43 protein-coding genes are annotated in these 43,948 nt (G+C 54.7%); 25 read left to right on the top strand and 18 right to left on the bottom strand.

Features of this window, described 5'->3' with window-relative positions; genetic code table 11:
• Positions 1 to 189: 189 nt before the first annotated feature.
• The 4 genes from ACWB12_RS07630 to ACWB12_RS07645 all read right to left on the bottom strand — a co-directional run bounded on the left by ACWB12_RS07630 (position 190) and on the right by ACWB12_RS07645 (position 4,984).
• Positions 190 to 1,161, bottom strand: a complete 972-nt coding sequence (locus tag ACWB12_RS07630; protein WP_479529474.1) for an ABC transporter substrate-binding protein — start codon at positions 1,159 to 1,161, stop codon at positions 190 to 192.
• A gap of 343 nt (positions 1,162 to 1,504) precedes the next feature.
• The gene (locus ACWB12_RS07635) at positions 1,505 to 1,747 is read right to left on the bottom strand and encodes a hypothetical protein (protein ID WP_479529475.1); all 243 of its coding nucleotides are present in this window, start codon (positions 1,745 to 1,747) and stop codon (positions 1,505 to 1,507) included.
• Between the two features lie 1,085 nt (positions 1,748 to 2,832).
• Positions 2,833 to 4,185, bottom strand: coding sequence for an aminotransferase class III-fold pyridoxal phosphate-dependent enzyme (locus ACWB12_RS07640; RefSeq protein ID WP_479529476.1), 1,353 nt, complete (start codon positions 4,183 to 4,185; stop codon positions 2,833 to 2,835).
• Position 4,186: 1 nt separating this feature from the next.
• Complete coding sequence (locus ACWB12_RS07645; protein WP_479529516.1) at positions 4,187 to 4,984, bottom strand: IclR family transcriptional regulator; 798 nt, start codon at positions 4,982 to 4,984, stop codon at positions 4,187 to 4,189.
• A gap of 122 nt (positions 4,985 to 5,106) precedes the next feature.
• Here ACWB12_RS07645 and ACWB12_RS07650 point away from each other — a divergent pair, with 122 nt between their 5' ends.
• From ACWB12_RS07650 to ACWB12_RS07670, 5 genes are all read left to right on the top strand, one after another.
• Positions 5,107 to 6,051, top strand: coding sequence for a tripartite tricarboxylate transporter substrate binding protein (locus ACWB12_RS07650; RefSeq protein WP_479529477.1), 945 nt, complete (start codon positions 5,107 to 5,109; stop codon positions 6,049 to 6,051).
• A gap of 70 nt (positions 6,052 to 6,121) precedes the next feature.
• Positions 6,122 to 6,661 carry a tripartite tricarboxylate transporter TctB family protein gene (locus ACWB12_RS07655; protein WP_479529478.1) on the top strand — a complete coding sequence of 180 codons (540 nt, stop codon included), beginning with the start codon at positions 6,122 to 6,124 and terminating at the stop codon, positions 6,659 to 6,661.
• A gap of 12 nt (positions 6,662 to 6,673) precedes the next feature.
• A complete protein-coding gene (locus ACWB12_RS07660; protein ID WP_479529479.1) occupies positions 6,674 to 8,191 on the top strand; it encodes a tripartite tricarboxylate transporter permease in 1,518 nt (505 codons plus the stop codon).
• 5 nt (positions 8,192 to 8,196) lie between these two features.
• Entirely contained in the window at positions 8,197 to 9,681 is a 1,485-nt protein-coding gene (locus tag ACWB12_RS07665; RefSeq protein ID WP_479529480.1) for an aldehyde dehydrogenase, read from the top strand.
• Between the two features lie 24 nt (positions 9,682 to 9,705).
• Positions 9,706 to 10,938 carry a Tm-1-like ATP-binding domain-containing protein gene (locus ACWB12_RS07670; protein ID WP_479529481.1) on the top strand — a complete coding sequence of 411 codons (1,233 nt, stop codon included), beginning with the start codon at positions 9,706 to 9,708 and terminating at the stop codon, positions 10,936 to 10,938.
• Positions 10,939 to 10,950: 12 nt separating this feature from the next.
• Here the strand turns inward: ACWB12_RS07670 and hpaR are convergent, their stop codons facing one another.
• Entirely contained in the window at positions 10,951 to 11,385 is a 435-nt protein-coding gene (hpaR, locus tag ACWB12_RS07675; RefSeq protein ID WP_479529482.1) for a homoprotocatechuate degradation operon regulator HpaR, read from the bottom strand.
• A 129-nt stretch (positions 11,386 to 11,514) separates the two neighbouring features.
• Between hpaR and ACWB12_RS07680 the strand changes: the two genes are divergently transcribed.
• The 6 genes from ACWB12_RS07680 to hpaH are packed head-to-tail and all read left to right on the top strand — an operon-like array spanning position 11,515 to position 17,528.
• Positions 11,515 to 11,904 carry a 5-carboxymethyl-2-hydroxymuconate Delta-isomerase gene (locus tag ACWB12_RS07680; RefSeq protein ID WP_479529483.1) on the top strand — a complete coding sequence of 130 codons (390 nt, stop codon included), beginning with the start codon at positions 11,515 to 11,517 and terminating at the stop codon, positions 11,902 to 11,904.
• Entirely contained in the window at positions 11,901 to 13,409 is a 1,509-nt protein-coding gene (gene hpaE / locus ACWB12_RS07685; protein WP_479529484.1) for a 5-carboxymethyl-2-hydroxymuconate semialdehyde dehydrogenase, read from the top strand. Before ACWB12_RS07680 ends, hpaE begins: the two co-directional genes overlap by 4 nt.
• A 49-nt stretch (positions 13,410 to 13,458) precedes the next feature.
• On the top strand, positions 13,459 to 14,442 hold the full coding sequence (gene hpaD, locus ACWB12_RS07690; RefSeq protein WP_479529485.1) for a 3,4-dihydroxyphenylacetate 2,3-dioxygenase: 984 nt from the start codon (positions 13,459 to 13,461) through the stop codon (positions 14,440 to 14,442).
• A 40-nt stretch (positions 14,443 to 14,482) separates the two neighbouring features.
• Positions 14,483 to 15,880, top strand: coding sequence for a pyridoxal phosphate-dependent decarboxylase family protein (locus ACWB12_RS07695; RefSeq protein WP_479529486.1), 1,398 nt, complete (start codon positions 14,483 to 14,485; stop codon positions 15,878 to 15,880).
• Positions 15,877 to 16,731 (top strand): fumarylacetoacetate hydrolase family protein, encoded by an 855-nt coding sequence (locus ACWB12_RS07700; protein ID WP_479529487.1) that lies wholly within the window; start codon positions 15,877 to 15,879, stop codon positions 16,729 to 16,731. The genes ACWB12_RS07695 and ACWB12_RS07700 overlap by 4 nt, the downstream gene beginning before the upstream one ends.
• Positions 16,728 to 17,528 carry a 2-oxo-hept-4-ene-1,7-dioate hydratase gene (gene hpaH, locus ACWB12_RS07705; RefSeq protein ID WP_479529488.1) on the top strand — a complete coding sequence of 267 codons (801 nt, stop codon included), beginning with the start codon at positions 16,728 to 16,730 and terminating at the stop codon, positions 17,526 to 17,528. The genes ACWB12_RS07700 and hpaH overlap by 4 nt, the downstream gene beginning before the upstream one ends.
• 232 nt (positions 17,529 to 17,760) lie before the next feature.
• On the opposite strand, the gene ACWB12_RS07710 is transcribed toward hpaH, so the two are convergent.
• A complete protein-coding gene (locus ACWB12_RS07710) occupies positions 17,761 to 18,396 on the bottom strand; it encodes a TetR/AcrR family transcriptional regulator (protein ID WP_479529489.1) in 636 nt (211 codons plus the stop codon).
• Positions 18,397 to 18,477: 81 nt separating this feature from the next.
• Here ACWB12_RS07710 and ACWB12_RS07715 point away from each other — a divergent pair, with 81 nt between their 5' ends.
• The gene (locus ACWB12_RS07715; protein ID WP_479529490.1) at positions 18,478 to 19,110 is read left to right on the top strand and encodes an isochorismatase family protein; all 633 of its coding nucleotides are present in this window, start codon (positions 18,478 to 18,480) and stop codon (positions 19,108 to 19,110) included.
• Positions 19,107 to 19,976: a dimethylarginine dimethylaminohydrolase family protein gene (locus ACWB12_RS07720; RefSeq protein WP_479529491.1), complete on the top strand. Its 870-nt coding sequence runs from the start codon at positions 19,107 to 19,109 to the stop codon at positions 19,974 to 19,976. Before ACWB12_RS07715 ends, ACWB12_RS07720 begins: the two co-directional genes overlap by 4 nt.
• A 131-nt stretch (positions 19,977 to 20,107) precedes the next feature.
• On the opposite strand, the gene ACWB12_RS07725 is transcribed toward ACWB12_RS07720, so the two are convergent.
• Together ACWB12_RS07725 and ACWB12_RS07730 are read right to left on the bottom strand one after the other, a co-directional pair.
• Positions 20,108 to 20,857: a UTRA domain-containing protein gene (locus ACWB12_RS07725; RefSeq protein ID WP_479529492.1), complete on the bottom strand. Its 750-nt coding sequence runs from the start codon at positions 20,855 to 20,857 to the stop codon at positions 20,108 to 20,110.
• Between the two features lie 3 nt (positions 20,858 to 20,860).
• Positions 20,861 to 22,228: a formimidoylglutamate deiminase gene (locus tag ACWB12_RS07730; protein WP_479529493.1), complete on the bottom strand. Its 1,368-nt coding sequence runs from the start codon at positions 22,226 to 22,228 to the stop codon at positions 20,861 to 20,863.
• Between the two features lie 75 nt (positions 22,229 to 22,303).
• Here ACWB12_RS07730 and hutI point away from each other — a divergent pair, with 75 nt between their 5' ends.
• From hutI to hutU, 4 genes are read left to right on the top strand one after another with little or no spacing between them, the layout of a single operon-like run.
• Positions 22,304 to 23,518: an imidazolonepropionase gene (hutI, locus tag ACWB12_RS07735; RefSeq protein ID WP_479529494.1), complete on the top strand. Its 1,215-nt coding sequence runs from the start codon at positions 22,304 to 22,306 to the stop codon at positions 23,516 to 23,518.
• Complete coding sequence (gene hutH, locus ACWB12_RS07740; protein WP_479529495.1) at positions 23,515 to 25,053, top strand: histidine ammonia-lyase; 1,539 nt, start codon at positions 23,515 to 23,517, stop codon at positions 25,051 to 25,053. The genes hutI and hutH overlap by 4 nt, the downstream gene beginning before the upstream one ends.
• A complete protein-coding gene (gene hutG, locus ACWB12_RS07745) occupies positions 25,050 to 25,835 on the top strand; it encodes an N-formylglutamate deformylase (protein ID WP_479529496.1) in 786 nt (261 codons plus the stop codon). The genes hutH and hutG overlap by 4 nt, the downstream gene beginning before the upstream one ends.
• Before the next feature lie 19 nt (positions 25,836 to 25,854).
• Positions 25,855 to 27,525, top strand: coding sequence for a urocanate hydratase (gene hutU, locus ACWB12_RS07750; protein ID WP_479529497.1), 1,671 nt, complete (start codon positions 25,855 to 25,857; stop codon positions 27,523 to 27,525).
• A gap of 95 nt (positions 27,526 to 27,620) precedes the next feature.
• Here hutU and ACWB12_RS07755 read toward each other — a convergent pair whose 3' ends face one another.
• Positions 27,621 to 29,534: an outer membrane protein gene (locus ACWB12_RS07755; RefSeq protein ID WP_479529498.1), complete on the bottom strand. Its 1,914-nt coding sequence runs from the start codon at positions 29,532 to 29,534 to the stop codon at positions 27,621 to 27,623.
• A gap of 265 nt (positions 29,535 to 29,799) precedes the next feature.
• Here ACWB12_RS07755 and ACWB12_RS07760 point away from each other — a divergent pair, with 265 nt between their 5' ends.
• Entirely contained in the window at positions 29,800 to 30,963 is a 1,164-nt protein-coding gene (locus tag ACWB12_RS07760; RefSeq protein ID WP_479529499.1) for a serine hydrolase domain-containing protein, read from the top strand.
• Here the strand turns inward: ACWB12_RS07760 and ACWB12_RS07765 are convergent.
• From ACWB12_RS07765 to rpsA, 8 genes are all read right to left on the bottom strand, one after another.
• Positions 30,960 to 31,457 carry a helix-turn-helix transcriptional regulator gene (locus ACWB12_RS07765; protein ID WP_479529500.1) on the bottom strand — a complete coding sequence of 166 codons (498 nt, stop codon included), beginning with the start codon at positions 31,455 to 31,457 and terminating at the stop codon, positions 30,960 to 30,962. The genes ACWB12_RS07760 and ACWB12_RS07765 overlap by 4 nt on opposite strands.
• A 38-nt stretch (positions 31,458 to 31,495) precedes the next feature.
• Positions 31,496 to 31,927 (bottom strand): hypothetical protein, encoded by a 432-nt coding sequence (locus ACWB12_RS07770; RefSeq protein WP_479529501.1) that lies wholly within the window; start codon positions 31,925 to 31,927, stop codon positions 31,496 to 31,498.
• 62 nt (positions 31,928 to 31,989) lie between these two features.
• A complete protein-coding gene (locus tag ACWB12_RS07775; protein ID WP_479529502.1) occupies positions 31,990 to 32,430 on the bottom strand; it encodes a hypothetical protein in 441 nt (146 codons plus the stop codon).
• Between the two features lie 334 nt (positions 32,431 to 32,764).
• Positions 32,765 to 33,994 carry a tryptophan synthase subunit beta gene (trpB, locus tag ACWB12_RS07780; RefSeq protein WP_479529503.1) on the bottom strand — a complete coding sequence of 410 codons (1,230 nt, stop codon included), beginning with the start codon at positions 33,992 to 33,994 and terminating at the stop codon, positions 32,765 to 32,767.
• Complete coding sequence (locus tag ACWB12_RS07785) at positions 33,991 to 34,644, bottom strand: phosphoribosylanthranilate isomerase (protein WP_479529504.1); 654 nt, start codon at positions 34,642 to 34,644, stop codon at positions 33,991 to 33,993. Before ACWB12_RS07785 ends, trpB begins: the two co-directional genes overlap by 4 nt.
• A gap of 9 nt (positions 34,645 to 34,653) precedes the next feature.
• Positions 34,654 to 35,004 (bottom strand): LapA family protein, encoded by a 351-nt coding sequence (locus tag ACWB12_RS07790; RefSeq protein WP_479529505.1) that lies wholly within the window; start codon positions 35,002 to 35,004, stop codon positions 34,654 to 34,656.
• Positions 35,005 to 35,014: 10 nt separating this feature from the next.
• The gene (gene ihfB / locus ACWB12_RS07795; protein WP_479529506.1) at positions 35,015 to 35,296 is read right to left on the bottom strand and encodes an integration host factor subunit beta; all 282 of its coding nucleotides are present in this window, start codon (positions 35,294 to 35,296) and stop codon (positions 35,015 to 35,017) included.
• Positions 35,297 to 35,600: 304 nt separating this feature from the next.
• Positions 35,601 to 37,283: a 30S ribosomal protein S1 gene (rpsA, locus tag ACWB12_RS07800; protein ID WP_479529507.1), complete on the bottom strand. Its 1,683-nt coding sequence runs from the start codon at positions 37,281 to 37,283 to the stop codon at positions 35,601 to 35,603.
• A 299-nt stretch (positions 37,284 to 37,582) separates the two neighbouring features.
• Between rpsA and ACWB12_RS07805 the strand changes: the two genes are divergently transcribed.
• The 3 genes from ACWB12_RS07805 to ACWB12_RS07815 all read left to right on the top strand — a co-directional run bounded on the left by ACWB12_RS07805 (position 37,583) and on the right by ACWB12_RS07815 (position 39,299).
• Positions 37,583 to 38,284, top strand: coding sequence for an RNA polymerase sigma factor (locus tag ACWB12_RS07805; protein ID WP_479529508.1), 702 nt, complete (start codon positions 37,583 to 37,585; stop codon positions 38,282 to 38,284).
• Positions 38,285 to 38,353: 69 nt separating this feature from the next.
• Complete coding sequence (locus tag ACWB12_RS07810; RefSeq protein ID WP_479529509.1) at positions 38,354 to 38,761, top strand: hypothetical protein; 408 nt, start codon at positions 38,354 to 38,356, stop codon at positions 38,759 to 38,761.
• A complete protein-coding gene (locus ACWB12_RS07815) occupies positions 38,751 to 39,299 on the top strand; it encodes a plastocyanin/azurin family copper-binding protein (RefSeq protein WP_479529510.1) in 549 nt (182 codons plus the stop codon). Before ACWB12_RS07810 ends, ACWB12_RS07815 begins: the two co-directional genes overlap by 11 nt.
• Here the strand turns inward: ACWB12_RS07815 and ACWB12_RS07820 are convergent.
• A complete protein-coding gene (locus ACWB12_RS07820) occupies positions 39,274 to 39,915 on the bottom strand; it encodes a (d)CMP kinase (protein WP_479529511.1) in 642 nt (213 codons plus the stop codon). The genes ACWB12_RS07815 and ACWB12_RS07820 overlap by 26 nt on opposite strands.
• A 100-nt stretch (positions 39,916 to 40,015) precedes the next feature.
• Here ACWB12_RS07820 and ACWB12_RS07825 point away from each other — a divergent pair, with 100 nt between their 5' ends.
• The 4 genes from ACWB12_RS07825 to ACWB12_RS07840 all read left to right on the top strand — a co-directional run bounded on the left by ACWB12_RS07825 (position 40,016) and on the right by ACWB12_RS07840 (position 43,758).
• Positions 40,016 to 40,750 (top strand): hypothetical protein, encoded by a 735-nt coding sequence (locus ACWB12_RS07825; protein WP_479529512.1) that lies wholly within the window; start codon positions 40,016 to 40,018, stop codon positions 40,748 to 40,750.
• 105 nt (positions 40,751 to 40,855) lie between these two features.
• Positions 40,856 to 41,593 carry a hypothetical protein gene (locus ACWB12_RS07830; protein ID WP_479529513.1) on the top strand — a complete coding sequence of 246 codons (738 nt, stop codon included), beginning with the start codon at positions 40,856 to 40,858 and terminating at the stop codon, positions 41,591 to 41,593.
• A gap of 6 nt (positions 41,594 to 41,599) precedes the next feature.
• Positions 41,600 to 42,475 carry a hypothetical protein gene (locus ACWB12_RS07835; RefSeq protein ID WP_479529514.1) on the top strand — a complete coding sequence of 292 codons (876 nt, stop codon included), beginning with the start codon at positions 41,600 to 41,602 and terminating at the stop codon, positions 42,473 to 42,475.
• Positions 42,476 to 42,618: 143 nt separating this feature from the next.
• Positions 42,619 to 43,758 carry a low temperature requirement protein A gene (locus tag ACWB12_RS07840; protein WP_479529515.1) on the top strand — a complete coding sequence of 380 codons (1,140 nt, stop codon included), beginning with the start codon at positions 42,619 to 42,621 and terminating at the stop codon, positions 43,756 to 43,758.
• Positions 43,759 to 43,948: the final 190 nt, after the last annotated feature.

Below are 43,948 nucleotides of genomic sequence, written 5' to 3' on the forward strand. Positions count from 1 at the left end.
CGCCTGTGCCAAAAACCTTCCATAGGTCGATACAATTCAGCACGGTTTCCGGCGTGGTAGATGAACTCATGATGTGGACTCCCAGCGGGTTTGCGTGCCGATCACCCCTAGCCTGGCAGCCAGGAAATCGTAGCATCTGTGGCGGTCAACACACGGAAAGGCGTTGACCGCATTGTGCATGACCAGCAGTCAGTCGATTGACCAGCTGCGCCAGACGGCCTCGTTTGCGTCGATCCAATCACCGGCAACTTCGGCAATATCAACGCCGTCGTTTTCGATCTTGCCGGTGGCTGCGGCCACTTCGGCGGTGGTGATCTGGAAAAGATGCAGCATCCGCGCCGCCTCCGGTGATTTGGCCGAGAACCCTGTCGACGCCACTTTCCAGACAAATCCTACTGAATATCCGCAGTCATATGTTGCATCCGGGTTAGGCCCAACTGATGGATCCTCGAAACAAGCATCAGACGAAGCGGGCAGTTCTACAAACGCGCCTGGTGTGTCGTCAAAATACCAGTGTGGCCTGTATCCCCAACTGAATACCGGCTCTTTGCGATCAACCGCGGCCCGCACCGTTGCAACCATTGCAACGATCGAACCTGAGTTGATTGATTCATAGTTCAGGCCAAGCGCCTCCAGACGCCTGCCGGCATCGGTTTCCCAATCTGCCGGGGCGTCAATGTAACGTCCTTTCGGCGAGGTTTCCGCCGTTGCAAGTGCGGCCACGCACGCATCAGAGTTCAGCGCCTTGTAGTCAGGCAGCCCCGGGCAAACCTCTTCCATGTATTTGGGATACCACCAGCCCTCCTGGACCGCGACACCGGTTGAGCCATAGTTGACAGCAGTCCCATCATTAACCGCGCTGACAACCGCAGGCCAGGTCGTCGTGTCCCAGATTGAGGTGGACACATCCAGATCCGATGTTTCAATTGCCGAAATCATTGCGGTATAGTCAATCCGCAAATATTCAACATTGAAGCCGTATTTCTCGAGAATTCCGCCGTAGACATAAGCGATAAAGTCCGCGTCAGAAGAGTCGATTGTGGCGATAGAAATCGGCTCGGTTGTATCAGCTGCATTTGCAGGGCCAAAGGCTGCAAGCGAAAATGCCGCTGCGCTTGCACATATGCGAAATGCTTTGAGTGAGTTGTTCATTTTGTCCATTTTACTTCCCTATTTGAACGAGATTCCGATCAGCCCGACGTGCTCAAATGTTGGCATGAGCGCGACAAGCGTGTCGTGTCTTGTTTCCATTTTATGCGTAATCGACGATACCTAGCCCCACCTTTTTGCCAATGTCCCATCTGGGATAGGAGCGTGCGATTTGGGAATAACCACCATCTGGAATCACGAAACCACTACTTGCCAAAACTACAGGTTTTTATGATGTGGCGAATTCGAAACCCTCCCTTTCAATGATAGCATGCTGCGCATGCGTTTCTGATATAGTCTTGCCGTTTGGAAATTGGTGGCCCGAATGAAATTGGCGAATAGAAAACAACAGCACCTACGAGGTTAATAAATAAATGAAGTAGGTTTCACCAATTCCAAAGAGCATGATACACGTCAGTAGAAACGCCGTCTTGTTGTCTGTATAGGTATGAAAACCGACGGGCGTTCGGCTGGCTTGTTGCGCCCTATTGGCTTCATGATTTCTATCCAGTGATTTGGCTTTCCGCAGTTCTTTGCGCGAGGCTTGCATCAATTCTTCCAGCTCGAACGAATACAAGATTGTGTGCCTAACGATCATCGGTTTTTCCTTTCGAAGTCATAGGTCGCTGTCACTGTGGCTTCCAATTTCAATCCAGATGCGACCACGAAAAGTGATCCTCAGCCAAGTTCTGTTAGAAAGGTAGCATTCCAATACCTATAAATTCATCAAAGATACCAAATGTTAACTTTGCAAAACTTCAAAGTTTTGGAGCATCTGATCGACGGCCCGACATCACCGTTTTGATCTGGTTTCGACGTGGTGTGACGGCTACGTGTTTGGTCCTGGCATTTGGTGGATTGGGTTTAGGATAGTTCGTGACCTGCCCCCCCTGTGTCAGGATAGTTGTCCGCCGCTCTATTTCTCGGGTGGGCGGGATAGGACGATGGCATGGGATATTCACCGGACCGCAGTCCGGGCGATACTTACAGGTGCGGAACCGTGCCTCGGAGAACGGGTTACCGTTGCTGACGTGCGGGCAGCTGTTGGATGCCAGGATGCCCAGCTTTTCCAGCCTCACCTTCTTCGTCGCGCCTTTCATAGGGCCGCCGTTGTCAGCATGCAGGACCACAGGGCGCGAGACACAGGCTTCGGACCATACAGCTTTTTGGATCGCCGTGCTCTGCGGCTGCGGCCACAACATTCGCATGAGCCTGAGGCACCTGAGGACTGTTTTGCGCCTGTTAATTTGGCTGATCACCAGCCTCCGCAGGCTTGCCGATGCAGCGAAAGTGCCAATCGGGCAAGATCAATCCATCAGATTGGTTGCTTGAACCCCTTATTCAGGGCGAACTAATTAGGCGGTCCGATGTTTGTATTTTGTTGCGCTTGTCGTCGCTGAGTAGCGTTCTTTCGTCCAGAGAAGGTTCGCTGGCAGGTCCGTTCCCTCCGCCACAGGCTTTTCGTGCAACGAAAGGCCGACAACATCAGATTTACAGCATTGGACAATAGTCGCTTCGTAGCCTCGAATAACCTAATGCTGTTCTTGGCTTCCATCGGCATCATGACACCTTCGGCAGAATTGGATGCCATTGTGCACACCGAGTCCGGTTAAATAGCGCCTAACCGGTTTCTCCTTCAGGCGGAAAATTCAAAACAAGATCGACTCCTGCATTCAAACGCCCCTAGCCGCAGGCGGCTGCAAAGCCGGCATCTAGCGCCGATAGAATTGTGTTTGCATCTGCCTCGGTCAGAACCAAAGGTGGTGACAGAATTACATTGGGGCCGGACACACGGACCATTGCACCGTTTTCGTAAGCGACGTCCTGAACCTTGGCTGCGGTGGCCCCGTCAATCGGTGCTTTGGTGGTCCGGTTGCTGACCATTTCGATTGCCGTCATTAAGCCATGCCCGCCGCGCACGTCGCCGATGATTTCATATTTACCCATCAGCGCCTTGCAGCCCTCATACAGTTGCGTGCCGCGCGCGGCTGCGTTTTCGGTCACGTTCAGGCGTTTGGTTTCCTCCAGACAGGCCAATGCGGCGGCAGCACCAACCGGATGACCCGAATATGTGTATCCATGTCCGATCTTGGCGTCTGGATTGTTTTCAAACACCTCGATCATCTTGTCACCCAGCATGGTGGCACCAAAGGGAAAGAAACCATTGGTGATCGCCTTGGCGGTGCACATCATATCAGGCTGAATCCCCCATAACCGCGCACCGGACCAGGCTCCGGTGCGGCCAAAGGCGGTGATAACCTCGTCGGTGATCAACAGGATGCCGTTGCGGTCACAAATTTCGCGCACCATCGGGGCAAATATTTTGTGCGGCACGATCACGCCACCAGCGCCCAGAATGGGCTCCATGATCATTGCGGCAATCGTTTGGGCACCCTGAAACTTGATCTCGTCTTCCAGTGCAGCCACACATAACAACGCCAGCTTTTCGGGATCGCTCTCGTTGAACGGGTTGCGATAGATATAGGGTGCCGGAATGTGATAGCAGCCCGGCATCAATGGCTCGTAGGCCGTGCGAAAATTGGCGTTCCCGTTGACGCTTGCGCCCCCCATATGCGTTCCGTGATAGCCCTTTTTCAGGCTCAGGAATTTCACCCGTCCGGGATCACCGCGAAGCTTGTGATACTGACGCGCAAGGCGCAGCGAAGTTTCTACAGAATCCGACCCACCGGAGGTAAAGAATGCACGGCTCAAACCATCGGGGGCAAAAAACTCGGCCAGCTCATATGACAGCTGGATCGCTGCATCATTGGTCGCCCCGCGGAAGGTCGAGTAATAGGGCATTTTTGCCAGTTGCTCCGCGATTGCGTCCTTAACCGGTTGGCAGGAATATCCCAGATTGACGTTCCACAACCCGCCCACGCCATCAACCGTTTCATGCCCGTCAATATCCCGAATCCGAACGCCCGCAGAATCGGTGATGATTTTAGGTGGATTTGTCTGGCTGTCCACGGGTGATGTCATGGGATGCCATAAATACCGCGCATTGTTCTCTTTGAGGAAGTTTGAATCTTGCATACTACAGGTTCCGTTCTTTTGTGGTGCTAAGAGAAGCTGCCCATAGGGCCTGGATCGAAGCGGGAACAGTGCCGCCCCAGTTTTGGCTGATTTTGTGACTGGCGCGAACCAGATGATTGCGAATGCTATCTGTGTGCTCTGGCGTCGCGCGGCTGGCGACGCAGGCGACGGCGACAGATCCGGCAAGCAGGCCCGTCTGGTCAAATACCGGCGCGGCAAGACCATAAATATCGCCTTCCAATCCGCGGTCTGAAATGCCGAAACCGGTCGCTTGTGTCTGTATGATGGCCTGTTCAAGCAGACCTTCCGTGACCGCCGTATGTGCGGTGTATCGGGTAAGGCTGGCACGGGCGGCATCCGTTAAATCCGGTGGCCCAAAGGCCAGAACGCTTAGCCCCGATGCCGTGGCGTGTAATGGCAAGGTTTGAATGTCGATCACGACCCTTGTGCTGTGATCGGTTGATTCGCGCGATGCCAATGTGTGCAAGGTTTTTCCCGACAGGATCGAAACATGGGCTGTTTCGCCGGTGGCATCTGCCAAGGCCTTGAGGGGTGCAAGCGCACTGTCTTTGCGCGGAACTGTCGCCTCGCGGATTTCAGCAAGGTGCAGAACTGCCGGACCGATGCGATATGCTTTGCTAATTGGGTTTTGTTCAACAAATCCAAGTTCTTCCAGCGCAGAGAGATGCCGGTACGTCGTTGCCTTGTCACGCTTGGCGAGGCGGCAGATTTGCGACAAGCCAATTTCGGGCATCTCGGGGGAAAAGAACCCCAACAGCTTGATTGATTTGGCAATCACGGACAACCGAATTCTTCCTTCAAATTATATGCGCACAAAAATATTTGACATAAGTTTATTAACAAGGCAATCTTTATTGTGAAATATCGGTTCAAATAATGATCCAATCTAGGGAGGATAAAATGCTTAATTTAATAAAGACTTTGACGGTAACAACGATTGCTGCCGCAGCCTTTGCGGGGGCCGCGCTGGCTGAGTATCCTGAAAAACCTGTCCAGTTCGTGGTGCCTTGGCCGCCCGGCGATCTTGAGGATGTGCTGACGCGGATGATCGCCGAGGATTTCCAAAAGGCTTACGGCGTGCCAGCGGCGGTAGTAAATAAACCGGGTGGCGGTGGCGGTCCATTCCCCGGAGCAATCGAGGTCGCAACTGCGCCTGCAGACGGTTATACAATCGGCTCGTTTATCATCGCGATACCCGTTGTCGGGCCGCAGATCGGCATTCCGGAACTCAATCCTGATCCGTTCGAACCGTTGGGCAACTTTCTGACCTATCCCTTTGTTATCGCCACCAGCGGCGACGCACCTTACGACGACATGGCAGGTCTGGCCGCTTATGCAAAAGAAAATGATGTGGTGCTTGGCCACTTTGGTGCGCCATTGGTCCCGACACAGGTTACTATGGGGCTGGCCAAGGAAATGGGCTTCTCGTATTCCGCCGATGCCGCCTTTGATGCGCTGGATTGCAATACGCTGGCATCGGGTGATGTCGACGTGATCAACACCACGCTTCAGTTGATCCTGCCGTGCCTTGATGATGTGAAAGTTCTGGCCTCTATCGGGTCAGAACGTATCCCGCTGACACCGGACGCGCCGACCGTGGCAGAGCTTGCGCCTGATCTGAATGTTGCGTTGTGGAATGGCCTGTTTGTGCACAAGGACACACCCGCAGATGTGCGCGAGAAGATCATTGCTGTTGCCAAGAAAACCGTGATGTCCGAACGCGCGCAGAAATTGGCGGCCGAAACCGGTGCTGCAGTCTATTGGCAAAGTGCCGAGGACGTCGCGGCCCAGATCCAAACTGATATCTCCACTTTAGACCACATCGGCAAAGTGCTCGGCAACTGATCCGTTGATATCATAGGGGCGGGCCCGACTGCGGCCTGTCCCGCCATGTGCTGCCCAAGGGAGTATCCGGATGCTGCGGATCAAGACTCTACAAGCCTTATTCAAGCGCTACCGCAGGCCTGGTGACATCGTGTTCGCTTGGGTGTTTCTTGCGATTTCATTCGTCCTGTTATCGCAGCTGTTCAACCAGACAGCATATCGCCCTGGCGCTAAACTGTTCGCCCAACCGCGCTTTTGGCCTGCCGTATCACTGATAGGCATGACAGGGTTTGCAGCACTACATCTGTTGGGGTCATTCTTGTCAGAGAAGCTTGAGGGGCGCTGGAGGGAAGTCGGACTTTGGCTGGCGACGCTTGAATATGCAGCATGGTTTGTTGTCTACGCCGCCGTTGTTCCCTTTGCCGGATATTTGCCAACCACGGTTACTTTTGCGGTGTTGCTTGCGTTGCGGGCAGGGTATCGCAGCCGCTTGTTGCTGACCAGTGCTGTCATATGTGCGGTGGCGATTGTGCTGCTGTTCAAGACGTTCCTGCAGGTCAAGCTGCCTGCCGGACAGATTTACGATGCCCTTCCCGATGGGTTGCGGCAAATCATGTTGACCTATTTTTAAGCGAGGCTGATCATGGAGAACCTGTTTGCAGGGGCCGAAATGCTGGCCCGTTGGGATGTATTGCTTGCCTTGCTTGTTGGCTCGATCGGCGGCGTTATCATTGGTGCCATACCCGGTGTCGGCCCAGCAGTGGCGATTGCTATCCTATTGCCCGCCACGTTCTCGCTTGATCCGATCGTTGGTTTGACGATGCTGTTGGGGATTTACGGATCATCCATGTATGGCGGGGCAATTCCGGCGATATTAATCAACACACCGGGGACAGCGGTAAATGCGCTAACCTCTTATGACGGCTACCCAATGACAAAACGGGGCCAAGCCCATCGCGCTTTATCACTGGCATATAGTGCATCATTCTGGGGCGGAATTTTCGGCATCCTATGTCTGATCCTGCTCTCGCCGGTTCTGGCGATCATCGCGCCAATGTTTGGCAGCCGCGAAATATTCCTTGCTGCAATGCTGGGTATTATTCTGGTGGTATTGGCCCATCGCGGCCAGATATTTGCGGCAGGGATGTTGGCGATGTTCGGCATCTTTTTGCAAACGATTGGCCTTGATGCGGTGACCTACACGCAGCGATATACCTTTGGGCTGTCGTTCCTCACGTCGGGCATAAACCTGATCGTTGTTGTGCTGGGATTGTTCGCACTAAGTCAGGCATTTTTCCTGCTGATAAACCCTGACGAAAGCCCCGAGGCCGAACCCGTTTCAGGCCGGCTGACAGTGGGTTTCAAAGAACTGCTTAAACACAAACGCGTGGCCACTGTTTCGTCTGGGTTTGGTGTTCTGATGGGGATGATCCCGGGAGTGGGAGAGTTTACAGCACAATTCATGAGCTACACTTACGCGCAAAAAACCTCAAAAAACCCTGACGAATTTGGCAAAGGCTCCCCCGAGGGGTTGATCGCATCCGAGGCATCCAACAATGCGGTGCCAGCGGCGGCGATGATCCCGCTGCTGGCGCTTGGCATACCTGGCGAGGCCTTGACCGCGATGATGTTGTCGGTGTTCTACGTCCATAATGTGATCCCCGGACCGCAGCTTTTCCAGAATAATATCGATCTGGTCTATGCGCTATACCTTGCCCTTATCCTGTTGAATGTTCTGGTGCTCGGCTTCTTGATGGTCTCGACAAATCTGCTGACCAAAATCATTCGGGTTCCAACCCGATTTCTGGGTATAATGATCCTTACTTTGTCATTTGTCGGTGTCTATTCCCTGCGAAATTCTATGACCGATTGCATGCTTGCTGCAGGGTTTGGCGTTCTGGGGCTTATTTTGAAACGACTGAACCTGCCGATCGTGCCGATCATTCTGGGTATGGTTCTTGGCGGGATTATGGAAGTGAAACTGCGCTCGGCACTGCCAAGACTGAAAACGCCACTCGATATGATCGACCGGCCTATCGCCCTTATTCTGTTCATCATGATTTTGCTGGTTTTGACCTTGCATATACGAACATTGATCAAAGAATACCGTGCCCATATTCCGGAAGATGACCACGACCTACATGACACACAAATGCGGTGAGAAAAATGAAACAAAGTGACATTGATGCGCTGCGCGCCAAACCGGTTTCGGCCCAAAACCACATAATCAACGGTGAACAGGTGCCAGCATCCGATGGCGGCAGATTGGAAATCCTGTCGCCGATTGACGGCAAGGTTCTGACCACGGTTGCCAAGGGCACGGCGCAGGATATGGACGCCGCTATCGCCTCGGCACGGACAGCCTTTGAGGATAGACGCTGGGCCGGACAACCGCCTGCGACGCGTAAGAAAGTAATGCTGAAATGGGCCGAGCTGATCGAGGCCGAAGCCCTTGAACTTGCCGTTCTGGGGGTGCGCGACAACGGCACTGAAATCAACATGGCGATCAAGGCTGAACCGGGGTCTGCGGCAGGTACCATCCACTATTACGCTGAGGCACTGGACAAGGTGTACGGCGAGATTGCCCCGACATCCGGCGATGTGCTGGGGTTGATCCACAAGGAACCCGTGGGCGTGGTTGGCGCAATCATCCCGTGGAATTTCCCGTTGATGATCGGCGCGTGGAAACTTGGACCCGCACTGGCGATGGGCAATTCGGTGGTTCTAAAACCGGCCGAGACCGCATCGCTTTCACTGATCCGCATCGCGGAACTGGCGCTGCAAGCCGGATTGCCGCCAGGCGTATTGAATGTTGTCACTGGCGAGGGCGCGGTGGTTGGCGCGGCAATGGGGCTGTCGATGGATGTGGACGTTCTGGTCTTTACCGGATCGGGCGCAACCGGCCGAAAGCTGCTGGAATATTCGGCGCGATCCAACCTGAAACGGGTCTATCTGGAACTGGGCGGCAAATCCCCCAATATCATCTTTGCGGACGCCCCCGATCTGGATCAGGCCGCCAATGTCGCGGCGATGGGGATTTTCCGCAACTCTGGTCAGGTCTGCGTTGCCGCATCGCGTCTACTGGTCGAGACCTCTATCCATGACGATTTTGTCGCCGCCGTTAGCAAAGCAACCGAGGCATTGCGGGTTGGTGATCCGCTGGATTTGCAGGCCCAACTTGGCGCAGTGAATTCAGAGCCGCAATTGATGCAGAACCTTGATTTCGTCGACACCGCACAAGCCGAGGGCGGTCAGGTTGTCACGGGTGGCACACGCATACTGCAAGACACCGGCGGCTATTACATGGCCCCAACCGTGATTGCCGGCGTAACGCCCGAGGCGACGCTTACGCAAAAAGAAGTGTTCGGTCCGGTGTTGGGCGTCACCTCTTTCACCACTGAGACGGATGCGATCCGTATTGCCAATTCAACGGTTTACGGCCTTGCGGGCGGGGTTTGGACGTCTAACCTTTCGCGCGCCCATCGTATGGTGCGCGAGGTCCGCACGGGAGTTATGCATGTAAACACCTATGGTGGCGCTGATAACACCGTGCCTTTGGGCGGTGTTGGCCAGTCGGGCAACGGGCACGATAAATCCCTTCACGCGCTGGACAAATATATCAACCTGAAAACAGCGTGGATCAAACTGTAAACGGCCACATAAAAAGGAGCCGAAATGCCGGATAAAACCATCCTTGTTATAGGGACATATGACACCAAAAACGACGAACTTGGTTTCATGACCGAAGTTATCCTTGAACAGGGCGGCAAGGTTCTGACCATGGATGTCTCGGTGCTTGGTGATCCATCGCAGCCTACCGACTACTCGAAACATCAAGTCGCCGAAGAAGGCGGCAGTTCGATCCAAACTGCGATTGCCTCTGGTGATGAAAACACCGCGATGCAAATCATGGCTAAGGGGGCGGCGCTGCTGGCGGCACGGCTATATGCCGAGCACCGTTTTGACGGGGTGGTGGTGCTTGGCGGCACGATGGGGACCGATCTCGCTTTGGATGTCTGTGCGGCTTTGCCGCTTGGCGTGCCCAAATACATTGTCTCTACCGTATCTTTTTCGCCGCTGATCCCGACTGAACGCCTTGCTGCCGACATGCAAATGATATTGTGGGCGGGCGGGCTTTATGGGCTGAACTCGGTCTGCAAAGCCTCGCTTAGTCAAGCCGCGGGTGCTGTGTTGGGTGCGGCGCGGGCTGTAACGGCGATGGAGCGAACCAAACCGCTGATCGGCATGACTTCGTTGGGCAAGTCCGCGCTGAAATACATGGTGCCGCTAAAACCGGCACTAGAGGAGCGCGGGTTCGAGGTGGCCGTTTTTCACGCCACAGGTATGGGCGGGCGGGCGTTTGAAAGCCTTGCGTCGCAAGGGGCCTTTGCCTGCGTCTTTGACTTTTGCACGCAAGAGTTGGGCAATCACATTAACGGATCGAACATCTCGGCCGGACCGGGGCGGTTGACCAATGCGGGCCTGAAAGGCACCCCGCAACTGGTCGCGCCCGGGTGTTACGACCTTATCGATATTGTCGGCTGGCAACCCATTCCGGCGAAATGGGCGGACCACTCGAAACATGTGCACAACCGGCTTTTGACCTCGATTGTTTTGAACCGTGACGAGCGCAAAACTGTGGCGCGCGCCCATACACGCCAATTGGCCACCGCGGCAGGGCCGGTTGCATTGCTGTTACCGCGTCTTGGGTTCGGTGAATGGGATCGTGAAGGGGCCGATTTGCATGATCAGGACGGGTTGAATGCCTTTTTGCGCGAACTTGCGGCGACATGCCCGCCAAATGTCGAGATGCATGATATTGACGGCCATATCAACGATGATATTTTTGCCAAAACCGCGCTTGAGGTTTTTGACGCGTGGCGCGCCGATGGGCTGATAAAGCATTGACGCGTTAAACGTTCAAGCCTTGCCGTCGGGATCAAGCAACGCCAGCAGGTCCAGCAATTTCTCGTATTTGTCTTCCCCGAGGGTGGCCTTGTATCCGCTCACAATTTGCGAGGCTTTGTTGGCATTGTCATCAATGACTTTCTGGCCCGCCTTAGCAATCGCAATTGTCTGGCGGCGGCGATCTGTTTCGTCGCGGGTCTGGGTAATCAACCCTTTACCCCGCATCGTTTGCGCAATTCTTGTAAGGCTTGGAAACAGCAGGCTGGCGCGATCAGCTAGGGTCGATGCATCCTGTGGCCCATGTTCGGCAAGCACCCGTAACACACGCCATTGTTGTTCTGTGATGCCCGTTTCAGCCAGCATTTGCCGGATCGGAATCATCACACCTTCCCGCGCACGAATGAGTGCGATTGGTAGGGATCGCGATGTGGACGGTAATTTATTCATCTTTGCGTTTGCTTTGCTTTTTGACACATACTGCACCTCAAGTGATCATCTATTTCATGCCGATCAATGCTTGACATCACAAGTAATATTTAATTAACATCGCAACTATTAAATTATTAAGGGATGGCCATGCCACACTTCCAGATCGAATACTCTGCCAACCTTGAAACGGTCGTTGATATGGGCGCCCTGTGCGAAGCGATCCGTAAAAAAGCAGCAAACATCGAGACCTTTCCCATGCCCGGCATTCGCGTTCGGGCCATCCGCGTCGATCACTATGCGATTGCGGACGGGAACCCGAAACACGCCTTTATCGATTTATCTGTCCGGCTTCGGGAAGGTCGCAGCGACGCTGTAAGGCAGGACGCGATCACGCGGGTTTTTGAAGCTGCCAAGGCTTTTCTGGAACCGGCCATGGCCACCCATTCCATCGCGCTATCAACCGAGATGCGTAACATCGATGCCGCGCTATCCCCCAAATGCGGCACGATCCGAGATCATCTGGAGAATAAAACATGAGCGTGCTTGAACAAAATATCGACAAGTTGCAGAGCTATCTGGCCCGTTTTACCGAAACCGGTATCAGAAACCGGATTGCAGGCGTTGACTGCACCGGTTCTGGCGGAGTGTTTCAAACCACTTCGCCTGTCGATAAAAGTGTCATATGCAATGTTGCCCGTAGCGATGAGACTGACGTTGATGCCGCCGCCCAAGCCGCCGCTGATGCCTTCCCCGCATGGCGCGATATGCCCGCGTTGGAGCGCAAGAATATCCTGCTGCGGGTGGCCGACGCCATCGAGTCCCGCGCCGAGGAAATCGCGCTGTGCGAGTGCTGGGATACCGGCCAGACCATTCGTTTCATGTCAAAAGCCGCCCTGCGCGGGGCTGAAAACTTCCGCTATTTCGCGGATCAGGTGGTGCAGGCCCGTGACGGCCAGCACCTGCAATCGCCAACCTTGATGAACATCACCATGCGCAAGCCCATTGGTCCGGTTGGTGTGATCACCCCGTGGAACACGCCGTTTATGCTGTCCACATGGAAAATCGCGCCAGCGCTCGCCGCAGGCTGCACTGTGGTCCACAAACCGGCCGAGGATTCGCCGCTATCGGCCCGTTTGCTGGTTGAAATCGCCGAAGAGGCAGGTCTGCCGCCGGGTGTTTTGAACACCGTAAACGGCTATGGTCACGATGCCGGAAAACGTCTGACCGAACACCCTTTGATCAAGGCTATCGCCTTTGTTGGCGAAAGCCGCACGGGCAGCATCATCACCAAACAGGGGGCCGATACACTTAAACGGATGCATCTGGAACTGGGGGGCAAAAACCCCGTTATCGTATTTGACGACGCCAATCTGGACCGCGCGCTGGATGCGGTGATTTTCATGATATATTCGATCAATGGCGAACGCTGCACATCGTCGTCGCGCCTTTTGATACAGGACACGATCCGCGAAGAATTCGAGGCGAAACTGATCGCGCGGGTCAACAACATCAAGGTTGGTCACCCGCTGGACCCTGCCACCGAAATTGGCCCGCTGGTCACGAAAGAACATTATGACAAGGTGACGTCCTACTTCGACATCGCCAAAGAAGACGGCGCAACGGTTGCCGCTGGCGGTGTGAAGGTCGGGGATGAGGGGTATTTCATCCGCCCTACCCTATTCACCAATGCAACCAACCAGATGCGTATCGCGCAAGAGGAAATCTTTGGCCCGGTCCTGACCTCGATCCCGTTTTCGACCGAGGAAGAAGCGCTGCAGATGGCCAATGACACCCAATACGGGTTGACCGGTTATGTCTGGACCAATGACCTGACCCGTGCGCTGCGCTTTACCGACGCGCTGGAGGCCGGCATGATCTGGGTGAATTCCGAGAATGTCCGCCACCTGCCGACCCCCTTTGGCGGAGTCAAAGCCAGTGGCATTGGCCGTGACGGTGGCGACTGGTCGTTTGAATTTTACATGGAGCAAAAGCACATCGGTTTTGCCACCGGCCAGCACAAGATCATGCGCCTGGGTGCCTAGAGCATAGACCCATAAAGAAAACGCGCATAAATATTCAATAGGAGATACCATGCCAGTTCCTGCCCCCAATCTTTATCCGGCTTTCAATACGATCCGGCTGTCCCATGTCTACCTGAACGTCAAAGACCTTGCCGAGTCACGCAAGTTCTATTCTGACATACTGGGCCTGCAAGTGACCGACGAAAGCGACACCCACGTTTATCTGCGTGCGATGGAAGAACGCGGCCATCACTGCGTAATCCTGCAAAAATCAGACCAACCCGGAACTGTCGAAGTTATGGGGTTCAAGACCTTTGATGAGGATGATCTGGACAAGGCCGACATCTATTTCCAGTCCAAAGGCCGACCAACCGAATGGGTCAAACGCCCCTATCAGGGCCGCACGTTGCTAACTTCGGACAATATGGGCATCCCGCTGGAATTTTATCACAAAATGGACCGGTTGGAGCCAATTCATCAGAAATACGCGCTGTATCGCGGTGTAAAACCTCTGCGGATTGATCACTTCAACTGCTTCTCGCATGATGTTGACGCCTCGGTCGAATTCTATAGCGACTTTGGGTTTCGGGTGACTGAATATACCGAAGATGACGATAGCAAAAAACTGTGGGCGGCATGGATGCATCGAAAAGGCGGCGTGCATGACATGGCCTTTACCAATGGCACCGGTCCGCGCATGCACCATGTGGCCTTTTGGGTTCCGACCCCGCTCAACATCATCGACCTGCTGGATTTGATGGCCACCACCGGATATGTCGACAGCATCGAACGTGGGCCGGGTCGCCACGGTATTTCAAACGCTTTCTTCCTGTATATTTTGGACCCCGATGGTCATCGGGTCGAGATTTACTGCTCTGATTACCAGACCGTCGATCCGGATCTGGAACCGATCAAATGGGATCTGAAAGACCCGCAACGCCAGACGCTCTGGGGCGCTGCCGCCCCGCGCAGCTGGTTCGAGCACGGAACCAAATTTGTTGGCGTCGACACGCGGGAGTCCGAGATCAAAGCCAGCCCGATCATCGCGCCATGAACATGTTGGGCGGTATCACATTGGACCGAGAGGATCGCACATGAACTGGGACGAATTTGCCCATTGGGGCGAACATATTTCTAATTGGGCGGCGGATTACCACAAGTCATTGACCGACCGGCCAGTGCGTGCACAAACCAAACTGGGCGACATTAGAACCCAACTGCCTGTCGCACCGCCGGATGGCAGCGAGGCGATGGAAACCATCATGGCCGATTTTGAACGCATCGTGATGCCGGGTATGACGCACTGGCAACATCCCCGTTTTTTCGCCTATTTTCCGGCCAATGCAGCGCCCCCTTCGATGCTGGCCGAGATGCTGGTGACCACGATAGCGGCGCAATGCATGCTCTGGCAAACTTCCCCCGCCGCCACCGAGGTCGAGGGTGTAATGGTGGATTGGTTGCGCCAAGCATTGGGGCTGCCAGATGGCTTTACGGGGGTCATTCAAGACAGCGCCTCCTCGGCCACATTGTCTGCCGTGCTGACGATGCGCGAAAGGGCCACTGGGTTTACCGGAAACCGTGACGGGATGTCGGGCAAGGGCAGCTTGCGGATTTACTGCTCGGATCAGGTTCATTCCTCGATTGACCGTGCCAGTTGGGTTGCGGGGATTGGGCAGGCCAATCTGGTCAAAATAGGCACGACCGGCCCACGCTATGGCATCGACGTTGATGCCCTTAAACAGGCCATTGCACAGGACCGTGCTGCGGGACATATCCCTGCTGGGATCATTGCGATCACAGGCGGGACCGGCATCGGGGCGTGTGACACGCTGGGGCCGGTTTTGCAGGTTGCGCGTGACGAAGACCTATACACACATCTGGATGCGGCGTGGGCCGGTGCCGCGATGATCTGCCCTGAATTTCGCGATGATTTCTGGGCGGATGCGGCTGGGTTTGATTCAATCGTCTTTAACCCGCACAAATGGCTGGGCGCACAGTTTGATTGTTCGGTACAGTTCCTTGCCGACCCAAAACCACAGCTGGACACTTTGAAAATCGAGCCTGAGTATCTGAAAACCACGGGTGCCGAGGTGACCAACTATTCGGAATGGACCATTCCATTGGGTCGCCGGTTCCGCGCGCTGAAAATCTGGTTCCTGATCCGCTCTTACGGGCTGGACGGGCTGCGCAGCCGCATTCGCAACCATGTTCAATGGGCAGGCGAGGTCTGCGAAAGCATTCGATCCCTTGACGGGTTTGAAATCGTGACCGAGCCGATCCTGAGCCTGTTTTCCTTTCGCTGTCCTGGCGATGATGCGGCGCAACAACGCTTGGTTGATGCGCTAAATGATGACGGGCGCATTTATCTAACCCAAGGTGCCCATGACGGCCAGAAAATCATCCGGTTCCAAGTGGGCCAGTTCAACACCACCCGAAAAGACGTCCTGATGGCCGCCGAGGTCATCCAAGACGTCTGGAAAAGGATCACATGAAATATTCAACCTATACCGCCGATGGCCAAACCTTTTATGGGGCCGCAACCGATCAGGGCATGATTGCCCTAAGCCTGCATTTTCCCCAATGGCCCAGTTTGCTGGATGTCGTTCAGGCCGGCGCACTGGATCAGCTTACGGCCACCGCCCAAGGCAAGCCCGTCACCCACACGGATTTCCAATTTGAAATGGTGCTGCCCAATGCGCCACGTATTTTATGCGTCGGCGTCAACTTTCCTGACCGGAACGCCGAATACAAAGACGGCAGCACACAACCTAAATACATGTCGTTGTTCCCACGGTTTGCCAGCGGTTTCACAGGGCACGAACGAAACCTAGTGCGCCCGCCGGAAAATCACACGCTGGACTATGAAGGCGAAGTCGCCATTGTGATCGGCAAGGGCGGAAGACGGATCAGCCAAGACGACGCATACGACCACATCGCGGCCCTGACCCTGTGCAACGAGGGGACAATCCGCGACTGGGTGCGCCACGCAAAATTCAACGTGACCCAAGGCAAGAACTGGGATAACTCCGGCTCTATCGGTCCGTGGCTGGTGCCGTTCAAGAACCCCTCACAACTGGATGACGCGCGCATTGTGACCCGCGTAAACGGCGAAGTGCGTCAGGATGATGTGTTAAGCCGGATGATGTTCCCGATCCGGCGCGAAATCGAATATATCTCCACGTTCATGGCGTTAAAAGCTGGCGATATCATCATCACTGGCACGCCAACGGGGGCCGGTGCGCGGTTCGATCCGCCACGTTACCTTAAACCTGGCGATGTGGTTGAAATCGAGGTCGAGGGCATCGGGACATTGCGCAATGGTGTTGCGGATGAAGTGGTATGACCCCCGACGAGCACGCCTGCGCCGCCACTGATTTGCTAAATGCCGAAAAGACCGGCACCCAAATCGGCCTGCTAACCCTGCGCCACCCCGAAATGGCGATGGATGACGCCTATGAGGTGCAAAACGCCATTCGCGCTGCCAAACTGGCGGCGGGTAAAAAGGTGATTGGCTGGAAAATTGGGTTAACCTCCAAGGCCATGCAATATGCGTTGAACATCGACATCCCCGACAGCGGCATCCTGTTTGACGACATGGCATTTGGCAACGGTGCGACGGTGCCAATGGGCCGCTTTATCCAACCAAGGGTCGAGGCCGAAATCGCCTTTGTGATGAAGGCCCGCATTGGCGGAAAAAACATATCCCGCGACGATATCATTGCTGCCACAGACTATGTGGCCCCGTCGATTGAGATCCTTGATACCCGCATTCAGCGCGTTGATCCGGACACCGGCAAGGCCCGCACCGTATTGGACACTATCAGCGACAATGCTGCCAATGCGGGTATCGTTCTGGGGGCTGAGCGCCACGCGATTGATGCGCACGATCTGCGCTGGGTCGGTGCGATTACGTCGCGAAACAGCGAGGTCGAGGAAACCGGCCTTGGTGCCGGTGTGCTGAATGATCCTGTTCAAAGCGTGGTTTGGCTGGCGCGTCGCATGGCGCAATACGGGCAAAGTATTGAGCCTGGGCAGGTGATCCTGTCGGGCAGCTTTATCCGACCCATCGAATGCCCGCCGGGCAGCCATATCCGCGCCGATTTCGGGAAATTTGGCAGCGTAGAAATATCGTTTGAATAAGGAGTCACGGGGTTTCAGCACCCGTAAATCCTTTCTAAAAGGCGATTGAAAACGGCGAACTGCGGCTAGGCTGCTAGCTTGGGCTGGCCGATCCTTACGCCGCTAAAATCAGCGCCAGCGCCGGTTTTGACTGGATGCTGATAGATGCCCAACACGCGCCAAACGATCTCTTCTCGTCGGGCACATGAAATAGCAACCAATTGCAAGTGAACAACCGGATTTGCAGTAGGATTTACGCCACCGTTAACACCTGTGTATCGGCAAGACCCAGGCGCGCTTTGCAAAAACTGGTGGCTATCCTGATTGCTTTGGTTGGCGACATGCAGGCGGGGTTCATGCAACACTCAAGCCATAGCCCATCCGATAGGGCGACAATACCATGTGCTATGTCATGCGCGTCCTTTGATTGCCCCTGATGCATTTCAATCATCTCAACGAACAGTGCATGGATCGCTGCGTTTGTCTGGGCTTGAACTTTGGCAAAGTTGGGATTGCTGGGAACCAGCCCCCAAAAAGCGACCAAAATCCGCATTTGCCGCACGTCGCTTAAATCTGGCGGGAACATCGCCTGAATGGCCCCTTCCAGCGCAAGGTCGGGATCATCTTTATTGACCATAATTGCATTGGCGATCTGGACAACGGCGATGTCGTTCAAATGCTGATAGGTTTCGACCAGCAGCCATTCTTTGGTGCCAAAGTGGTGCCTGACCAGACCCAGAGTCACATCTGCCCGCTCGGCAATGCTGCGCACTGTTGTGCCCTTAATGCCAAAGTCGGCCATGCAAGATAAGGCAGCCTCGATCAGTTTGGCGCGACCGGCGGGCGGGGTTTTATTATCACCGGCTATGTCTCGGCTGTTGCTGGTCATTATTGCGCCCCTCCGCTTTGCGTCATTGTAGCAGCCCGCAGTTGACTATACAAACGTATCGCCACTAAACAAATGTATTGTTTGGAGGGAATCCATGATACAACAGTTCAATGCCACGACCGCTCTGCTTTTGATCGACGTTCAAAAGGCGTAAATGATACCGCCTATTATGGTGGCGCGACGGGTCGACGCAATAATCCGGATGCCGAGGCAAACATCCTTTCATTACTGGCTGAATGGCGTAAATCCGGCCGACAGGTCGCCTTTACCAAGCACGATTCAAGAGAGCAGAATTCACCGCTGAAGCTAAGCCTGGAAAGCGGTCAGCAGATTGACGGAATGGAGCCTGAAGATCAGGACATCGTTGTTGAAAAGGATGTGAATAGCGGCTTTATCGGCACCTCGCTGGAGTTGGATCTGCGCCGTGCGGGCATTCAGCGGTTGGTTGTTGTGGGGTTTTTCACCAATGTCTGTATCGAAACCACAGTGCGCATGGCAGGCAACATGGGGTTTGATACCTATCTGGTGCACGACAGCTGTACGACGGTAAATTCTGTCGGCCATGATGGCATCGATTATGACCCCGATCTAGTGCATAATATGTCAATCGCCAGCTTACATGGCGAGTTTTGCACCGCGATCACCACCAAAGATGCACTGCATTTGTGCAACAGCGACGCAGATTTTCTGGATCGTGTGCAGGGCAACGAATGATGTTCGGTGTTTCCTCAATGACGGCGCCATTGCGCAAAGTGGCGGTTAAGCAGCCCGGCGCGTCCCTGATAAATGCTGATCCGGCATTATGGCATTATGGCCCACAATTTGATCCGCAAAAGGTTGTGGATGTCCATGCGTCTCTCATCCGTGCATTGGATGCCGCAGGTGTCGAAATCTACTGGATGCCAGAGGATGACCATGGCATTGCAGATGCCGTTTTCACCTATGATGCCTCCTTGATGACCCCGTCCGGTGCGATATTGATGTCACCGGGCAAGGCATTGCGATCTGGCGAGCAGGAACTGCACCGTGCCTTTTACCAAACCCATGTAATTCCCATTGTCGGCACCATTAAGGATGACGCGCGTGCCGAAGCCGGTGACACGTTATGGCTGGATGACCACACGCTTGTTGTTGGCCGTGGGTTTCGGACCAATCAGGCTGGCGTTGATCAGCTACGCGCGATTATGACCCCTCTTGGCATAAAGGTGCACGCGTTTGATCTGCCGGTTTATCTGGGATCCGATGCATGTTTGCATTTGATGTCGCTTGTCAGCCTTGTCGATACGCATGCTGCATTGGTGTGTATGCCACTGCTGCCAGTTGGCTTGTGGCAATTGCTGAAGGCCAAACAGTTCACCCTTATTGAGGCCCCATTCGCAGAGTTTGAAGGCAGCAACACGCTGAGTACAAATGTATTGGCTACGACCCCGGGAAACTGCATTATGCTTGATGGTTTTCCCGCAACCCGAGCTGCCCTGACGAATGCGGGTATCACAGTTCAGGTGTTTGAGGGGGCTGCCCTGTGTATTGGATGCGAAGGTGGACCCACCTGTTTAACCCGCCCGTTGTTCCGAAGCTAATTGCATATGAAGGGGATTGTTACCACGGCTCAGTCGCATAAGCTTCAAAAGGCCATCGCTGCCCATCGAATATGCGATATGGCCATAGAAACTCTGACAAATTGCCAGAATTGCAGCGCCGTTCACCCAGATTATCCGGTTGGCGTAAACTTGGCAAAAAGCCGGTGCTCCTCGCCTGGGTAGGAGAGTCTGGCCCAAGTGACGTAACCCTTTGAATTTTGCGTGATACGTTCAACCATAAGGCAAGCCGTTCCGGGGGGGATATCCAGAAACCCGGCCACCTCCGCCGTGGCGGCGCAGGCCGATATCTGGTGCTCGGCCGAATTCCACGGCACCGTTTTGAACAGCCATGCGCCTGGGGCCTCTTGCTCAAATGACGCGGTGTCCACTTGGGGAACAGCATTCTTGCTGATGATCCGCTCTTCAAAACAAAATGGAACACCATCGGCAAAATGCAGGCATTTCACTTTGCGAATTTCACAAAAGGCCGATGCGCCTAGGTAGCCTAGAAAATCAGGTTTGGGCGCATTCGGATCGTCGCTCAACAACTGATAGGAATACATCTTGCCCGCCTTTTCAACCTCGTCGCGGATATTGGTGATTTCCAGTGCCGCCGAAAGCGATCGTGGCGCTTTGACAAACGTTCCGGATTTGCGATTGCGCTCTAACAACCCCGCGCGTGTTAGCTCTGTCAGGGCCTTGTTCACCGTCATGCGCGAGCATGCGTATTCCTTGGCCATATCGGTTTCAAAAGGTATCCGGAACCCCGGCGCCCACACGCCAGACACAATCTTGCTCTCGACATCATGCAGAATGCGCAGATGTAGTGATTTTGATTCTGGTTTCTTTTGCTCTGGCAAGGGTTCGATTTCGCTATCCATTTCCTATGATGTAAGGCCTGTTTTCAGCTGGGCAATAACCGCTTGGTAGTTTGCAACAATCACATCCCTTTTGATGTGCTGCCCTCCTTGCACCACATGGCGTCCAGCGGACCATGTATCGCTGATCACACTATCATCAGAGGCAAAGCAAAGCCCGTCAAAAATCTGGTCGGGGCTCAAGCTGCACAGATGCGGGTGCTCGCTGTTGATTGCCACCAGATCCGCCAGTTGACCTTGTTTTATTTCCCCGGCCTTACGGCCCAGCGCCTGCGCACCCCCAGCGGCAGCCCCCAGATACAGCGTTTTGCCAACCGATCCGGTATCTTTGACCATCACATTGCGCTGCAAATCCCGCAGCCGTTGGGAATATTCCAATGTGCGCAATTCCTCGGTCAGGGATATCCGCACGTTGGAATCCGACCCCAAACCATACGCCCCGCCCGCCGCCAAATAACCCGGCCCGTTAAACGGACCATCGCCAAGGTTGGCCTCGGTGATCGGGCACAGCCCTGCCACAGCGCCGGATTTGGCAAGCGCGGTGGTTTCTGCATCGGTCATATGGGTGGCGTGGATCAGGCACCAGTTGGACGTGACATTTTGAGTGTTCAGCAACCATTCCACAGGGCGCGCGCCCAACCAGCCGATGATTTCAGCAACCTCTTTGGGTTGCTCTGCGATGTGAATATGGATCGGGCCATCGTGATAAGCCGCCGTGATTTGCGCCAAATCGTCTGGCGATGTGGCCCGCAGGGAATGGGGAGCAATACCCACAACTGTATCGGCGAACAGTGCTGTGGCCGCCGTTTTTGCCGCCTCGACAATCGCTGGAAATTGATCAACAGAATTGCCAAACCGCAACTGCCCGTGATTCAGTTCCGCCTGCCCCGCGCCACCGTATGTATAAAGCACAGGCAGGTGGGTCAGGCCGATACCCGCCCGCAAAGCAGCCGCCATAATCCTGTGGGTTGTCTCGGCCGGATCGTCATACCGCGCCCCGCCCACTTGATGATGCACATAGTGAAATTCCCCAACCGAAGCATATCCTGCTTCCAGCATTTCCATAAAGACCAGTCCGGCAATCGCCTCGATCTGTTCCGGTGTCAGGTGCTCCAGAAATTGATACATCAACCTGCGCCATGTCCAGAAACTGTCTTGGCCCGCCGCGCGAAATTCGGTCATTCCGGCCATCGCGCGTTGAAAGCTGTGGCTATGCAGATTGGCCAGCGCGGGCAGTAGGGTATCGACACGAATATCACCAGCTGCAGGCGTTGCCTGAACATCAACATTATAGATAACGCCGCCCTTAACCACCACCCGAACGTCCGATTGCCATTGGGTCGAGAGCCACGCGCGGTTTGCAAAAATCTTCATCCAGCCACCATATGTATAGACATAATAAAGATAGGAGATTAAAGCTGATTTTAGCAACATGTAATTTGGAACCCTATGACGGATCACGGATATATCCTGACAAACGCAACAATTGCGACAATGGACCCAGATATTTCGGGGCCATACGGGTTGTTGCAACATACTGATATTGCGATTGAAAACGGGGCTATCTGTTGGCTAGGCGCCCAAGCGGATATGCCCACGAAATACAAAACCTTGCCGCGACATGATATGGACGGACGGCTGATCACCCCCGCATTGATCGATTGTCACACGCATATCGTTGCGGGCGGCAACCGTGCAAAAGAATTTGAAATGCGTCTGCAAGGGGCCAGCTATGAGGAAATCACACGGGCCGGCGGCGGGATCGTATCGACGGTAAAGGCGACCCGTGCGGCCAGCGAGGCTGATCTTTTGGCTGACGCCTTGCCCCGTGTTGACGCGTTGATCGCTGAAGGAGTTAGCCTGATTGAAGTGAAATCTGGCTATGGTCTGGACATTGAGACCGAGTTGAAAATGCTGCGCGTGGCACGGCGCATCAGCAATCTGCGCCCGATCAGAGTGTGCACAACATTTCTAGGGGCGCATGCGGTGCCTGCCGAATTTAGCGGCGATGCAGATGGCTATATCGATCAGGTTTGCATCCCTGCCCTGCGTGCCGCCCATGCCGAGGGGCTGGTGGATGCGGTGGACGGGTTTTGCGAGGGCATCGCATTTTCCCCGCCCCAAATTGCGCGAGTTTTTGATGTAGCGGTTGATCTGGGCTTGCCCGTTAAATTACACGCAGAACAACTGTCGAATTTGGGCGGGGCCAAAATGGCGGCCTCATACGGCGCCCTGTCGGCGGACCATATCGAGTATCTGGACGACAGCGGCGTGCAAGCACTGGCCGCCGCCAAAACCGTCGCCGTCATTCTGCCCGGTGCCTTCTACACGTTGCGCGAGACCCAAAAGCCGCCAATTGACGCCTTGCGCGAACACGGCGTTCCAATGGCTGTGGCCACCGATTGCAACCCCGGCTCCTCGCCGATTTCATCGCTACTGCTGTCGATGAACATGGCCTGCACCCTGTTTGGCATGACACCCGAGGAGACCTTGGCAGGCACCACCCGCAACGCGGCGCGCGCGTTAGGCATTAATGATAGCGGGATGGTCAAAACAGGCCTGCGGGCCGATCTGGCCGTCTGGAATGTCAAACATCCGTCCGAGTTGTCCTATCGCATTGGATTTAATGCGCTTGAAGCCCGAATATTCAAAGGTGAGCTATGAAACCGCTATCACTGGTCCCCGGTGACGTTTCGCTGAAACAACTGGCCGATATTTTCTGGAACCAGACCAGTATCACGCTTGATCGAACCTGTCGCGCGTCGGTTGAACTGGCGGCGGACCGCATCGCGGTTGCTGCGGGCGGGACGGTGCCGGTTTATGGCGTCAACACCGGTTTTGGCAAACTCGCCAGCATTAAAATTGCACCGGAAGATGCCGCCACCCTGCAGCGAAATCTGATCCTCAGCCATTGCTGCGGGGTTGGGGATGCCATTCCAACCCATATGGTTCGACTGATGATGTCGCTGAAGCTGCTGTCCTTTGGCCGCGGCGCATCCGGCGTTGGTTGGGACCGGATTGAACTGCTGGAAACCATGCTGGAACGCGGCGTCACCCCCGTTATTCCGGCCCAAGGCTCGGTCGGGGCCTCCGGTGATCTGGCCCCGCTGGCGCATATGACGGCGGTGCTGATCGGCGAAGGACAGGCAGAATATGACGGGCGAGTCATGTCTGGTGAACAGGCGCTAAAGGCGGCTGGCCTGACCCCCATCATCCTTGGCCCCAAGGAAGGGCTGGCCTTTATCAACGGCACCCAGTTTTCCACTGCATTCGCGCTGGCAGGGTTGTTTCAGGCGTGGCGCGCGGCGCAAAATGCGCTGGTTACTTCCGCCATGTCGACAGACGCGATCATGGGGTCAACGGCCCCGACTCAGCCCGCAATCCATGCCCTGCGCGGCCACCGTGGCCAAATCGAGGTGGCAGCGGCCATTCGTGGCCTGCTGGATGGATCGATCATTCGCCAAAGCCATTTAAAGGACGACACCCGCGTGCAAGACCCCTACTGCATTCGTTGCCAGCCACAGGTGACCGGTGCCGCGATGGATGTGCTGCGCCAAGCCGCCGCCACCCTTGAAATCGAGGCCAACGCCGCCACCGACAACCCGCTGGTTCTGGTGGACGCCGATATGATCGTATCAGGCGGGAATTTCCACGCCGAACCCGTAGGCTTTGCCGCCGATATGATCGCACTGGGACTGGCCGAAATCGGCGCCATCGCACAGCGGCGCGTCGCACTTATGGTTGATCCGACCCTTAGCCACGACTTGCCGCCGTTTTTAACCCCCAATCCGGGCCTAAATTCCGGCCTGATGATTGCCGAAGTCACCACCGCCGCCCTGATGTCTGAAAACAAACATCTGGCCAACCCCTGCGTGACCGACAGCACCCCGACCAGCGCCAATCAGGAAGACCATGTTTCCATGGCAGCCCACGGGGCGCGGCGCCTGCAGCAGATGGTGCGAAACCTGAACTACATTCTGGGGGTCGAACTGTTATGCGCCGCCCAAGGGGTGGAATTTCGCGCACCTTTGGAAACCAGCCACCCCTTGCAATCGGTGCTGGCGCGGCTACGCCAAGACGTGAAAACCATCGGCGATGATCGCTATCTCGCACCGGATCTAGAGGCCGCCAGCCTGCTCATGGCATCGGCCCAGATCCTGTCAGTGATTGATATTCCACTGCCGGACCTTGGCCAATGACTCCGGTCATTACCCATCAGGGCGAGAGCCCGATCATCCTTGGCCAACCCCACGGCGGCACCTATGTGCCCGATGATCTGGCCGCGCGGCTGAATGTGCGCGGCAACGGGCTGGATGATACCGACTGGTATATCAACCAACTTTATGACGGGTTACTACCCACAGCCACTGTGGTTCAGGCGACGTTCCATCGCTATGTGATCGATGCCAACCGCGACCCGCTTGGCGCGTCGCTCTACCCCGGTCAAAACACCACCAGCCTGTGCCCGCTAACGGATTTTGACGGGCAGGCAATCTGGCAAGACGGGCAGGCACCATCGACAGATGAAATCGAATCCCGCCGCCTGACATTCCACGCCCCCTATCACGCCGCCCTTACCACCCAGATTGCGCGGGTGAAACAGCAGCACGGGTTTGCCATCCTGTTTGACTGCCACTCGATCCGCTCGAACATCCCGTTTTTGTTTAACGGCACCCTACCGATTTTCAGCATCGGCACCGATGACGGCAAAACCTGTGACCCGCTGGTTGAACAAGCCACCCGCAAGATATGTGCCGCCGCGCCGGACTATGACCACGTGGTCAACGGCCGTTTCAAAGGCGGCTGGGCCACCCGCCATTATGGCAAACCGCAAACCGGCGTCCACGCCATCCAGATGGAACTGGCCCAACGTGCCTATATGGACGAGACCGCCCCTTGGACCTACCGCAATAATCTGGCCACAAATATCCGCCGCCCCCTGTCGCAAATCCTGCAATCATTGAACAGCCTTGCCCTTTAACGCCAAAGGAACCCCAGCCATGACCGATCCACGTAAAAATTCCCGCGATGTTTACCCGCCAACCGGCACCACACTGAACGCCAAAAGCTGGCAGACCGAGGCGCCTTTGCGGATGCTGATGAACAACCTGCATCCGGATGTTGCCGAGAACCCGCACGAGTTGGTGGTGTACGGCGGCATTGGGCGGGCGGCACGCACATGGCAGGATTTTGACATGATGGTCGAGACCCTGAAAACACTGGAAGACGATGAAACCATGTTGGTGCAATCGGGCAAACCCGTGGGCGTCTTTCGCACCCACTCGGACGCGCCGCGAGTGCTGATTGCCAACTCCAATCTGGTGCCACATTGGGCGACTTGGGATCACTTCAATGATCTCGATAAAAAGGGTCTGATGATGTATGGCCAGATGACCGCCGGGTCATGGATTTACATCGGAACCCAAGGCATCGTGCAGGGCACTTATGAAACTTTTGTCGAGGCGGGCCGCCAGCATTACGATGGCAACCTGACCGGCAAGTGGGTATTGACCGCAGGGCTTGGCGGTATGGGCGGGGCACAACCGCTGGCAGCCGTGATGGCAGGCGCCTGTTGTCTGGCCGTGGAATGCGACGAAACCCGCGCCGATTTTCGCATGCGCACGCGCTATGTCGATGAAAAAACCTCGTCACTGGACGAGGCCCTAGCAATGATCGACAAATGGTGCGCTGCGGGCGAAGCGAAATCAGTGGCGCTGATCGGCAACGCCGCTGATGTGTTCCCTGAAATTTACAAACGCGGCGTCCGTCCGGATATGGTGACCGACCAAACCAGCGCCCATGACCCGATCCACGGCTATCTACCCCAAGGCTGGAGCGTCTCCCAGTGGCAGGCGATGCAGGAAAGTGACCCGAAAGCGGTGGAAAAGGCGGCCAAGGCCAGCATGAAGGTCCATGTGGCTGCGATGGTTGATTTTCACAACGCCGGTGTGCCGACATTCGATTATGGCAACAACATCCGGCAGGTCGCACTGGATGAGGGGTTGGAAAACGCGTTTGATTTTCCAGGCTTTGTGCCCGCCTACATCCGCCCGCTATTCTGCCGTGGCATTGGCCCGTTTCGCTGGGTGGCGTTGTCAGGCGATCCCGAAGATATTTACAAAACCGATGCCAAGGTGAAAGAGCTGGTGGGCGACTCGCATCTGCACAACTGGCTGGATATGGCCCGCGAACGGATCGCGTTTCAGGGCTTGCCCGCACGGATTTGCTGGGTCGGTCTGGGGATCAGAAACAAGCTGGGGCTGGCGTTTAACGAAATGGTGCGCAACGGCGAATTGTCGGCCCCCGTGGTGATTGGCCGCGATCATCTGGACAGTGGCTCGGTCGCCTCCCCCAACCGCGAAACCGAAGCGATGAAGGATGGATCAGACGCGGTTTCGGACTGGCCGTTGCTGAACGCGCTGCTGAACACCGCCAGCGGGGCGACATGGGTTTCGCTGCATCATGGTGGTGGTGTTGGCATGGGGTTTTCGCAGCATTCCGGTATGGTGATTTGCTGTGATGGCTCGGCGGATGCCGACCGGCGACTGGACCGTGTCCTGTGGAATGATCCGGCCACCGGCGTCATGCGGCATGCCGATGCAGGCTATGAGGACGCGCTTGAATGCGCACAGGAGAACGGCCTGAACCTACCGAGTATTATGACGCAGTAATAAATTTGACTGGCAGCATCAAGAGGCAGAAATTGGCCGCCGATTCCCGTTCTGAATAGCCCCTAAATTTCGGGGGCTATTCAAATATCATCAGATTAGAATGACCAGGAATAGCCTGCTTTGACCAACACGCTGGTATCGCTGCCATTCATGTTACAGGCTCCGCCATCAAAGCCCACCGGTCCTGAACAGTCGTCACCGTTGAAATAGCTGCTTTCATCGGATTCTGTGAATAACACCTCAACCTTGAAACTGCTCCTCTCGCTCAAGGCGTGCTCCATACCCATGCCAACCACCAAACCAACGCGTGTATCGCTCAGATCAAAGCTGTCAGCGTCAGGTGCAGGCAAATAGGCGTGTTGCAGATCAGACTTTGTAAGTGCCAGACCACCGGTTAGGTAAAACAGGCTGTTGCCGGTTGCGATACCTGCACGACCACGAATTGTTGCCATGGCTTCCACGGCTGACGCGACTTCACGAGATCCAGTATCTGTCCGCTTCTCGTCATTCGAAAAGACAGCCAGATCAGCGACCGCGCCGTAAACAAAGCTGCCGTTCTGCCAGTTGTGGCCGATATGCGCGCCAAAACCTGCACCAAGCGAGTTCACATCAAAGCTACCACCATAATCATAGTAGTCTACGTCGGTAACGGTTGCCTGATTTGCCAACAATGCAACATCAACACCATAGTAGGAACCAGCCCAATCGTGCGTTGGCGACAATGCACCAGTACCCATGCGACGATCGTCAGCACCAAAATAATAATTCAAACCGGCCGATACCGTCAACATATCCGCAGACCCGTGGTATAGGTTTCCGTTCGGATCATCGTCGCCATCGAACAATGTATAGGCTGCTTCAACATTCCATGACAGCTTGTCAGAAATGGATTGTTCAACACCTGCGCCAACGGTCAAACCTGTATAGCTGCCGCCGACATCTTCATCAAAGCTGTGCTGGTTGGTAACATCCGCAACAGTTATACCACCCAGTACATACATCAGTGTATTACCCGCCGCGACCCCCGCGCGACCGCGGATACTTGCGTAACTGTCAATACTGGCGTCGATATCCCCGACAGCAACTGAGTTATAGGTGTCCCCCAGGGACGAGGCGACAATCTGTGCCTCAATGCCATAAACCGCAGCACCATCTTGCCAGTTGTATCCAGCTTTCACACCTGCAATCCCACCGGCACCGCCAACATCATAGCTTCCGCCGATGTTGTTAAAATCAATGTCGCTTTGGGCAACAGCGCTAGCGCCAATTCCCATCAACGCCCCTACATATGCGCCCGAGAAATCAGCTGGCGTCCCGCCTGTACTTGCTCCGCCAGACGTACCGCCTGCACCACCACCAAAGTTATAGTTAAAGGCAAGGCTGACGCGGTGAATGTCGTCATTGATCCGCAATGGGAATCCATTGGCGTTAACGCTTGTGTTTTCACCGAAGATGTTGGCGGTATACAACCCGCTCACGGACCACTTGTCATTGATCGCGTGCTCAATACCGAACCCAAGGGAAACGCCAACTTTGCTTGCCCCGAGATCGGGCCACGAATCCGGCACGTCATTAAACTCGGTCCACGACCGGTCAAAATTCGCAAAAGCCAAACCACCCGTTACAAACACCAACGTGTTATCAACTGCCAGACCTGTCCGCCCGCGCAGCGTGGCAAGGTAATTGGCTGAATTCAGGATGTTGTCGTTGGATGCGTAAATTGAAGTTTCCGAGTTGGTCAGGAAGCTGAAATCAGCCTCGATACCGACAAGGCGATTGTTCTGAACCCTGTTATAACCCACCTGCGCACCCAAAGAGCCGCCGAGCGAATTAAAGTCCATCGTGTGGCCGTACCAGTCATAGTCAACATCTTCGTATGTCGCCTGATTTTGGGTAAGGCCCACTTGGCCGCCAAGATACCAGCCGTTCCAATCAAAAGTTTGCTGTTGTGCCTGCGCAGATGCCGCGAAAGAGACGAAAGCGGTTGTTGAAAGAAGTAAATATTTCATAATTAGTCCTAAATTCAAATAGATTAGCCAAAGTGTAAAAGTGTAAAAGTGTAAAAGTGTAAAAGTGTAAAAACGAAATTCTAAAAACCTAGGGGCTGACTAGCATTATTTTGTGCACAAAACAAAGAAAATGCGCAACACATTTTGATTTTTTGGATATGTTGCACTATGGCCAGATGGCTCACCTCCCCCACACCGCGCCGTAACGTCAGCATTGCCACCGCCCCCGACCCGTTGCATCCTGCTGCCATAGATCGGGGGGATCATGCGTAAATTTATCAAATATTCCGTGCGGGGTATTCTGCTGTTGGCCATCATTCTGGCCGCCGTCGCCTTTTGGCAGCGCGAGAAAATTACCCGCCTGATGGCCGTAAACAGCCTGTTTTCACAAGAAAAGATCGTCAATAATTTCAGCCATATGGACACCATGTTCCTGACCCGCCCCTTGATCCGTGGCGATGGCAATGTCAGCCCCCTGCCCACAGGCGCAGCCGCCGATTTGCCCGACGAGGTCAACGACTGGATCAAGAACCGCAGCGTCACCTCGCTTGTGGTGTTGAAAGACGGCGCAGTTGTTGCCGAGGACTATTTCCTCGGAACCACCTCCGATGATCTGCGCATTTCATGGTCTGTCGCCAAAAGCTTCCTGTCCGCCCTGTTCGGTATTGTAATGGCCGAAGGGCAGATCGCCTCGCTGGATGATCCTGTCACCAAATACGCCCCGTCCTTAGCGGGCAGCGCTTATGATGGCGCAACACTGCGTAATGTGCTGAACATGGCCAGCGGCGTGCGCTTTAACGAGGATTACCTTGATTTCAATTCCGACATTAACCGCATGGGCCGCGTTCTGGCGCTGGGGTGGTCGATGGATGGCTTTGCCGCCGGTATCAATGATCGCCAGCACGAGCCGGGCAAAACATGGCAATACGTATCAATCGACACCCATGTGATCGGCATGATCATCCGTGGGGCGACAGGGCGCAGCGTGGCTGAATTGCTGGAAGAAAAGATCATCACCCCGATGGGATTTGAAGCCGCGCCCTATTACGTCACCGATGGTGACGGCGTGGCCCTTGTTCTGGGCGGCTTGAACGTCACCACCCGCGATTACGCCCGTTTTGGCCAGATGTTCATGAATGGCGGACGCTGGAACGGGACCCAAATCGTGCCCGAGGACTGGGTCAACGCCTCGACCCGCGCCAGTGCACCCACAGCGGCGGAGCACATCGGTTACGGCTATCAATGGTGGGTGCCGGTTGGCGCGGTTGAGGGCGAATACATGGCGCGCGGGATTTACGGCCAGTATATCTATGTGAACCGCCCGTTGGGCGTGGTCATTGCCACCACGGCAGCGGACAAGAAATTCCGCGAGGCCGGAGTATCAGATGAAAATATCCGGATTTTTCGACTGATTGCTAGCGCCCTTTAAGAAATATCAACTATCGCATCCCCCATCAAATCATCAATAAACAGGCTTAACAATTGCGGCCGCCCGCTAACGCCTGCTTTGCGATAAATCGCATTGGTCTGCGCCTTTATCGTACCCTCGGATGTTTCGCGCATTTTGGATATTTCCTTGGTGGAGAATCCCTTAATGGCGAACAAAGCCACATCGCGCTCGGCTGGCGTCAGCCCCCATTCAGCAAGCTTATCATTCAGCATTTCCATGAATGCCCCAGATGCAGCTTTCAATTGTAACTCGACCCGTTTTCGGTGCTGATACGCGCGACGAAAGGCGATCGCACTCATCACAGATCCAATCACCAGGCCTAAAGCGGCCGATATTTCCATCGCCTCGTAGATCATCCAGCTACGTGGTAAAAAGGGAAACCCAAATATAGTCGACGCCATATCAGCGATAAAGAATGCTGCGCAAAGGATTTGGATCACAAGAACAACGAGGATTAAGTTTTTATCTGACATAAAGTGAGCCCAAAGAAATTACAGCAGGTATACGGGCATCAATCATCATCACCACCATGATCACCGTCATCTTCGCCACTGTCATCTTCGCCACTGTCATGATCGCCGCCATCGTCACCGCCATCATCGTCATTGCCGCCATCGTCATCTTCGCCGCCTCCGGTGCCGTTTGTTCCACTGCCTAATCCGGAGTTAGATATATTATTCGTGTTAGATGGGTTTAGTAATGTTATAAACTCCCGAAGGACTTCGCCTGTCAACGGGTGTATAATAAGCTCTCGCTCTTGTGTGGCACTGGTCCCAACGATGCGAAGACGCCCAAGCCATGTCCGAGCCACCGTGATATCATCAAATCCTTGCGCCCTAAGCTCGGCAACAACCTTGTCAGAAACTGGGTTGGCAAAAGCCTGGGACACAGCACTGCTTGCCAACATTACAACCACAACAAATAGTATCCGTTTCAACATCATCCAAACCCCTTTTCGCCCCCCTGTATAACAGGAGAGCGAACTTCATTTTACCTTACGCTATATTAGTCGTCATCACCACCATCGTGATCGTCGCCGCTATCATCACCGCCATCGTGATCGTCGCTGCTGTCATCACCGCCATCGTGATCGTCATCGCCACCATCGTGATCATCGCTGCTATCATCCTGATCATCGCTGCTATCATCGTCAACGCTATCAGAATCATCACTGCTATCAGAGCTATTGCTTGTTTCGTCTTTGACAATATCTCCTGAGTTGTTGTTCAATACAATCTCACGCTCACCATTCGGGCCGGTTGCATGAATAGTAGATTTGATCACACCCCGTTTAATTGTAATACGGTCATAGCCCTGCGTTTTCAGGTCGTTGATAACCTCTTCAGGGGTTACCGCGAATGTTGCTACTGTCGTCATCAACAAAGCTGCGGTGCTCGCTATAAGTGTCTTTTTCATATCATAGTCCTTTTTCAGTTTGTTTTTCATCTTCGGTTTCGGGCTGTAAGCGCCCTTGAGACATCAAAAACAACATTTCGACCGGAGTTGATATTGACCCAAGGTTTAAGGTCGATATTTATTCGCCCCTAAACCAAAGGGTTACTCTTATCCAATTGCAATTAAACAATTTTACCAATATTTAACTGGTTATTATTCCTTTGGAATTTCACCAAAACACCTGTGAATTAAACACAAGTTTATGCCGGCTGACCGTAACTTAGGCCAGAAATGCCTTTAATAGCCCCAGCTTTTTAACGGATATGACCATTCAGAAGAACCCGCGCCGAAGACTTTCTATCAACCTAATTAGAGATGTATTGGATCATCCACCGGTATCCATGTCGACACCCAACGCCTTGGCGACTGTGAAAATATCCTTGTCGCCACGGCCACACATATTCATGCAGATCAGGTGATCCTTTGGCAGATCAGGGGCGATTTTCATCACATGGGCCAGCGCGTGGCTGGGCTCAAGCGCCGGAATAATGCCTTCCATCTCGCAGCTTAACTGAAACGCGTCCAGTGCCTCGACATCGGTGATCGACACATATTGCGCACGGCCAATATCGTGCAGCCAGCTGTGCTCGGGACCTATGCCGGGGTAATCCAGCCCCGCCGAAATGGAAAACCCTTCCAGAATTTGACCATCATCATCCTGCAACAAATAGGTGCGGTTGCCGTGCAAAACTCCGGGTCGTCCACCCGTCAGCGATGCGCAATGTTCCATCTTAGCATTCACACCTTTACCGCCCGCTTCGACCCCGATGATGTTCACTGACGCATCATCCAGAAACGGGAAAAACAACCCCATCGCGTTGGATCCACCACCGATTGCAGCCACCAGCGTATCGGGCAAACGCCCCTCGGCCGCCTGCATCTGCTCTTTGGCTTCCTTGCCAATGATTGCCTGAAAATCCCGCACCATTTCGGGGTATGGGTGTGGTCCCGCCACGGTGCCGATGCAATAGAACGTGTCGTCCACATTAGTCACCCAATCGCGCATCGCATCGTTCATCGCGTCCTTTAGCGTGCCACGGCCCGACGTGACCGAAACCACCTCGGCCCCCAGCAGACGCATGCGAAACACATTGGGCGATTGGCGCTCCACATCGTGCGCCCCCATGAAAATCACGCATTTCAAACCAAACTTGGCACACACCGTGGCGGTCGCCACCCCGTGTTGCCCAGCCCCGGTTTCCGCGATAATCCGCGTCTTGCCCATGCGCCGCGCCAGAATAATCTGGCCCAACACGTTGTTGATCTTATGCGCGCCGGTGTGGTTCAACTCATCGCGCTTCAAATAAATCTTGGCCCCGCCCAGATGCTCGGTCAGACGATCCGCAAAATACAGCGGGCTGGGGCGGCCCACATAATGGGTCCACAGATCGTTCATTTCAGCCCAGAAACTGTCGTCGGTTTTGGCAATCTCGAACTGCTCTTCCAGCGACAAGATCAGCGGCATCAGGGTTTCTGACACAAACCGCCCGCCAAAATCCCCGAAACGGCCATTCTCGTCGGGTCCGGTTTTGAAACTGTTGATCCGATCACTCATCTTGCTTCTCCTTGCGCGGCGGCAACAAACGCCGCGATTAATTCATTGTCCTTTACCCCGGGCGCGGTTTCTACACCAGACGATACATCGACCTGCAGCGCCCCTGTCAAAAGCACCGCCTCGGCCACATTGTCTGGCGTTAATCCACCCGCCAGCATCCACGGCGCAAACCAGCGCCTGTTGGCAATCAAACGCCAGTCAAAAGCCAGCCCGTTACCACCAGGCAGCACAGCCTCCTTGGGCGGCTTGGCATCCACCAGCAATTGATCGGCCACATGGCCATAAGCATCGAGTGCAGCCAGATCACCCTCATCGGCAACCCCGATCGCCTTCATCACCGGCAGCCCGTAGCGCTGCTTCACCTCGGCCACGCGCTCAACACTTTCGGTGCCATGTAATTGCAGCATATCCAGCGGCACCGCACCACAAATCGCGTCCAGCAGCGCATCATCGGCGTTCACCGTCAGCGCCACCTTGGCCACGCCAATCGGCACTTCAACCGCCAAATCCCGGGCTTGGGGGATCGTCACGTAGCGCGGTGATTTCTCAAAAAACACAAACCCCAGATACCCTGCCCCTGCCGCAACAGCCGTCGCAACATGTCGCGCATCGCGCAAACCACAGATTTTTACTTTAATATCAGATGCCATAGCAGGCGTTTAGGCGCTCTTATCCAGCAGGGCAAGGATTTCGTCCTTGTCGTCAACCACATCACCCTTTAGGCGGGTCACTTCACGCTCAAGGCTTTTAACATCACGCTGCGCCCGCGCCCCATCGCGCCGACCCTTATGTTCGCGAAACCATTCCCAGACAAAGCCGATCAACAGACCGGCCACAATGCCGCCAAAGATGATTGCAAACAGTGGCAATTGCAGCGTGTTGGGCAATGGTACAAATCCGGCCAGTTCCTCTGGTAGCAACCGAAGCGTCACCGCACCACGATTGGCCATTGCGACCGTAACCAGTGCTACGGCCAGCACAATCAAAAATGCATAGCGAATGTAACGCATAATGGGGGGCCTATTTTCCGTTCAAACGATCACGCAGCAATTTGCCGGTTTTGAAAAACGGCACGTGCTTTTCCTCAACATTAACGGATGCGCCCGTGCGTGGGTTGCGCCCGATACGTGCGTCACGCTTTTTAACCGAGAACGCACCAAAGCCACGTAGTTCGACCCGATCACCTTTGGCCATCGCATTAATGATCTCTTCAAAGATGGTGTTGACGATACGTTCAACGTCCCGTTGATAAAGATGTGGATTATCATCCGCAATTTTCTGAACCAACTCTGACCTGATCATACCAATTGTCCCCCCGACAAATCATGTTTGCGCTATTCGCGTTGCAACGGCAGCTGATGCGCGACTATCAAATGACTATAGGCGAATTTTTTCGGTTTGAGAAACATATTGCGATGCTAATATGACAATTATTTCACGCTAATACGCTGATTTAGAGCGATATTACGCCGCACCTTGCGTGTTTGCGCAATCAGCGCAATGAATCGTCGCCTGTCAGGTCCACCTCGCCCCTTGCCGATTCGCATCAAAAAAGGCGGCCCCGCATCTGCAAGGCCGCCTGAATTTTACCACCGTAATGGTGTGTTTACTCGTCGCCGCTTTTCAGTGCCGCGCCCAGAATATCACCCAGTGATGCGCCTGAATCGGAAGAACCATATTGCTCTACGGCTTCTTTCTCTTCGGCAATTTCGCGCGCTTTGATCGACAGACCCAAACGACGTGTCTTGGCGTCGATGTTGGTTACACGAACGTCGATCTTGTCACCAACACCAAAACGCTCGGGGCGCTGCTCGGCACGGTCACGCGACAGGTCGGAACGACGGATAAAGGATTTCATACCTTCATACGTCACTTCAATGCCACCATCCTCGATCGAGGTCACTTCAACCGTGATGATCGAACCGCGTTTCACGCCATCAGTCGCACCTTCGAACGGATCACCGTCCAGCGCTTTGATCGACAGGGAAATGCGTTCTTTTTCAACGTCGACTTCGGTGACAACGGCCTTGACCACATCGTTCTTGTGGAAATCGCCAATCACGTCTTCGCCACGGCCTTCCCATGTCAGGTCTGACAAATGAACCATGCCGTCGATGTCGCCGTCCAAGCCGATGAACAAACCAAATTCTGTGATGTTCTTGACTTCGCCCTCGACTTCGGTGCCGGTTGGGTGGGTTTCTGCAAACACTTCCCACGGGTTGCGCATGGTCTGTTTCAGACCAAGGGAAACGCGCCGTTTGACCGGATCGATTTCCAGAACCATAACTTCAACTTCTTGGCTGGTGGAAACGATTTTACCAGGATGGATGTTTTTCTTGGTCCAAGACATTTCCGAAACGTGAACCAGACCTTCAACGCCCGGCTCCAACTCAACAAATGCACCGTAGTCGGTGATGTTGGTCACGCGGCCCGTGTGCACAGATTCCAACGGGAACTTGCCTTCAACCACAGTCCACGGATCATCCTGCAGCTGTTTCAGGCCAAGGCTGATGCGGTGGGTCTCTTTGTTGATCTTGATCACCTGAACAGTGATTGTCTCACCAATCGCCAGAATTTCAGATGGGTGGTTCACACGGCGCCATGCCATGTCAGTGACGTGCAACAGCCCGTCAACACCGCCCAGATCAACAAACGCACCGTATTCGGTGATGTTCTTGACCACACCCTCGATGCTATCACCTTCAGCCAGCTTGCCGATAACTTCGGCGCGCTGTTCTGCACGGGATTCTTCAAGGATCGCACGACGCGAAACAACGATGTTGCCACGGCGACGGTCCATTTTCAGAATCTGGAACGGCTGCTTCAGACCCATCAGCGGACCCGCGTCACGCACAGGGCGCACGTCAACTTGTGATCCTGGCAGGAACGCAACAGCGCCGCCCAGATCAACCGTAAAGCCGCCTTTGACACGGCCAAAGATGGCGCCGTCAACACGTTCTTCATCTGCGTATGCTTTCTCCAGACGGTCCCATGCGGCCTCGCGGCGCGCCATTTCGTGGCTGAGCACAGCCTCGCCCTTGGAGTTCTCGACCATCCGCAGGAACACTTCCACTTCGTCGCCAACAGCGATTTCAGGAGCTTCACCCGGATTTGCGAATTCTTTGATATCTACGCGGCCTTCCATTTTATAGCCGACGTCGATGATGGCCTGACCGCTTTCGATTGCGATAACTTTGCCTTTTACGACAGAACCTTCAACAGGTGTGTCAATTTCGAAGCTTTCTTCAAGAAGGGCTTCGAAGTCCTCCATAGATGTTAATTGAGCCATGTGGTCTCATTTTCCTTTTATAGCGTTTATACTGGCCGTGCGGTTGGCTCCGCCGGTCTTTCAGATTTCGTTATGTCAAAAGTGCAGGTTTCTAAATACAACAAGGGCCGGAAGTTCCCCGACCCTGCTCTGCTAGATTCTAACGATCCTTTGACTTGGGCGCGTATAGAGGGTTCGGCCCGATTGGGCAAGGGGATGTTTCATACCCTAATTTGTAATTAACTTCCAAAATCGGGAACCTTTTCACCGCTCCATTCGTCTATACTATGTCGAACGAATTGGATGGGAATTGATCAGTGATGCGGTCACAACGCTCAAATACGAAAAATACCGCCCTCGCTTTGGGGGATGCCGTAGCGCTGGCCCGCGATGGCGCACCCGAACACCTGACCCGCATTATGCAGGCCAACAACCAAAGATTGTTCCGGATTGCGCGCAGCATTTTGCGCGACAACCATGAGGCCGAGGATGTTGTGCAAGATGCCTTTATCAAGGCCTTCACCAATGCCGCTGAATTGCGCGATATGGATAAAATTGCGCCGTGGCTTGCCTCGATTACCGTCAATCTGGCCAAAGACCGCTTACGCCAGATCAGTCGCCGCAGGCAGCTGTTCGAAAACCCCCAAAACCCCGATGTGATCCCGATAAACCGCGTCTTTCAACAGGAAATGGACGCGCAAACCTCCCCAGAGAGACAGGCCGCTATGAGCGATGTTCGACGCATGATCGAGGCTGAAATCGACCGTTTGCCCGATGGTTTTCGCGAGGTCTTTGTTCTACGCGTCATTGAACAGATGTCGGGTGCTGAAACATCCACCCTGCTGACTATAAAACCGGCAACTGTCAAAACCCGTTTGCACCGCGCCAAATCCCTTATGCGCAAAGGTCTGGAGGGACAGCTGGATGCGCAATCCTTGAATGCATTTCCTTTTGGCGGCGTGCACTGCGCCCGCACAACCCAAGCCGTTATCGCCTACCTTCAGAAAGGCTCAACCACCTAACTACACCAAAAACCGCATCACTAATCCGTTCCCATCCGGTTCTTAACCCTAAAAACCGGAGAAAATACTATGTTTAACAAAACCATGCTTATCCTTGGCCTGACAGCGCTTGCCACCACTGCAACGGCTGAAAATGCGTCCCCGATGAAACCCGCAGGTGGTGCCTATCAGGCCGTGTCTGATTTGGTGCCATTGCCCAACCACATCCCCGGGATCGGCACCCTTTTCGTCGATCCAGCCACCCTGCCCGCAGGTCCGTTTGCCGCCTATGACAAGTCGGGCAAACTGGTCAGCACCATCTATATGATCCCGCTTAAAGACATGCAGGCACAAAAGAAATTTGGCGGCCTTGCTGTGGCAGGTGCATCCACAACTTCGGTTGATATGTATTATAATGCTGGCCACCCTGGCGTTGATGAACCACATTATCACATCGTTTTGTGGCATGTTGATGCGGCGACGGCCGATGTTAAATAATCCCACGCGACGGGACGTGTTGCACACTGGCGGGCTGATGCTCGCCGGTGTTGCAATCGGCAGCAGATTGCAAGCGCAAGACACTGTGTTTGATATCGGTATGCGCAGCGATGTAGACGGAGCCCACGTGTGGTTTGACCCGATTGGTTTGCTTGTGCCTTCTGGCAGCACCCTGCGCTGGACCATTCATGAAAACGTCCATACCGCCACCGCCTATCACCCCGACAATGACAACCATTCCCGACGTATTCCCGAAAAGGCCGCGTCATGGGACAGCGATTATCTGGTCAATCCGGGCGATAGTTTTGAAGTCACCCTAACTGTGCCCGGCGTCTATGATTACTACTGCGCACCGCATGAATATGGCGGCATGGTGGGACGGATCATTGTAGAGGAACCCTCTGGACCGGGAACACTGACATTTGACTATTTCAAATCCAAAAACCCTGTGCCGGATTGGGAAGATGTGCCGGAATTGGCCCAAGCCGCTTTTCCGTCGATCGGCAGCATTGTCACGAATGGCATCGTCCGCCGGTAAGGTTATGAGGGAGTCGCCTACCCTCAATCACCTTCACCGCCATAGCCACCGCCTCTTCAATTGCCATCTCGCTTGTATCCAACACCACCGCGTCCTCTGCCGCCATCAAAGGCGCCGCATCCCGCTCCCGATCCCGCGCATCACGCGTGCGCAAATCCGCAAGCACCCCATCGCGGCTCACATCTTCGCCCTTACCCGCCAATTCCTGATACCGCCGCTCGGCCCGCACCACATCGGACGCCGTCACAAACAGCTTTACCTGTGCGTCCACACAAATCACCGTGCCAATGTCACGCCCGTCCAGCACAGCACCACCACCCCGCATCGCAAACGCCCGCTGGAAATCCACCAAAGCTGCCCGCACCTCAGGGATCGCCGCCGCCTTGCTGGCCGCCTGCGCCACGGGGGCAGTGCGTAAATCATCGGCGTCCAGATCTTCGGCCCGCAAGGTTTGCGCCGCCTCTATCGGCTCAACCCCGTCCAGAACCCGCCGTCCGACAGCCCGATACAACAACCCCGTATCCAGATGCGCAAAACCGAAATGATCCGCAATCGCCCGCGATACCGTCCCCTTACCTGACGCCGCCGGCCCGTCAATCGCCACTGTAAAACCCATCGCACCCATTCCCAATCAGCCCAACACGCTGGACATTTCCCCCTTTCTATTCCCCAATGCAGCGAAGAAAAAGCAGTTTTGAAAAGTAAGGCCGCCCATGATGCGTATTCTGATGATCCTCGCCCTTTGCACGTTGCCCACCGCCCCGCGCGCCCAAACCGAACTGACCCCGTGGTTGTTCAATCTGCAATCCCAGTTTAACGACGGCCTCGATACCCCTTCAGACGATCATTCCCTCAGCTGCTATGCCGTACTTGAGGCGGGTTTCACCCTGCGCCGCGAGATCGGCATTGCGCTGGACGCGTGTCTCGCCACCAACGTTGACGGATGCGTTGCCGCCTTCAACACCGCCGGTTTCCCCGCCGAGCGCCTGAACATCGCCACGCTGCCCCCCTGCACACTGCTGGGCAGGCTGGAAGATACCGACATCACATATCTGCCCGAAGACAGCTGTATTGAGCACATCGCCCGCAACATCGAGCGCCACAACATCCCCACCAGCCACGACAGCGATATGTCGTGTGGCCGCAGCTATGTTTCCTGTTCCGAAATCATCGCCATGGACACACGGTATTGGAAAAGCGCCGTCTTGGCGCTGCATCAGGACAAACTAAACACCATCCCGGGTGCGGCGGTCTTTACCGAGGCGGTCGCCAGCCACCGCTATTTCAGCCTGCTAGAGCGCCAGATGCAGCAGCGCATTGATCTGGCTGAAACCACCTGCAACATCCAGATGATGATGATGCAAAGGGCCAAGACAGCCGTTTATGAGGGGTGCATGAGCACGGCCTATGCGGACATGTGGCTGACCCTGAAAAACGACGGCGACAACTAAAATCCATCCTTGCGGTTAACTCGGGACCAGCCCAATGCGCTGGACATTTCCCCCTATCTATTCCCCAATGCGGTGGAAAGCGTAGTTTTGAAAAGTAGTTTACCAATGACCCGTATCCTGATGATCCTCGCCCTTTGCACGTTGCCCACCGCACCCCGCGCCGATACCCAGCTAACCCCGCGAATGTTCGATATGCAAAAACAGTTTGATGACTGTATCAATATCCCGTCAGACAACCTCTACAATGTGTGCCAAGGTAGGCTGACCGCCGGTTTTACCCTGCGCCGCGAAATCGGCTATGCGCTGGACACCTGCCAGACCGCCAACGTCGAGGGTTGTCTCGCCGCCTTTAAGGATGCCGGTTTCCCCGCCGACCGTTTGAACATCGCCACGCTTGAGCGCTGCGAGATGCTGGGATATCTGAACGAAGTCGATGTTCGCGAGGTTCCCGCAAATTCCTGCATCGAACAAATCGCCCGCAACATCGAACGAAACAGCATCCCCACCAGCCACAACACCGACATATCCTGCGGCATCAACTACATCGAATGCGCCGAGATCATCGACAAAGGGACTGAATATTGGGAGGGGGCCACCTGGACTGCATTTTACGAAAAACTGAACGCCGTCCCTAACTCGCCTGATTTCGACAGCAACGGCTCTACCAGCCACCGTTACTACAGCCTGCTTGTGCAGAAACAAAAACTGCAAATTGATCTGGCTGAAACCAACTGCAACATACAGACCGTCATTCCCCACTGGGGCAATGTGATGGACGATCAAAGCTGCATGGGCGAGGCCTATATGCAGATATGGACCCAGTTAAAAGAGGACGGGGGATAACCTGACATGTTCAAAATCGCCGCCATCTTTGCAGCCCTCGGTCTACCTGTTTACGCCGACACGCCGCTCAAATACTTCGGGTTTGCCGCTGTAAGCTGCGGGCTGGATGATCCGCACGATGACACCGATAAAACCGACTACACCGACGAGGTCGCCGATTTCACCAACCTCAATCAGGTCTGCATCGCAGGCACCCCCAAAATCACAGCCCAGCGCCTGCGCCGTTCTGCCCGTCATTTCACCCCGCTCTTTTATATTGAACCCGTGTTCTTTTCCCAAAACATGGGGCGTATGCGCCCTAACAGAAATGCCAACGCCTTATTGCCCTTACTGCAAGATGCCATCACTCAAAGCGGCGTGCCCCCGCGTGACCTGATCTTCTATCTCGCCGATGAACCAGCCCTACGCAACCTGCCCCTCGCCGATCTTGAAACCGCCGCCAAAACCTTACGCAGCCTTTACCCCGACACCCCTGTTATGGTGATCGAGGCTTACACACCAAACGGCCCAGACCCGATTGCCCGCAACATCCAGTATTGGGGCTTCAACGCCTACACCATCCCCGATCCCTCCGCTGATCCGCGTTACACCCGCTATCTGGACCACGCCGCAGCCACCCTTGGGCCTGAACAAAAACTGGTCATGGTGATGGATGCCCAACATACCCCCTATCACCTGAGCGCTGGATTGACCGAAACAGACATGGCCGATGTTGCCCATGCCTATTACGCCTACGCCCTGAAACGAGGCGATGTCGCCGCGCTGATTGGTTATACTTGGGCTGGTGGAATTGGTAGAGATTATGAAAAAGGCGTGCGCGATATGCCGGATGTGGTGCAGAAGGCTCACCAGCAGATCGGTCGCGAAATAACTGGCAAGTGATCTACATGTGAGAAAGAGATAATTGATAGACTCTACTCAACAGCACCTTACATCGACGATCACCCCAGCCCACCTAGACATATATCGTTCCTGCTCATACGCTCGGCCAATTCGCGAACGTCACCACCACAGGAAGCGCCAAAATGAAAATCCAGAAAATTGCCGCCCGTGATCCGTCCGAGGAACACCGCAGCGCCACCATGCTCGAACTGTTCTTCGATCTGGTAACCGTTGTCGCAATCGCCGCAGCCGCAACAGGGTTCCACCACATGTATGCCGGAGGCGACATCCTTGAGGCCATCATAAAATTCACCGCCGTCTTCATCAGCATTTGGTGGGCCTGGGTCAATTACACTTGGTATGCCTCGGCCTTTGATTCCGACGATACCGCCCACCGGATCGGCACCATGGTTATCATGGGCGGTGCGATGATCCTCGCAGCGGGCGTGCCGGGATACTTTGAAACCGAAAGCATGGTTTTGCCTTTAACTGGCTATGTCATCATGCGGCTTGGGTTGGCGTTTTTATGGTGGCGTGCGGCCATTGCAAACGACCATGAATGGCGCGAAACAGCGATCCGCTATGGTCTGGGCCTCGTTGTGTTGCAAATCATGTGGGTTTCGGCAGTTCTATTGTTTGAACCCCCGATCCTGTTTGGTGTTCTTCCGCTTATTATGCTGGGTGAATTTTCATTGCCGGCTTTTGCCGAGGCCAAAAAACCAAGCCCTTGGCACCGTCATCATATCGTCGAACGCTATAACCTGCTGAACATCATCGTGCTGGGCGAAAGCCTGCTTTCGGTCGGGATCGCCATTCAGGCCGCCTATCACGGTGGGAATATCTATTGGCCTTTTGTCGGCCTTGCAACCAGTGGTCTTGTCATTGTTTGCGCCCTCTGGTGGCTATATTTTGAGGAAAACGCCAAGGCCCTGCAGATGAGCAAAAAGGTATCAATCATTTGGGCATACGGGCATGTCATATTGTTTGCATCAGGGGCCGCTGTGGGGGCTGGACTGGCCGTTATGGTCGAGGTTCTGGAGCATAAGGCGCATATTTCAACCCAGTTGGGCGTGGCATCAGTCGCCATTCCGGCCGCGCTGTATCTGCTCGGCCTCTGGTTCATCCATCCCCGATTTGACGCCGAGCAAAGGTTTATTCTACCGCTGGCCGCGGTCTTGCTGCTTGTCACGCCGTTCTTACCATTCGGGGTCTATCTGGTAGCGCTGATTTTGGTGCTGGCGGTGCTGACCAAATCCCGTTCCAAAAGCGCCGTTGATGAATAGACTGACCCCATGCGGCTGCCCCTAGCCTACCCTTAAAAAAGATGGGCGAATGACCGCATTGCGGGACAAGGACGAAGCCGCTCGCGCGGCAATGGCGCTTGTTTTTAATGTGGTGCGCTGTCTTTGGCCGAGTGCATTTTGAGATCTGACAAACTTGTTTGACGATTGGGACTTTCTCACTCGTCAAACA

This window comes from Profundibacter sp., assembly GCF_056498605.1.

Bases quoted from the DNA above. Each gene is read 5' to 3' on its own strand.
- hpaR (WP_479529482.1), bottom strand. From the start codon at position 11,385: ATGAATAAATTACCGTCCACATCGCGATCCCTACCAATCGCACTCATT.
- ACWB12_RS07815 (WP_479529510.1), top strand. From the start codon at position 38,751: ATGTTAAATAATCCCACGCGACGGGACGTGTTGCACACTGGCGGGCTG.
- ACWB12_RS07650 (WP_479529477.1), top strand. From the start codon at position 5,107: ATGCTTAATTTAATAAAGACTTTGACGGTAACAACGATTGCTGCCGCA.
- ACWB12_RS07810 (WP_479529509.1), top strand. From the start codon at position 38,354: ATGTTTAACAAAACCATGCTTATCCTTGGCCTGACAGCGCTTGCCACC.
- ACWB12_RS07730 (WP_479529493.1), bottom strand. From the start codon at position 22,228: ATGAAGATTTTTGCAAACCGCGCGTGGCTCTCGACCCAATGGCAATCG.
- rpsA (WP_479529507.1), bottom strand. From the start codon at position 37,283: ATGGCTCAATTAACATCTATGGAGGACTTCGAAGCCCTTCTTGAAGAA.
- ACWB12_RS07805 (WP_479529508.1), top strand. From the start codon at position 37,583: ATGCGGTCACAACGCTCAAATACGAAAAATACCGCCCTCGCTTTGGGG.
- ACWB12_RS07775 (WP_479529502.1), bottom strand. From the start codon at position 32,430: ATGAAAAACAAACTGAAAAAGGACTATGATATGAAAAAGACACTTATA.
- ACWB12_RS07765 (WP_479529500.1), bottom strand. From the start codon at position 31,457: ATGTCAGATAAAAACTTAATCCTCGTTGTTCTTGTGATCCAAATCCTT.
- ACWB12_RS07670 (WP_479529481.1), top strand. From the start codon at position 9,706: ATGCCGGATAAAACCATCCTTGTTATAGGGACATATGACACCAAAAAC.
- ACWB12_RS07720 (WP_479529491.1), top strand. From the start codon at position 19,107: ATGATGTTCGGTGTTTCCTCAATGACGGCGCCATTGCGCAAAGTGGCG.
- ACWB12_RS07635 (WP_479529475.1), bottom strand. From the start codon at position 1,747: ATGATCGTTAGGCACACAATCTTGTATTCGTTCGAGCTGGAAGAATTG.
- hpaD (WP_479529485.1), top strand. From the start codon at position 13,459: ATGCCAGTTCCTGCCCCCAATCTTTATCCGGCTTTCAATACGATCCGG.
- ACWB12_RS07660 (WP_479529479.1), top strand. From the start codon at position 6,674: ATGGAGAACCTGTTTGCAGGGGCCGAAATGCTGGCCCGTTGGGATGTA.
- ACWB12_RS07640 (WP_479529476.1), bottom strand. From the start codon at position 4,185: ATGCAAGATTCAAACTTCCTCAAAGAGAACAATGCGCGGTATTTATGG.
- ACWB12_RS07770 (WP_479529501.1), bottom strand. From the start codon at position 31,927: ATGATGTTGAAACGGATACTATTTGTTGTGGTTGTAATGTTGGCAAGC.
- ACWB12_RS07835 (WP_479529514.1), top strand. From the start codon at position 41,600: ATGTTCAAAATCGCCGCCATCTTTGCAGCCCTCGGTCTACCTGTTTAC.
- ACWB12_RS07840 (WP_479529515.1), top strand. From the start codon at position 42,619: ATGAAAATCCAGAAAATTGCCGCCCGTGATCCGTCCGAGGAACACCGC.
- hpaH (WP_479529488.1), top strand. From the start codon at position 16,728: ATGACCCCCGACGAGCACGCCTGCGCCGCCACTGATTTGCTAAATGCC.
- hutG (WP_479529496.1), top strand. From the start codon at position 25,050: ATGACTCCGGTCATTACCCATCAGGGCGAGAGCCCGATCATCCTTGGC.
- ACWB12_RS07695 (WP_479529486.1), top strand. From the start codon at position 14,483: ATGAACTGGGACGAATTTGCCCATTGGGGCGAACATATTTCTAATTGG.
- ACWB12_RS07820 (WP_479529511.1), bottom strand. From the start codon at position 39,915: ATGGGTTTTACAGTGGCGATTGACGGGCCGGCGGCGTCAGGTAAGGGG.
- hpaE (WP_479529484.1), top strand. From the start codon at position 11,901: ATGAGCGTGCTTGAACAAAATATCGACAAGTTGCAGAGCTATCTGGCC.
- ACWB12_RS07630 (WP_479529474.1), bottom strand. From the start codon at position 1,161: ATGGACAAAATGAACAACTCACTCAAAGCATTTCGCATATGTGCAAGC.
- ACWB12_RS07790 (WP_479529505.1), bottom strand. From the start codon at position 35,004: ATGCGTTACATTCGCTATGCATTTTTGATTGTGCTGGCCGTAGCACTG.
- ACWB12_RS07655 (WP_479529478.1), top strand. From the start codon at position 6,122: ATGCTGCGGATCAAGACTCTACAAGCCTTATTCAAGCGCTACCGCAGG.
- ACWB12_RS07830 (WP_479529513.1), top strand. From the start codon at position 40,856: ATGACCCGTATCCTGATGATCCTCGCCCTTTGCACGTTGCCCACCGCA.
- ACWB12_RS07725 (WP_479529492.1), bottom strand. From the start codon at position 20,857: ATGGATAGCGAAATCGAACCCTTGCCAGAGCAAAAGAAACCAGAATCA.
- ACWB12_RS07710 (WP_479529489.1), bottom strand. From the start codon at position 18,396: ATGACCAGCAACAGCCGAGACATAGCCGGTGATAATAAAACCCCGCCC.
- hutU (WP_479529497.1), top strand. From the start codon at position 25,855: ATGACCGATCCACGTAAAAATTCCCGCGATGTTTACCCGCCAACCGGC.
- ihfB (WP_479529506.1), bottom strand. From the start codon at position 35,296: ATGATCAGGTCAGAGTTGGTTCAGAAAATTGCGGATGATAATCCACAT.
- trpB (WP_479529503.1), bottom strand. From the start codon at position 33,994: ATGAGTGATCGGATCAACAGTTTCAAAACCGGACCCGACGAGAATGGC.
- ACWB12_RS07700 (WP_479529487.1), top strand. From the start codon at position 15,877: ATGAAATATTCAACCTATACCGCCGATGGCCAAACCTTTTATGGGGCC.
- hutH (WP_479529495.1), top strand. From the start codon at position 23,515: ATGAAACCGCTATCACTGGTCCCCGGTGACGTTTCGCTGAAACAACTG.
- ACWB12_RS07825 (WP_479529512.1), top strand. From the start codon at position 40,016: ATGCGTATTCTGATGATCCTCGCCCTTTGCACGTTGCCCACCGCCCCG.
- ACWB12_RS07665 (WP_479529480.1), top strand. From the start codon at position 8,197: ATGAAACAAAGTGACATTGATGCGCTGCGCGCCAAACCGGTTTCGGCC.
- ACWB12_RS07680 (WP_479529483.1), top strand. From the start codon at position 11,515: ATGCCACACTTCCAGATCGAATACTCTGCCAACCTTGAAACGGTCGTT.
- ACWB12_RS07760 (WP_479529499.1), top strand. From the start codon at position 29,800: ATGCGTAAATTTATCAAATATTCCGTGCGGGGTATTCTGCTGTTGGCC.
- hutI (WP_479529494.1), top strand. From the start codon at position 22,304: ATGACGGATCACGGATATATCCTGACAAACGCAACAATTGCGACAATG.
- ACWB12_RS07785 (WP_479529504.1), bottom strand. From the start codon at position 34,644: ATGGCATCTGATATTAAAGTAAAAATCTGTGGTTTGCGCGATGCGCGA.
- ACWB12_RS07755 (WP_479529498.1), bottom strand. From the start codon at position 29,534: ATGAAATATTTACTTCTTTCAACAACCGCTTTCGTCTCTTTCGCGGCA.